Source organism: Streptomyces bicolor, from assembly GCF_000719285.1.
GTDB classification, from domain to species: domain Bacteria; phylum Actinomycetota; class Actinomycetes; order Streptomycetales; family Streptomycetaceae; genus Streptomyces; species Streptomyces bicolor.
Genome location: NZ_JOFS01000046.1, coordinates 1 through 56,405, shown reverse-complemented (window position 1 = coordinate 56,405; position 56,405 = coordinate 1). Strand labels below are relative to the sequence as shown.

General features: G+C 70.9%; 50 protein-coding genes and 4 pseudogenes (1 of these 54 running past the window's edge). 22 read left to right on the top strand and 32 right to left on the bottom strand.

Translation table 11 applies throughout. The annotated features are described in order from the left end of the window. Positions 1-771: the 3' portion of a WD40/YVTN/BNR-like repeat-containing protein gene (locus IF78_RS0138550; protein WP_037642281.1), read on the top strand. It extends 1,473 nt beyond the left edge of the window; only the last 771 of its 2,244 coding nucleotides appear in the window; the start codon falls outside the window, past its left edge; it ends in the stop codon at positions 769-771. Between the two features lie 54 nt (positions 772-825). Here the strand turns inward: IF78_RS0138550 and IF78_RS0138545 are convergent, their stop codons facing one another. From IF78_RS0138545 to IF78_RS46995, 4 genes are all read right to left on the bottom strand, one after another. Then, on the bottom strand, positions 826-1,236 hold the full coding sequence (locus tag IF78_RS0138545; RefSeq protein ID WP_031487199.1) for a VOC family protein: 411 nt from the start codon (positions 1,234-1,236) through the stop codon (positions 826-828). A gap of 98 nt (positions 1,237-1,334) precedes the next feature. Further along, complete coding sequence (gene htpG / locus IF78_RS0138540) at positions 1,335-3,233, bottom strand: molecular chaperone HtpG (protein WP_031487198.1); 1,899 nt, start codon at positions 3,231-3,233, stop codon at positions 1,335-1,337. 116 nt (positions 3,234-3,349) lie between these two features. Beyond that, positions 3,350-4,072: a class F sortase gene (locus IF78_RS0138535; RefSeq protein WP_078662753.1), complete on the bottom strand. Its 723-nt coding sequence runs from the start codon at positions 4,070-4,072 to the stop codon at positions 3,350-3,352. 115 nt (positions 4,073-4,187) lie between these two features. Beyond that, on the bottom strand, positions 4,188-5,261 hold the full coding sequence (locus IF78_RS46995; protein WP_037642279.1) for a hypothetical protein: 1,074 nt from the start codon (positions 5,259-5,261) through the stop codon (positions 4,188-4,190). A gap of 225 nt (positions 5,262-5,486) precedes the next feature. Between IF78_RS46995 and IF78_RS0138520 the strand changes: the two genes are divergently transcribed. Continuing rightward, on the top strand, positions 5,487-6,602 hold the full coding sequence (locus IF78_RS0138520; protein WP_031487194.1) for an acyltransferase family protein: 1,116 nt from the start codon (positions 5,487-5,489) through the stop codon (positions 6,600-6,602). Between the two features lie 9 nt (positions 6,603-6,611). Here IF78_RS0138520 and IF78_RS0138515 read toward each other — a convergent pair whose 3' ends face one another. From IF78_RS0138515 to IF78_RS0138500, 4 genes are all read right to left on the bottom strand, one after another. Beyond that, complete coding sequence (locus IF78_RS0138515; protein ID WP_031487193.1) at positions 6,612-7,208, bottom strand: TetR/AcrR family transcriptional regulator; 597 nt, start codon at positions 7,206-7,208, stop codon at positions 6,612-6,614. A 19-nt stretch (positions 7,209-7,227) separates the two neighbouring features. Further along, positions 7,228-9,291 (bottom strand): discoidin domain-containing protein, encoded by a 2,064-nt coding sequence (locus tag IF78_RS0138510; protein WP_031487192.1) that lies wholly within the window; start codon positions 9,289-9,291, stop codon positions 7,228-7,230. A 154-nt stretch (positions 9,292-9,445) separates the two neighbouring features. After that, a complete protein-coding gene (locus IF78_RS0138505; protein ID WP_031487191.1) occupies positions 9,446-10,222 on the bottom strand; it encodes a class I SAM-dependent methyltransferase in 777 nt (258 codons plus the stop codon). 44 nt (positions 10,223-10,266) lie between these two features. Next, entirely contained in the window at positions 10,267-10,596 is a 330-nt protein-coding gene (locus tag IF78_RS0138500) for a branched-chain amino acid transporter permease (RefSeq protein ID WP_031487190.1), read from the bottom strand. Here IF78_RS0138500 and IF78_RS51010 point away from each other — a divergent pair. The 3 genes from IF78_RS51010 to IF78_RS0138485 all read left to right on the top strand — a co-directional run bounded on the left by IF78_RS51010 (position 10,595) and on the right by IF78_RS0138485 (position 13,713). Next, positions 10,595-10,939 carry a hypothetical protein gene (locus IF78_RS51010; protein ID WP_031487189.1) on the top strand — a complete coding sequence of 115 codons (345 nt, stop codon included), beginning with the start codon at positions 10,595-10,597 and terminating at the stop codon, positions 10,937-10,939. The genes IF78_RS0138500 and IF78_RS51010 overlap by 2 nt on opposite strands. A 62-nt stretch (positions 10,940-11,001) precedes the next feature. Next, complete coding sequence (locus IF78_RS0138490) at positions 11,002-12,930, top strand: glycoside hydrolase family 5 protein (RefSeq protein ID WP_031487188.1); 1,929 nt, start codon at positions 11,002-11,004, stop codon at positions 12,928-12,930. Positions 12,931-13,011: 81 nt separating this feature from the next. Continuing rightward, on the top strand, positions 13,012-13,713 hold the full coding sequence (locus IF78_RS0138485; RefSeq protein ID WP_031487187.1) for a CPBP family intramembrane glutamic endopeptidase: 702 nt from the start codon (positions 13,012-13,014) through the stop codon (positions 13,711-13,713). A gap of 4 nt (positions 13,714-13,717) precedes the next feature. On the opposite strand, the gene lpdA is transcribed toward IF78_RS0138485, so the two are convergent. The 4 genes from lpdA to IF78_RS0138465 all read right to left on the bottom strand — a co-directional run bounded on the left by lpdA (position 13,718) and on the right by IF78_RS0138465 (position 20,254). Further along, positions 13,718-15,130 (bottom strand): dihydrolipoyl dehydrogenase, encoded by a 1,413-nt coding sequence (gene lpdA, locus IF78_RS0138480; protein WP_031487186.1) that lies wholly within the window; start codon positions 15,128-15,130, stop codon positions 13,718-13,720. Between the two features lie 175 nt (positions 15,131-15,305). Beyond that, positions 15,306-16,178: an SCO2400 family protein gene (locus IF78_RS45230; protein ID WP_051828532.1), complete on the bottom strand. Its 873-nt coding sequence runs from the start codon at positions 16,176-16,178 to the stop codon at positions 15,306-15,308. Between the two features lie 173 nt (positions 16,179-16,351). Continuing rightward, positions 16,352-19,543, bottom strand: coding sequence for an amidohydrolase family protein (locus IF78_RS0138470; RefSeq protein WP_031487184.1), 3,192 nt, complete (start codon positions 19,541-19,543; stop codon positions 16,352-16,354). A gap of 120 nt (positions 19,544-19,663) precedes the next feature. Further along, a complete protein-coding gene (locus IF78_RS0138465; RefSeq protein WP_031487183.1) occupies positions 19,664-20,254 on the bottom strand; it encodes a hypothetical protein in 591 nt (196 codons plus the stop codon). Between the two features lie 158 nt (positions 20,255-20,412). Between IF78_RS0138465 and IF78_RS0138460 the strand changes: the two genes are divergently transcribed. Continuing rightward, complete coding sequence (locus IF78_RS0138460; RefSeq protein ID WP_078662751.1) at positions 20,413-21,768, top strand: sensor histidine kinase; 1,356 nt, start codon at positions 20,413-20,415, stop codon at positions 21,766-21,768. Then, positions 21,765-22,367: a response regulator transcription factor gene (locus IF78_RS0138455; protein WP_031487181.1), complete on the top strand. Its 603-nt coding sequence runs from the start codon at positions 21,765-21,767 to the stop codon at positions 22,365-22,367. The genes IF78_RS0138460 and IF78_RS0138455 overlap by 4 nt, the downstream gene beginning before the upstream one ends. 132 nt (positions 22,368-22,499) lie before the next feature. Here the strand turns inward: IF78_RS0138455 and IF78_RS0138450 are convergent, their stop codons facing one another. Then, entirely contained in the window at positions 22,500-22,931 is a 432-nt protein-coding gene (locus IF78_RS0138450; protein ID WP_031487180.1) for a helix-turn-helix domain-containing protein, read from the bottom strand. Positions 22,932-23,005: 74 nt separating this feature from the next. Here IF78_RS0138450 and IF78_RS0138445 point away from each other — a divergent pair, with 74 nt between their 5' ends. From IF78_RS0138445 to IF78_RS0138435, 3 genes are all read left to right on the top strand, one after another. Then, entirely contained in the window at positions 23,006-23,878 is an 873-nt protein-coding gene (locus tag IF78_RS0138445) for a class I SAM-dependent methyltransferase (protein WP_031487179.1), read from the top strand. A gap of 90 nt (positions 23,879-23,968) precedes the next feature. Next, positions 23,969-24,679, top strand: a complete 711-nt coding sequence (locus IF78_RS0138440) for a ThuA domain-containing protein (RefSeq protein WP_031487178.1) — start codon at positions 23,969-23,971, stop codon at positions 24,677-24,679. Next, positions 24,649-25,773, top strand: coding sequence for a Gfo/Idh/MocA family protein (locus tag IF78_RS0138435; RefSeq protein ID WP_031487177.1), 1,125 nt, complete (start codon positions 24,649-24,651; stop codon positions 25,771-25,773). The genes IF78_RS0138440 and IF78_RS0138435 overlap by 31 nt, the downstream gene beginning before the upstream one ends. A 10-nt stretch (positions 25,774-25,783) precedes the next feature. Here the strand turns inward: IF78_RS0138435 and IF78_RS0138430 are convergent, their stop codons facing one another. Next, on the bottom strand, positions 25,784-27,259 hold the full coding sequence (locus tag IF78_RS0138430) for a glutamate-cysteine ligase family protein (RefSeq protein WP_031487176.1): 1,476 nt from the start codon (positions 27,257-27,259) through the stop codon (positions 25,784-25,786). Positions 27,260-27,454: 195 nt separating this feature from the next. On the opposite strand from IF78_RS0138430, the gene IF78_RS0138425 reads away from it, so the two are divergent. Then, positions 27,455-27,796 carry a hypothetical protein gene (locus IF78_RS0138425; RefSeq protein WP_158751630.1) on the top strand — a complete coding sequence of 114 codons (342 nt, stop codon included), beginning with the start codon at positions 27,455-27,457 and terminating at the stop codon, positions 27,794-27,796. 38 nt (positions 27,797-27,834) lie between these two features. On the opposite strand, the gene IF78_RS0138420 is transcribed toward IF78_RS0138425, so the two are convergent. Further along, on the bottom strand, positions 27,835-29,142 hold the full coding sequence (locus IF78_RS0138420; protein ID WP_031487174.1) for a glycosyltransferase: 1,308 nt from the start codon (positions 29,140-29,142) through the stop codon (positions 27,835-27,837). 269 nt (positions 29,143-29,411) lie between these two features. Here IF78_RS0138420 and IF78_RS0138415 point away from each other — a divergent pair, with 269 nt between their 5' ends. From IF78_RS0138415 to IF78_RS0138405, 3 genes are all read left to right on the top strand, one after another. After that, positions 29,412-29,783 carry a hypothetical protein gene (locus IF78_RS0138415; RefSeq protein ID WP_031487173.1) on the top strand — a complete coding sequence of 124 codons (372 nt, stop codon included), beginning with the start codon at positions 29,412-29,414 and terminating at the stop codon, positions 29,781-29,783. A 152-nt stretch (positions 29,784-29,935) separates the two neighbouring features. Continuing rightward, the gene (locus IF78_RS0138410) at positions 29,936-30,673 is read left to right on the top strand and encodes a class I SAM-dependent DNA methyltransferase (RefSeq protein ID WP_031487172.1); all 738 of its coding nucleotides are present in this window, start codon (positions 29,936-29,938) and stop codon (positions 30,671-30,673) included. Positions 30,674-30,802: 129 nt separating this feature from the next. After that, positions 30,803-32,830, top strand: coding sequence for a hypothetical protein (locus tag IF78_RS0138405; protein ID WP_051828530.1), 2,028 nt, complete (start codon positions 30,803-30,805; stop codon positions 32,828-32,830). Between the two features lie 9 nt (positions 32,831-32,839). Here the strand turns inward: IF78_RS0138405 and IF78_RS0138400 are convergent, their stop codons facing one another. The 9 genes from IF78_RS0138400 to IF78_RS51005 form a co-directional block, all read right to left on the bottom strand. Beyond that, positions 32,840-33,625, bottom strand: coding sequence for a glutathione S-transferase C-terminal domain-containing protein (locus tag IF78_RS0138400; protein ID WP_078662749.1), 786 nt, complete (start codon positions 33,623-33,625; stop codon positions 32,840-32,842). 117 nt (positions 33,626-33,742) lie between these two features. Further along, positions 33,743-33,898 carry a hypothetical protein gene (locus IF78_RS49025; protein WP_167348340.1) on the bottom strand — a complete coding sequence of 52 codons (156 nt, stop codon included), beginning with the start codon at positions 33,896-33,898 and terminating at the stop codon, positions 33,743-33,745. Positions 33,899-34,039: 141 nt separating this feature from the next. Continuing rightward, positions 34,040-34,498, bottom strand: coding sequence for an RrF2 family transcriptional regulator (locus IF78_RS0138390; protein WP_031487169.1), 459 nt, complete (start codon positions 34,496-34,498; stop codon positions 34,040-34,042). 50 nt (positions 34,499-34,548) lie between these two features. Then, the gene (locus IF78_RS0138385; protein ID WP_031487168.1) at positions 34,549-35,778 is read right to left on the bottom strand and encodes an acyl-CoA dehydrogenase family protein; all 1,230 of its coding nucleotides are present in this window, start codon (positions 35,776-35,778) and stop codon (positions 34,549-34,551) included. 122 nt (positions 35,779-35,900) lie between these two features. Then, positions 35,901-37,079, bottom strand: a complete 1,179-nt coding sequence (locus IF78_RS0138380) for an LLM class flavin-dependent oxidoreductase (protein ID WP_031487167.1) — start codon at positions 37,077-37,079, stop codon at positions 35,901-35,903. Positions 37,080-37,104: 25 nt separating this feature from the next. Further along, the gene (locus IF78_RS0138375; protein WP_031487166.1) at positions 37,105-38,301 is read right to left on the bottom strand and encodes an SfnB family sulfur acquisition oxidoreductase; all 1,197 of its coding nucleotides are present in this window, start codon (positions 38,299-38,301) and stop codon (positions 37,105-37,107) included. Further along, positions 38,298-38,855 carry an NADPH-dependent FMN reductase gene (ssuE, locus tag IF78_RS0138370; RefSeq protein WP_031487165.1) on the bottom strand — a complete coding sequence of 186 codons (558 nt, stop codon included), beginning with the start codon at positions 38,853-38,855 and terminating at the stop codon, positions 38,298-38,300. The genes IF78_RS0138375 and ssuE overlap by 4 nt, the downstream gene beginning before the upstream one ends. 52 nt (positions 38,856-38,907) lie before the next feature. Further along, on the bottom strand, positions 38,908-40,035 hold the full coding sequence (gene sfnG / locus IF78_RS0138365; protein WP_031487164.1) for a dimethylsulfone monooxygenase SfnG: 1,128 nt from the start codon (positions 40,033-40,035) through the stop codon (positions 38,908-38,910). Positions 40,036-40,223: 188 nt separating this feature from the next. Beyond that, complete coding sequence (locus tag IF78_RS51005; protein ID WP_369122764.1) at positions 40,224-40,304, bottom strand: putative leader peptide; 81 nt, start codon at positions 40,302-40,304, stop codon at positions 40,224-40,226. A gap of 137 nt (positions 40,305-40,441) precedes the next feature. Between IF78_RS51005 and IF78_RS44340 the strand changes: the two are divergent. The 4 genes and pseudogenes from IF78_RS44340 to IF78_RS50020 form a co-directional block, all read left to right on the top strand. After that, positions 40,442-41,348 (top strand): annotated as a pseudogene (locus tag IF78_RS44340) (LysR family transcriptional regulator). Positions 41,349-41,622: 274 nt separating this feature from the next. Next, a pseudogene (locus IF78_RS44335) lies at positions 41,623-42,463 on the top strand (DUF1684 domain-containing protein). A gap of 34 nt (positions 42,464-42,497) precedes the next feature. Beyond that, on the top strand, positions 42,498-42,995 hold the full coding sequence (locus IF78_RS0138350; RefSeq protein WP_031487163.1) for a P-loop nucleotide/nucleoside kinase family protein: 498 nt from the start codon (positions 42,498-42,500) through the stop codon (positions 42,993-42,995). A 166-nt stretch (positions 42,996-43,161) separates the two neighbouring features. After that, positions 43,162-43,376, top strand: a pseudogene (locus IF78_RS50020) (ABC transporter ATP-binding protein); the annotation flags it as partial. A 134-nt stretch (positions 43,377-43,510) separates the two neighbouring features. Here IF78_RS50020 and IF78_RS46980 read toward each other — a convergent pair. From IF78_RS46980 to IF78_RS0138310, 8 genes and pseudogenes are all read right to left on the bottom strand, one after another. Further along, positions 43,511-43,713 (bottom strand): annotated as a pseudogene (locus tag IF78_RS46980) (LLM class flavin-dependent oxidoreductase); the annotation flags it as partial. 95 nt (positions 43,714-43,808) lie between these two features. After that, on the bottom strand, positions 43,809-45,077 hold the full coding sequence (locus IF78_RS0138340) for a vanadium-dependent haloperoxidase (RefSeq protein WP_031487162.1): 1,269 nt from the start codon (positions 45,075-45,077) through the stop codon (positions 43,809-43,811). Positions 45,078-45,204: 127 nt separating this feature from the next. Next, the gene (locus IF78_RS0138335) at positions 45,205-46,188 is read right to left on the bottom strand and encodes an ABC transporter substrate-binding protein (RefSeq protein WP_031487161.1); all 984 of its coding nucleotides are present in this window, start codon (positions 46,186-46,188) and stop codon (positions 45,205-45,207) included. A 38-nt stretch (positions 46,189-46,226) separates the two neighbouring features. Next, positions 46,227-46,991 (bottom strand): amino acid ABC transporter ATP-binding protein, encoded by a 765-nt coding sequence (locus IF78_RS0138330; RefSeq protein WP_031487160.1) that lies wholly within the window; start codon positions 46,989-46,991, stop codon positions 46,227-46,229. Further along, positions 46,988-47,920, bottom strand: coding sequence for an amino acid ABC transporter permease (locus tag IF78_RS0138325; protein ID WP_031487159.1), 933 nt, complete (start codon positions 47,918-47,920; stop codon positions 46,988-46,990). Before IF78_RS0138325 ends, IF78_RS0138330 begins: the two co-directional genes overlap by 4 nt. Positions 47,921-47,923: 3 nt before the next feature. Continuing rightward, entirely contained in the window at positions 47,924-48,886 is a 963-nt protein-coding gene (locus IF78_RS0138320; protein WP_031487158.1) for an ABC transporter substrate-binding protein, read from the bottom strand. Next, positions 48,883-49,398, bottom strand: a complete 516-nt coding sequence (locus IF78_RS0138315; RefSeq protein WP_031487157.1) for a GNAT family N-acetyltransferase — start codon at positions 49,396-49,398, stop codon at positions 48,883-48,885. The genes IF78_RS0138320 and IF78_RS0138315 overlap by 4 nt, the downstream gene beginning before the upstream one ends. After that, positions 49,395-50,531: an LLM class flavin-dependent oxidoreductase gene (locus IF78_RS0138310; RefSeq protein WP_031487156.1), complete on the bottom strand. Its 1,137-nt coding sequence runs from the start codon at positions 50,529-50,531 to the stop codon at positions 49,395-49,397. Before IF78_RS0138310 ends, IF78_RS0138315 begins: the two co-directional genes overlap by 4 nt. Positions 50,532-51,080: 549 nt before the next feature. Here IF78_RS0138310 and IF78_RS0138305 point away from each other — a divergent pair. The 4 genes from IF78_RS0138305 (at position 51,081) to IF78_RS0138285 (ending at position 56,357) form a co-directional block, all read left to right on the top strand. Next, positions 51,081-52,088, top strand: coding sequence for an amino acid ABC transporter permease (locus IF78_RS0138305; protein WP_031487155.1), 1,008 nt, complete (start codon positions 51,081-51,083; stop codon positions 52,086-52,088). Then, positions 52,085-54,052: an FAD/NAD(P)-binding protein gene (locus tag IF78_RS0138300; protein ID WP_031487154.1), complete on the top strand. Its 1,968-nt coding sequence runs from the start codon at positions 52,085-52,087 to the stop codon at positions 54,050-54,052. The genes IF78_RS0138305 and IF78_RS0138300 overlap by 4 nt, the downstream gene beginning before the upstream one ends. A gap of 351 nt (positions 54,053-54,403) precedes the next feature. Further along, positions 54,404-55,510 (top strand): aliphatic sulfonate ABC transporter substrate-binding protein, encoded by a 1,107-nt coding sequence (locus IF78_RS0138290; protein ID WP_031487153.1) that lies wholly within the window; start codon positions 54,404-54,406, stop codon positions 55,508-55,510. A gap of 31 nt (positions 55,511-55,541) precedes the next feature. Continuing rightward, entirely contained in the window at positions 55,542-56,357 is an 816-nt protein-coding gene (locus tag IF78_RS0138285) for an ABC transporter ATP-binding protein (RefSeq protein WP_051828528.1), read from the top strand. Positions 56,358-56,405 lie beyond the last annotated feature (48 nt).

The window sequence follows — 56,405 nt, the reverse complement described above, 5'->3', positions numbered from 1 at the left end:
ATCAACCCGACCGATGTGAACAACGTCTTCGCCTGCTACCAGTACGGCAACTGCTTCAGCTCGACCGACGGCGGCGACACGCTCACGTACTTCGCGGACCGGACGACGTACAAGCGCCGCAACTGGTTCACCCCGGTGGTCTTCGATCCGCGCGACCCGAAGATCCTCTACTACGGCTCGGAGGTGCTGAACCGCTCCACCGACGGCGGCGCCACCTGGCAGCCGATCAGCCAGGACCTCAGCGGCGGCCCGGGCCCCGACCCGATCTACACCAACTACGGCACGATCACCTCCATCGCCCCGGCGGGCGACGGCAGGACCGTGTACGTCGGCACGGACGACGGCCGCGTCTGGGTCACCCGGGACCTCGGGACGACGTGGACCAAGCTGGCCGAGGGCCTGCCCTGGGTGACCCGGGTGGTCGTCGACCCGAGGAATCCCGACCGCGTCTGGACCACGCACTCCGGCTACCGCTCCGGCTCCCCGCTGCCCCATGTCTACGGCAGCACCGACGGCGGCCGGCACTGGCGGAACCTGTCGGGCAACCTCCCGGCGGCGCCCGTCAACGACCTGGTCGTCGCCCGCGGCGGGATCCTCTACATCGGCACCGACCAGGGCGTCTTCACCAGCGTCACGGGCGGCGGCCACTGGCTGCGGCTCGGCCGCGGCATGCCGCAGGTGCCGGTCGACGACATCGAGTACGACGCGGGTCACCGCCGCCTGGTGGCCGCGACCTTCGGCAGGGGCTTCTATGAACTGACCACTCCCTGATTGCCGGTGCGGGAGGGGCCGGTCGGCCTCCGGGATCGGCCCCTCGGACCGCGCTCAGCCACCCTGGCCGGCGATGTTGACCATCCAGGTGATGCCGAACCGGTCCGTACACATGCCGAAGACATCGCCCCACATCTGCTTGTCCAGCGGCACCGTCACCGAGGCGCCCTCGGAGAGCTTTTCCCAGTAGCCGCGCAGTTCGGCGTCGTCGTCGCCGCTCAGGCTCACGGCGATGTTGTTGCCCGGGTTGTGGTCACCGGTCGGGGTGTCGGCGGCCATCAGGGTGAAGTCGCCGGATGTCTCCAGCATGCCGTGCATGATCTTGTCGGCCATGGGGGTGTCCTTCTGACCGAACTCCGCGTAGGTGTTGAGGGCGAGGGTGCCGCCGAAGACTTCCTTGTAGAACTCCAACGCCTGCCGGGCGTCGCCGGCGAAGGTGATGTAGGGGTTGAGGCGCGAGGCCATGGATCCTCCCGGAACGGTGCCAGTTACCGACTCCAAGGAAGCTAGCGCGGGCCACTGACAATGGCCCGCGCACACGCCCACATGGCCGACCGCACCGGCTACAGGGTGCGCTCCAGACGGTCCGCGACCAGCTTCACGAACCGCGCCGGGTCCTTGGGCTGGCCGCCCTCGGCGAGCACCGCCAGCGTGTGCAGCAGCTCGGCGGACTCGACGAGCCCGGAGCGGTCCTCGCGCTCCTTGTACGCCTGGTTCAGACCCTTCACCAGCAGGTGGTCGGGGTTGAGCTCCAGGATCCGCTTGGTGCGCGGCACCTCCTGGCCCATCGCCCGGTACATGTTCTCCAGGGCCGGAGTCAGATCCTGCGCGTCCGAGACGACGCAGGCCGGGGAGACGGTGAGCCGCGTCGACAGGCGCACCTCCTTGATGTCCTCGTCGAGCTGCTCGCCCATCCAGCCGAGCAGCCCGGCGTACTCCTCGGCCTGCTTGGCCCGCTCGCCATCGGCCTTCTCGTCCCCCTCGGCGTCGAGGTCGATCTCGCCCTTGGTGACGGACCGCAGCTTCTTGCCCTGGTACTCGCCCACGGTGTCGACCCACACCTCGTCGACGGGGTCGGTGAGCAGCAGGACCTCGATGCCCTTGTCCCGGAACCTCTCCATGTGCGGGGAGTTCTCGATGCTCTGCCGGGACTCGCCGGTGATGTAGTAGATGTCGTCCTGGCCGTCCTGCATCCGCTCGACGTACCGCGCGAGCGTGGTCGGCTCGTCGTCGGCGTGGGTGGTCGCGAACGAGGCGACGGCGAGGATGGCCTCGCTGTTCTCGGAGTCGGTGACCAGGCCCTCCTTGACGACGGTGCCGAACTCCCGCCAGAACGTCGCGTAGCGGTCGGCGTCCTTGGTCATGATCTCCTTGACCGTGGACAGCACCTTCTTCGTCAGCCGGCGCTGCATCATGCGGATGTGCCGGTCCTGCTGGAGGATCTCGCGCGAGACGTTGAGCGAGAGGTCGGCCGCGTCGACGACGCCCTTGACGAAGCGCAGGTAGGGCGGCAGAAGCGCCTCGCAGTCGTCCATGATGAAGACGCGCTTCACATAGAGCTGGACGCCGCGCTTGAACTCCCGCGTGAACAAGTCGTGCGGGGCGTGCGAGGGGATGAAGAGCAGGGACTGGTACTCGAAGGTGCCCTCCGCCTGGAGGCGGATCGTCTCCAGCGGCTCGCGCCAGTCGTGGCTGATGTGCTTGTACAGCTCGTGGTACTCGTCGTCGGACACCTCGTCACGCGAACGCGCCCACAGGGCCTTCATCGAGTTCAGCGTCTCGGGCTCGGGCGCGTCGTCACCGTCGCCGGTCTCCGGGACCATCCGGATCGGCCAGGTGATGAAGTCCGAGTACCTCTTGACGATCTCCCTGATCTTCCACGGGGAGGTGTAGTCGTGGAGCTGGTTCTCGGGGTCGGCGGGCTTGAGGTGGAGCGTGACGGACGTGCCCTGCGGCGCGTCGTCGACCGTCTCCAGCGTGTACGTGGCCTCACCGCGCGACGTCCACCGGGTCCCCTGGCCCTCGCCGGCGCGCCGGGTCACCAGCGTCATCTCGTCCGCCGCCATGAAGCCGGAGTAGAAGCCGACGCCGAACTGGCCGATGAGCCCCTCGGCCCCGGCCTCGTCCTGGGCCTCCCGCAGCTCCTTCAGGAAGGTCGCCGTCCCCGAGTTGGCGATGGTGCCGATGAGCTTCCCGACCTCGTCGTACGACATCCCGATGCCGTTGTCCCGCACCGTGAGGGTACGGGCCTCCTTGTCGACGTCGATCTCGATGTGCAGGTCTGACACGTCGGCGTCCAGGGTGTCGTCCCGCAGCTTCTCCAGGCGCAGCTTGTCGAGCGCGTCGGACGCGTTGGAGACGAGCTCCCGCAGGAAGACATCCTTGTTCGAGTAGACCGAGTGAATCATCAGCTGGAGCAGCTGACGGGCCTCTACCTGGAACTCAAACGTCTCGGTCGGCATGGTTCGCGACTACCTCACAGGTTCAGTCACCGGAACTGGTCGCAGTCACTGTAAGACACGAGGTCAGCGCGGAGTGCAGGGGTTCGGGAAGGAGCCCGGCCCGAGCCGGCGGCGGGTCATGCGAGATGGGCGAAGACGACCAGGTTCGCGGTGTAGTCCTTGGCGCTGCGGTCGTAGTCGCCGGCGCAGGTGATGAGCCGGACCTGGGCCCGGGGGGTGTCGCCGTACACCCGCTTGCTGGGGAAGCTGTCCTTGTCGAACGTCTCCACACTGTCGATCACGAAGGAGGGCTTGCGCCCGTCCTCTCTCAGCACCTGGAAGCGGTCGCCCTTCTTCAGCTCGCTCAGGCTCACGAACACCGCGGGGGACGTCGTGGTGTCCACGTGCCCGGCGATGATCGACGTGCCCGCCTCACCGGGGGACGCTCCCTTGGCGTGCCAGCCGACGAGGTTGGTGTCGTTGGCCGGCGGGGGCTCGAGCTGGCCCGAGCTGCCGATGGCGAGGTCGGTGAAGGGCGCGTCGACCGAGATCTTGGGGATGAGCAGGCGTACCGGCCGGGACCTGGGCAGATGCTTGCCCTCGGCGCGCTGGGTGTGCGCGGACGGCTTGCCCGCGCCCTCCGGCTCGGCGGACGACTCGACGACGGATGGAGCGTGCGGTGCGCGACGGGCTTCGGACGCCTCGTGCCGGCCGTCGGGCAGGGTCACCACCAGGACCATGGCGACGACCGCGCTCCAGAACAACGCCACTGCCGTGCGCCTTATGCGCTGTGAGGGCAGGGAAACGGTGTCGGGAGCAGCCGGCTCGGCTTCGGGGGACGGAGGACGGCCGTCGGCCATCGGGTACCACCTCATTCGGGCAGGGCAGGGGACACGACAGGGGTAGAGGTAAGCGGGGCCGCCGCGGCGCGCGACGCACGCGCGGCGGCCACGGCGGTTATGTCATCGGGCATGGTCAGGCCGCGGTTCCGGATGCCTTCTTACGGCGCAGCGCGTACACGCCGGTGCCGGCTACCGCCAGCATGGCGAGCCCACCGGCGGTGACACCCGGCTCGGCGAGGCCGCCGCCACCGGTGTGCATCCCGCCGTGCGGCTTGTCGTGGTCGCCGCCCCAGGACTCCTTGCCGTGCTCGTCGCCCTTCCACGAGTCCTTGTCGTGGTCGCCGCCCCAGGAGTCCTTCTCGTGACCGTCCTCCTTGTAGCTGTCCGGGTCGAACTTCGAGTCCTTGTCGCCGCCCCTCAGGGCCGCCGCCAGCGCTCCGCCACCGGTGTGCACGCCGCCCTTGGGCTTCTCGTGCTTGCTTCCCTTGTCGTACTCCTTGCCGGAGTCCTTGTCGTAGTCGTCCTTGCCGTGCTCGTCGTCCTTGCCGTGCTCCTCCTTGCTGTAGTCGTCCTTGCTGTAGTCGTCCTTGCCGTGCTCGTCCTTGCTGTAGTCGTCCTTGTCGTGCTCGTCCGTCAGAGCCGCCGCCAGCGCTCCGCCACCGGTGTGCACGCCGCCCTTGGGCTTCTCGTGCTTGCTTTCCTTGTCGTACTCCTTGCCGGAGTCCTTGTCGTAGTCGTCCTTGCCGTGCTCGTCCTTGCCGTGCTCGTCCTTGCTGTAGTCGTCCTTGCCGTGCTCGTCCTTGCCGTGCTCGTCCTTGCTGTAGTCGTCCTTGCCGTGCTCGTCCTTGCTGTAGTCGTCCTTGTCGTGCTCGTCCGTCAGGGCCGCCGCCAGCGCTCCGCCACCCGTGTGGACGCCGCCCTTGGGCTCGTCGTGCTTGCTTTCCTTGTCGTGGTCCTTGCTGTAGTCCTTGTCGTACTCGTCCTTGCTGTAGTCGTCCTTGCTGTAGTCGTCCTTGCCGTAGTCCTTCCCCTTCTCCTCCTCCTTGCCGGAGCCGTGCTCCTTGCCGGAGTCCTTGTCGTGGTCCTCGCTGTAGGAGGACGAGTCCTCCTTGTCCCAGTCACTCGCGGTGATGGCGTATGCGGCGGGCGCGATCGCCAGGGCGGCCGTAGCCGTCGCGGTGGCGAGCAGCATGCGGGCAGAGCGCATAGGTGAATCCTTTCGTCACGGCCTGGGCGGCTGACGCTTCATCACCGCTTGGGCCAGACCTTGACGTGATCCACCGTCAGCCATTCCCCCGAGTCGCACCATTCGGAGCGATCACATGGGTTACGGCGGCACCCCTACGGCCCTATGGCCCGGGCACCTCGGCGGGTGACCGGCGGGTATCCCCACAGGAGGTTTGCCCGCCCCGGAAGTGGTGAGGCGCGTGGGATGCCGAAGCCCGTCCCCACAGCCGTCACCGCCCCGGCCACCGCTCCCGGTCGCGCCACGGCAGCGCCTCCCGGGCCCGCCGACCAGCGGGACCCGTTCTTCGACAACGCCAAGTACGCGGCGATCGTGCTGGTGGCGGTGGGGCATGCGTGGGAGCCGCTGCGGGACGGCAGCCGGAGCGTAAGCGCGCTGTACATGCTCGTGTACGCCTTCCACATGCCGGCCTTCATCATCATGTCCGGGTACTTCTCCCGCGGCTTCGACGGCCGCCCCAAACACCTCGAGCGCCTGGTCACCGGCCTTGTCGTCCCTTACGTCGTCTTCGAGACGGCGTACACCCTCTTCACCAGGTGGACCGACCAGGAGCCGGACCGCCCGATCACCCTGCTGGACCCGCTCTACCTGACGTGGTTCCTGGCGGCGCTGTTCCTGTGGCGGCTGACCACCCCGCTGTGGCAGCGGGTGCGGCTGCCGGTGCCGCTCGCGCTCGGCGTGGCGATGCTGGCCACCCTGTCGCCGTCCATCGGCAACGACCTGGACCTGCAGCGCGCCCTGCAATTCCTGCCGTACTTCGTGCTGGGGCTGTCGCTGAGGCCGGAGCACTTCCGGCTGGTGCGACGCCGGGCGGTGCGGATCGCGGCCGTGCCCGTGTTCGCGTGCGCGTCGGTGGTGGCGTACTGGGCGGTCCCGCGGATGACGGGCGGCTGGTTCTACCACCGCGACAGTGCCGAGGAGCTGGGGGCGCCCGGGTGGTACGGAGTGGTGATGACGCCGGTGCTGTTCGTCTGCTCGCTGCTGCTGGTGGCGTGCTTCCTGGCCTGGGTGCCCGGCCGGCGGATGTGGTGCACGGTGCTGGGGGCGGGCACGCTGTACGGCTATCTGCTGCACGGTTTTGTCGCGCAGGGGGCCAAGTTCTGGGGCTGGTACGACCCCGCCTGGATCCACCGGCCGCTCGGCGCGGTCGTCGTCACCCTCGTGGCCGCCGTGGTCGTGACGCTGCTGTGCGCACCGCCCGTCCGGCGCGCCTTGCGCTGGGTGGTGGAACCGGACCTGCGGTGGTGGTTCCGGAGGGAGACCGCGCAACCGGCCCGGGACCGGGCCGCCGCGCACGGGTGACGTACCCCGTCAGGTCTCGCTCACCAGGCCGGCCATGTGCGCGGTGACGGTGTCGAGGATGTCGTTCCAGGCAGCCTCGTCGCCGAGCACGAGGTAGTTGAGGGTCAGTCCGTCGGTCATCGCGGCCAGGTAGCGGGCCAGGACGGGGGCGGGGACGCGCAGGCGCAGGCCCATGCTCTGCCGCAGCTGGTCGATGAGGTCGGCGTACGTCTCGGCGTACAGCTCGTACTGGCGTCGCGCCAGGTGCTCGAAGCCGGGCCGGCGCAAGGCGTACTGGGTCAGCTCGTAGGTGAGCATGTGCTCGTCCGGGTGGGCGCGGACGTGGTCCCAGTAGGCCTGGAAACCGGCCCGGACGGTCTCCTCCAGGGTGGCCCGGGGCCGTAGGGCCTCCTTGACCAGCGTCACGTAGTGCCCGGTGATGGTCGTGATGACGGACTCGATCAGCTCCTGCTTGGAGTCGAAGCAGTAGTGGAAGACGCTCAGCGAGACGCCCGCCTCGGCGGCGATGGACCGGGTCGTCGTGTTGGGTACGCCGTCCCGGGCCATCGCCCTGATCGCCGCCTCGGTGAGCTGTCGCCGCCGCTCGGCGGACGGCAACCGTGCCATGGAGCCCCTTTCGTGGGTGTCAGCTGCTGTGGACGCCGACCTCGTAGAGGGAGTAGCCCCACTCGGTGCCGCGCTCCAGCCCGTGGATGCGGACGTATCTGGCCGGCGTGCCGGTGAATCTGGCCGTGTCCAGGCCGCCGTCACCGGCGGTGGTGGACCAGGCGGTCCGCCAGTTCGCGCCGTCGGTGGAGAGCTCGACGCGGTACGACTTGCCGTACGCGCGCTCCCAGTCGAGGGTGACCCGGCCGACCCGGTGGGTGGCGCCGAGGTCGACCTGGTACCACTGGTCGGCGCTCCAGTCGCTCGCCCAGCGGGTGCGGCCGTCGCCGTCGACGGCCCGGTTCGGCTGGTAGCTGGTGAACAGGCTCCACTCGGAGGAACTGGCCGAGGTGCTCGCACCACGCGCCAGATTGACCCCGGCCTCGTGGTTCTCGGAGGCCCCCCAGGTGTCGAGGTAGGACTCGGCGCCCCGGAAGAGGTCGTCCACCACGTCCTGGCCGCCGACGCGGCGGATGTCCTCGATCCAGTCCGGGACGAGGCCGTAGTGGGCGGCTCCGTCGGTGTTGAGGTCCCAGGTGCGCTCGCCGGTGGTCTGCCGGTCGATGAGGGAGCCGCCGTCGACGCTCTGGAAGGGGTACGTCACCTTGTTCGGGGCGTCCGCGCCGCGCGGTCCCGGCCAGCCGCCGACGCCGTTCATGTCGGTGCCGTAGCCGTAGCCCACGCCGTACTTGTCGCGCAGGGCCTCGGTGCGCTTCGCCTCCGCGATGAAGCCCTCGGAGCCGTGCATGTACTGGGCGATGAAGCCGCCGAGGTCGTAGACCCGTTCGGTCCAGTCCAGGTCCATCCAGCTGTGCGAGGAGAGCACGCCGGGGTACGACTCGGCCTTGAAGATGTCGAGCACCCGGCCGGTGGCCTTGACGCTCATGTGGTCGATCTCGAGCATCATCTTGCGTTTCATCATGCCCCGTACGGCGTATTCGCCGAGTTCGGTGAGGCCTCGGACGTTGCACTGGGCGTCCGCGTCGTACGAGGGGACCTCCACGCCCGCCGGGAGCTCCTTCTCGGCTGCGGGTGCCGCGGCACCGCCGATGGGGTTGTCGTGCTGCGGTCCGGTGCACTTCTCCGTCTTCCAGAAGGTGCCGGTCGACAGGAACTGGCCGACGTTGATGGCCGTTCCTAGGGTGCCCTCGTCGAAGCGGACCCCGCACAGGGCGTTGTCGAACTTGTGGCACAGGAACATGCTGCGCACGCCCAGCGCGTACAGCTCGTCCAGGCCCTTGTCGATGTCCTCCTTGCTGCACTGCGCGATGTCGAGGATCTGCTTGCAGCCGAACGGCTCGGAGGTCTCGACGCCGAGGATGACCGCCAGCTTGCCCTGCTCGATGACCTCGCGGGCCTGCGCGCTGTCGGTGACGATCCGGAACCAGCCTTTTCCGGTGCCGCCGTACATCTTGTCGATGTAGGCCTGCATGTCGTACGTGAGCTTGGCCTGCAGCCGGATGGACGTCATCTCGTCACAGCTGCGGTCCTTGAAGAAGTACACGGAGCAGATCACGCCGTTGGTGACGAGGTCGTTGACGAGCACGCGCTGGCCGCCGCGCCAGGCCCGCTCGATCCAGGCGTAGTAGTTCTGCTGGTGGGTCAGCGAGTCGTGGGCGGGCCAGTCCTTGAAGGTGGGCCAGCCGACCGGGTCGTGCTTGCCGTCGCCGCCGTTGGTGATGAAGTCGAAGATGGCGAGCGAGCCGTCGGGGTAGTGCTCGGGGCAGTCCTTGAGGGCGTCGGCGATGCCCTGCTCGGAGAAGGGCTTTCCGCAGATCAGACGGCCGCCGAAGGCCTCGTTGGAGAAGATGTGGTCGTGCGCGTCGACGAAACCGCGTACCTCGCCCTCGGCGTTGGTGCCGGTGAAGGGCTCGCCCGTGACGTTGAGCCGGGAGTCCGGCGCGGGCCGTGCGGTCGGGTTCCACCAGTCGGTTCCGGCCGCCGAACTCGGCGTGGGGCCGAGCGCGACGGACAGCACGAGCAGGAGGAGCGACACAACAGTGACGTTTTTGCGTCTGCGGTACGGGCGTCCGGCACTGGTCACAGCCCACGTCCCTCGGTCGGCGGGATGGCGGGGTCGACTTGTCATGACCTCGCAAGATGTCCGACGAGGATGGCCACTGCCGCATGCCGAGTCAAGAGTCCGGGACAGATGACCTACTGGCCGGTACTGGATGACCTACTGACGAGGAGTCGGTTCACTCCGCGTGGGTGACCCGGATTTTCGACTGGCCGTGCGGCAGCGCCTCCCAGTCCGTCATGAAGCGGGCCCGCAGGCCGTGCTTCTCGGCCAGGGCGACGAGGGTCTCGGTGCGGTAGTAGAAGTCCTCCCGCAGGACGTGGTGTTCCTCGCCCTCGGTGCGGTCGAAGGTGAAGTCGAACCAGCCGCCGGGGGCGAGCACCCGGCCGACGTTGGCCAGGCACTCCTCGATGACCGGGAGCGGCGAGTGGGAGAAGACGCTGTGCGCGTGCACGACGTCGAAGTGGGCGTCGGGCAGGAACCGCAGCGTCAGGTCGCGCACCGGGGTGAGCGTGGGGAGCCGTTGCTGCAGGCCCATCTCGGCGATGGTGTCCTGGGCGGCGAAGAGGATGTCGGGCGAGATGTCGATGCCGTAGTAGTGACCGGGGTCTAGGTGCTGGATGAACCGCCAGCCGCCGCGCAGGTTGCCGCAGCCGATCTCCAACATCCGGTGCTCGGGACGCAGGCCGTGACCGACCAGGTAGTCGAACTGCAGAGCCCCGAGCGCCAGCCACCGTTCACGGCTGTGGCTGCCGACGGCCGCGTCGGGGTCGGCCCGGGTGTCGGAGCGCATCACGGCGCGGTAGTAGGAGACATGGTCCGGGTGGCGGCTGCGCAGCCATATGTCCCGGGCGGTGCGGGCCAGATGGCGGGGCACGCGGTCGGGGTGGCGCAGGGCGTAGGCGAGGCGATGGCCGAGGGCCGCGCGGTTGGCGGTGAGGTTCTTGGCCGGCATGGGGGTCCTGCCTTCCTCGGGGACTTCCTGGGGACGCGGTGCCCTCAGTGGGCGAACACCGTACTGGTCAACGTCACGTGCAGGGCCGTACCCCCGAGGATGCTCAACAGGGCGTTGCGGCGCCACAGGTGCACGCCGACGGTGAGGGTGAACGCCGACAGCGGGGCGAGGACACGGGGTTGGGTGAGCGGCAGGTCGCGCAGGCAGTAGACGACGAGGATCACCATGACGCCGGCGGGCATACGGGTGCTGAGGTACCGCACGGTGGTGCTCGCGCGCAGCGGGGCGAGGGCGGCGAACGGCAGGGCGCGCAGGGCCCAGGTGACGGCGGCGGCGACGATCACCGCGGCGATGGCGTAGCGGGCGTCAGGCATGGCTCGGCTTCCGGGCGGTGGCGAGGTGCCGGGCCAGGAGCCCGGCGAGGAACAGGGCGAAGGCCGCGAGGAGCAGCCGGCCGGGGAGGAGAAGGCGGGCGGCCAGGGCGCTGAGCAGGGCGAGCAGCGGGTTCGACAGGTCGCCGCGCCACTCGCGGACGGCGTCGACGGCCAGGACGGTGAACAGGGCGGTCAGAGCGAAGTCCAGGCCGGTGACGCCGTCCGGAACGAGGCCTCCGAGCAGCGCCCCGATGGTGGCGCCCGCTGTCCAGTACAGGTGCAGGAAGAACTGCAGCCAGAGGATGCGCCGGCCGGACGATCAAGGCCGTCGTGTGAGGTTTGACTGGACCAATGCCCCACCGTGGACCATGATGACGGCGCCATGACAAAGCGTCGTCAGGATGGATGGTGCCCGTGCGCGGATCCTGGGTGAGGACCACACTCGCCGCCGTACTCCTCCTGCTCCCCCTGACCTCCCTTCCCGAGGCCTCGGCCGGGCAGCGGCCCGCTTCCGCGGACGCCGGCCCGACCGCCGCGGCCGACTGGACAGCACCCCTCAGCACCCGCGGCCGCTGGATCGTCGACGCCGACGGCGACCGCTTCAAGCTGCGCTCCGGCAACTGGCACGGAGCCAGCGGCACCTGGAACGGCTCCGGCGATCCGGAGGACGACGCCAACCACCACGCCGGCGAGAACTCCGGGCGGATACCGCTCGGCCTGGACCGCGCCCCCGTGGCCGAGATCATCGCCGGGTTCCGTGAGATCGGGATCAACAGCGTCCGGCTGCCCTTCTCCAACGAGATGATCCACGACAGCCGTCCGGTCACGGACGACGCCGTCGCCGCCAATCCCGCCCTGCGCGGCAGGACCCCGCTGCAGGTGTACGACGCCGTGGTGGGCGAGCTCACCGCCGCCGGTCTCGCGGTGATCCTCAACAACCACACGAACACGACCCGTTGGTGCTGCGGGGTCGACGGCAACGAGCGCTGGAACGCGAGCCGGTCCGCCGAGGCCTGGGAGAACGACTGGTTGTTCATGGCCCGCCGCTACCAGGACAACAAGCGGGTCGTGGGCGCCGACCTCTACAACGAGGTCCGCCGCAACGTCTGGGACGACCCCAACTGGGGCCTCGGTGACGACCACGACTGGTTCGCGGCCTCGCAGCGCGTCGGCGACCGCATCCTGACCGAGGCCAACCAAGATCTGCTGATCATCGTCGAGGGCATCAACTGGACCGGCATCCCCGTCGACGGCTTCGCCCACGAACGCCCCACCCTGGAGCCCGCCCGCCGCCTTTCCCATACGCTCGTCGACTCGGCCAAGCTCGTGTACTCCGCCCACTTCTACGACTACACCGGCCCGAACCACAGCGGCGCCACCGGAACCGGCGAGACCAGCGATCCCCGCTACCGGGACCTGAGCCCCACCGAGCTGATCGCCGTGCTGAACCGCCAGGCCTTCTTCGTCACCGGCGAGGCGGACCGGCACTTCACCGCCCCCGTCTGGATCAGCGAGTTCGGCGTCGGCGGCCGGGACGAGACGGGCGTCAGGCAGCGCGCCTGGTTCGAGAACTTCGTGGACCATCTGATTCGCACGGACGCCGACTTCGCGTACTGGCCGCTCGTCGGCTGGCACGAGGACCGCAAGGGCAACGGCTGGGCCCTGCTGCACTGGGACGCCGGGGGCCACCGTATGGGCCTCTACGACGGCGACGACTGGCGGGCCGCCGCCTGGACCCGGCTCATCGAGGCCGGTGGCCGCAGCGGGCCGGTGGCAGCGGTCGCCGACTGGTCCATGCTCAGCCCCGACCACGGCGACTTCGTCCAGTCACGGCGGATGCGGGCCCTGCCCGACTGGGACTCCGGCGCCCGCAAGGCCGTCTGCCCCGACGGACAGCGGCTGCTGGGCCTGAGCCACACCGGCAACCGGGGCCTGTGCTCGGACGTGACCGCGGGCCCTCTGTGGGACCCGGCCGGCGGGCACGAGGTCGTCGCGGACGAGCGGTATGTCGCGCCGGGGCGCGACTGGGCGTCGGGCTACACCAAACTCCAGTGCCCCGACGGCCGGTTCCTCATCGGATACAGCGTCCGCGGCTCCGCCGTCTCCGCCGCGCTGTGCGCGACCGCACCGCCCGGAAGACTCGGCACGAGCGGCCGTACGGTCTGGTTCGACCGGGGCGACAACCGGGGGTCGGCTCCCAAAGGCGGCGACTTCGCACACGGCCACTACAAGGGGCAGTGCGCCGACGACGAATACGCGGCCGGCGTCGCGTACACCGGCCGGGTGGGCTCCTCCCGGACCCCCGACGCGCTGTACTGCCGCAAGCTGGCCTGACGCCGCGGCCGGGCAGACACGCACGCGGACGGACCGGAGAGGGCCGCCGACGGGACCGGGTCGGGGGATCCTGGAACCCGGATGCCGATCGTATGCGCTGTCGCCGTACTCGCCGCCGCGAACCTGCTGAACAACTGGCTCGCGCGGAGCCCCGGCCTGTACGTGGTCATCTGCGTGGCCGCGACGGTAGTCCTGCTGCTCATCGCCCGCTGGGACGGCCTCACCCGGGCCGACCTGGGGCTCGACGCGGCGGGGCTGCGCCGGGGACTGCGGTGGGCTCCCGTGCTGGCGGGATCCGTCCTCCTGGTCATGCTGCTGCTCCTCGCGGTTCCCGCCGGCCGCGAGGCCTTCCGGGACGCCAGGGCGGCGGGCCTGTCCGTGGGCCAGGTGCTGTGGGTCGCGCTGGTGCGGGTGCCGTTCGGGACCGTGCTGCTGGAGGAGACCGCGTTCCGTGGCGTGCTGTGGGCCATGATCCGGCGTCGGCGCGGAACGGCGTGGGCCACCGCCGTGTCGTCGCTGCTGTTCGGGCTGTGGCATGTGATGCCGTCACGCGGCCTCAACCGGTCCAACGCCGCCGTCGGCTCGGTCTTCGGGGAGGGCCCGGCAGGCGTGGCACCGACCGTCGCCCTGGCGATCGCCGCCACGGCCGCCGCCGGGGTCGTCCTGTGCGAGCTGCGCCGCCGCTCCGGCAGCCTGCCGGCACCGATGGCCCTGCACTGGGCGGTCAACAGCTTCGGTTACGTCATGGCCTGGGCGGCGGCCCGGTGGTGGCTCGACGGCTGAAGCGTCAGAAGTTGATCATGTGCCCGGCCAGGCCGTGCACCGCTTCCTTGACCGCCTCGCCGAGGGTCGGGTGGGCGTGGACGTTGCGGGCGACCTCATGGACGGTCAGGTCCCACTGCTGGGCCAGGGTCAGTTCGGGCAGCAGCTCGGTGACGTCCGGGCCGATGAGGTGGCCGCCGAGGAGCTCGCCGTACTTGGCGTCGCTGATCAGCTTCACGAAGCCGGTGGCGTCGCCGAGGCCGTGGGACTTGCCGTTGGCGGTGAAGGGGAACTTCGCCACCTGCACGTCGAAACCCTGCTCGCGGGCCTGTGCCTCGGTCCAGCCGAAGCTGGCGATCTGCGGCTGGCAGTAGGTCGCCCGCGGGATCATCACGTAGTCGAGCTCCATCGTCTCGGCGTCCGCGATGGTCTCGGCGGCGACGATGCCCATCGCCTCGGCGGCGTGCGCGAGCATCAGCTTCGCCGTCACGTCACCGATGGCGTAGATGTGCGGGACCGACGTACGGCAGCGGCCGTCGACGTCGATCGCGCCGCGCCCGTTGACGGTCACGCCGGTGTTCTCCAGGCCGTACCCGGCGACGTTCGGCGCGAAGCCGATCGCCTGCAGCACCTTGTCGGCCTCCAGGATCCGCTGGGCGCCGTCCTTGCCGGTGACCGTGACACGCACCTGCTCGCCGGACTCGTCGACGGCGTCGACCCGGGTGGAGGTCAGCACGTCGATGCCCAACCGGCGGTACTGCTTGGCGAGTTCGGCGGACACCTCGGCGTCCTCCAGCGGGGCCATGCGGTCCAGGAACTCGACGATGGTGACCTTCACGCCGTAGTTGTGGAGCACGTAGGCGAATTCGACGCCGATCGCGCCGGCGCCCGCGATGACGATCGAGCGGGGCAGTTCCTCGGCGAGGATCTGTTCCTCGAACGTCACGACGCGCGCGCTGCGCCGGGTGCCGGGCAGCAGCTTCGGCGTGGCGCCGGTGGCGATGATGCAGTGGTCGAAGCCGATGGTGCGCGTGTTGCCGTCGTAGTCCGCCACCTGGAGGGTGTGCGGGTCGACGAAGGTGCCACGGCCGTCGAACTCGGTGATCTTGTTCTTCTTCATCAGGTAGTGGACGCCCTTGACCCGGCCGTCCGCGACCTTGCGACTACGGCGGAACGCCTCGCCGTAGTCGAAGGAGACCTGCCCGTCCACCTTGATGCCGAAGGTCTTCGCCTCGCGCGTGAAGATGTGCGCCAGTTCGGCGTTGCGCAGCAGCGCCTTGCTGGGGATGCAGCCCACGTTCAGGCAGACGCCACCCCAGTACTTCTCCTCCACGACGGCGACACGCTTGCCCAGCTGCGCGGCGCGGATGGCGGCAACATAGCCGCCGGGGCCCGCGCCGAGGACCACGACATCGAAGCGCTCGTCCTGCTCGACCATGGAGAGTCTTCCTTCCTGAGGGCGACGTCCTGCTCTGCTGGTGCCGGCCGCGCCCAGGGGGCGCTTCCGGCTTCTTCCAGCATGACCGCATCCACGAGGCCGTGTGGTGATGCGGGAGGGTGACGACGATCTCAGGTGGCGTGCGCAGCGGCGATCAGGCCGGTGCCCGGCGGGGTCAGCCGAGGCACACCAGGTTGAGCACGCAGAGCTGCTCCGGCGAGGTCTCCTCCGGTGCGGGGCTCGTCGGCGACGTGGAGGTTCCGGAGTCGGAGCTCTCGGTCGCCGTCGGGGCCGGCGTCTGCTGCTCCTCGGCCGCCGTGCCACCGCTGTCGCCGGAGTTCGCTCCTCCGGTGTCCGGGGAGACGGTCTGCGTCTGCGGGACCGCGGGCGCCGTGGGAGTCGGGGTGGCGGCGACGTCCGGTCGGGTGAACTGACGGGTGGTACGCGGTGTGGTGATGGGCTCGCGCGCGGCGTTGGTCGGGGTCGCCTTCGAACCGGGCGTGACCGTGCGCCGGGCCTCGCGGGTGTCCGGCGGAGTGAACACCGGACGGGTGAATTCCGATCCCTGCTCCTCCACGGTCGCCGTGTTCGGGTTCTCCGGCGCCGTGGCCGCCTGGGCCTTGTCGACGGTTCCCCGGTTCATCGCCGAGACCGTCAGGCCGCCGCCGACCAGCGCGACCGCGGTCGCGACGACGGCCCGGCGCTGGTTCTTCTTCCAGCGGGCTCGCTGGCGCCGCCGCGCCGCCCGGCCCTCCGGGGCGGCGGGCACGATGCCTTCCACGCCCGCCGCGTCGGCGGGTATGCCGTCCGCGCCCGTCACGTCGGCAGGCGGGACGACGGGCGCCGCCTCGTCCCGGAAGTAGCCGTCGTGCCAGGTGTCGTCGGCAGGTGTGTCCCACACCGCCGTTCCGGTGGCGGCCGCGCCGGGCACCGCCGGCACGGCGGGATCCGCGACCGCGGAGGGAGCGATGTCCGGGGCGTAGGCGCCGCACCCGGGGCACACGAGGGCCCCGTTGAGATGCCGACGGCACGAGGAGCAGTAGTCCATCTGCGGTCTTTCTGGGTTGACTGCGCCATCGGCCCGTGGGGCCGCGGCCTGGTCACAATCGTATAAAGGGTCGAACGGCCAGTAACGCTAACGAGGCTTTGGCAAGGCTGTGTGCATTCGATGTGATGCTCTTGCGCAGATGTCCCAGGAAGTGTGTGTGGACCATGACCGGCTCACTGGTCACAGCAGCCCTCACGGCGCATACGGCGACTCACCTCCAGCCACTCCTGGTCCGCCCGCCGCTCGGTGCCGGTGTCGAAGGCGACGGCGGTGTCGAAGGAGTCGACCAGGTCGGCCTGTTCGAACAGGACGCCGCCGCGCAGGACCGCCGCCGTACGGATCAGCGTGCCGAAATCGGTGAAGGGATCGCCGTCCACGACCGTGAGATCGGCGAGCTTGCCCTCCTGCGCCGTGCCCAGGTCGGCGTCGGCGCCGAAGACGCGCGCGGGCAGCAGCGTGGCGGTGCGCAGCGCCTCGGCGGGTGACAGGCCGGCGCGGTGCAGGGCACGCAGGGCCAGGTGCAGGTGCAGGCCGACCGGGACGATCGGCTGGTCCGTGCCGAGGGCGACCAGGCCGCCGCCCGCGAGGATCCGCCGGTAGACCTCCATCTCCCGTGCCAGCGTGCCCAGTTGGGCGTCGGTGGGCGGCTGTCCGGCCTGCTCGCGGACGAGCGCGGTGTCCCACGGTGGCATGAGCGCGGTGACTCGCCGGTCGTCCGCGAGCGCGGGGTCGGCGCCGAGCAGGGCGAGCGCGGTGAACGGGGTGGCGACGAGGTGGAAGCCGGCGCGCGTGTAGATCTCCTCGACGTCCTGGTAGGAGCGTCCCGTGGCGGAGGTCGCGTGCCCGAACTCCAGCCGCTGGGTGGCCTGCAGGTGTGTCGTCAGGTCCTGGCCCAGCTGCACACCCGGGGTGCACAGATGGCCGCCGCTGCGCACCCCGAGCCGGCCGTGCCCGAACTCGGCTGCCTCCTTCATCACCCAGCCCGGGGCGCGTACGTACGTCTTCACGAAGTCCCAGTCGAGTGCCTCCGCGCGCGCCAGCGAACGGCGCAGTCCCTCGGGGGTGCGGTGGGCGCGGCCCATGCTGTAGGCGACCCGTGCCCCGTCGAGCAGTTCGCCGGTGGTCAGCAGCCGGGGTCCGGCGAGGGCGCCGGCGGCGACCGCCTCCCGGATGCGGGCCTGTTCGTAGGCGAAGCCGCCCAGCGAGACGGCGGTCGTGATGCCGTACGCGAGTTGGAGCGCGGTCTGGCGGCCGCCGTACGTGGTCTGCCAGGGGTGGGTGTGCGCGTCCCACAGGCCCGGGATCACCGTGCGATCGCTCGCGTCGACGTGACGCGCGGCGCTGCGGCCGGTGCGGTGCGGGGAGACCTCCGCGATACGGCCGTCGCGGATCACGACGTCGATGTCCTCACGGACGTCCGAGCCGGTGCCGTCCCAGAAGCGGCCCGCGTGCACGACGGTGTCGGCCGGGCGCGGTCTGCGGTGGTCGAGCGGGACGCGGACGGTGCGGGTCCGGCCGCTGCCGATGTCGATCAGGCGCAGGGTGCCCGCGGAGAGGTAGAGCAGGGTGCGGGCGTCGGCGGACCAGGACGGGTGGTCGGCGGGTTCGGTGGTGAGGCGACGCGGGTCGCCGTCCGGGGTGCCGTCGGGCCGTACCGGCAGCAGCCACAGCGCCGACTCCGCGACCACGGCCATCCAGCGGCCGTCCGGGGACCAGACGGGTCCGGAGTCGTAGCGGTCGGAGAGCGAGGTGTGCGGGGCGAGGGCGTGCAGCGTGGCGGCTCCGGTGGTCGTGTCGACGACGCGGATGAGGTTGTAGCCCTCGCGGAAACGCTGGTTGAGGCGGTTGCGGTCGCACAGCGCCACATAGCGGCCGTCGGGCGACCAGCTGGGCCGGCCCGGCTGCCCGCCCGCGCCGAGCGGCGCCGCCAGGACCTGTTCGCCGCCGTCGGGCAGGTCGCGCACCACGAGGTTGCCGGACATGTCGAGGCAGGCCAGCCGCGTCCCGTCGGGCGAGAGCGCGGGAAAGACGCGGCCGCCCTCGGCGAGCACGGTCTCCTCGCCGGAACCGAGGTCACGGCGCCGTACGGCGAACAGTCCGGCACGGTCGTCGGCGTACACCAGCGCCGTGCCGTCGGGCGTCCACGCCGGCGCCAGTACATAGCGGGTGGCGGGGACTTGGAGGACCTTGCGCGGTGCGCGGCCGCCCGAAGTGCCGCCGATCCACAGCGCGTTGAGCGCGGCGAAGGCCACGCTGCGGCCGTCCGGTGACAGGGCGGGCAGGTGCACGGCGCGGACGGGGCGGGTGCCGGCGCCCTCGAAGTCGTAGGCCTTGCCGCGGTAGCGGGGGCGGTGCACGGGCAGTGCGGCCGTGAACGGGATCTCCTCGCCGCTGCCCGGCGCGTCGGGGTCGACCAGCCGGAAGTGTCCGTCGACCGTGAGCAGCAGGCGCTCGCCGTCCGTCCAGCGGGGCGGTGCGGGCAGGAGGTCGCCGCCGACGGTGACCGGGCTGCCGTCCACGACGAGGGTGCAGGAGGCGGCGGGCGAGGGCGTGGTGCGCAGGTAGGCGAGGCGGCCGGCGGGCGAGACGGCGGGGGTCATGAGCTGGGCGCCGGAGGCGTCGGTGTGCTCGGTGGTGACCGGGCCCGAGCCGTCGGCGGGCACCGACGCGACGGTGGTCGCGCGCAGGGATCCGGTCGCGGTGACGGCGGCGCGCACGAACAGCACGCGCTCCCCGTCGGGCGACCATGCCGGGTCGAAGTCCTCCCAGCGGGCGTCCTGCCCGGGGCCCTGCTGCCCGGGGCGCCCGGTGAGCCGGGTCAGCGCGCCGGTGCGCACGTCCACGACCCAGATGCGGTACGGGGCGCCGGTCACGGTGTCGCCACCGCGCTCGGAGGCGAACGCGACCCGCGTGCCGTCCGGTGACCAGGCCGGGCCCCGGTCGTCCCACGGTCCGTCGGTGAGTTGGCGCAATCCGGTGCCGTCGGGTCGCAGGGTCCACAGGTGGAAGCCTCCGCCGCGGTAGGCACAGACGACGAGCCGGCTGCCGTCGGGCGCGAACTGGGGGCGGGTGGGTTCGAGGCCGGGCGGGGTGAGCGGGACGGCGGTGCCGCCTTCGCGCGGGATGGACCAGAGCACGTTCTGGACCTCGGCGACCAGCCGGTCACCGGACGGGGCGAGAGTCGCGGAGCCACCCGTGGCGGCGGTGAAGGAGAGCGTGGTCGTACCGGAGGCGGCGGCCTCGAGCGGCGTACCGGCCGAGGTGAGCGCCGTCGCGGTGACGGTGGCGGTCGCGGTGGCCTGGAGGAATCTGCGGCGGGAGAGCGGGCCGAGGTGGGGGGCGTCTGAGGTGGCTGCGGGGTCCAAGGATGCTCCCGGTGCGCGGAGTTGACGGGCCGGACAGGAGAGACCACTGGTGGCAAACGTACGGGGCGAAGCCCTGTTACGAGCCCCGCCCCGGCGTTTCTCGGCCGTTCTTCGCGTCGGCTAGACCAGAAACAGCAGTTGGACGGCGACGAGTACGTCGATGACACCGCACCACTCGGCGAACGTACGGGAGACGACCTTGTCGAGCCGCAGGTGCGCGAAGTCCCAGACCCCGTGGAAGAACCAGCCGGCCGCCACCAGATAGCGGCCCAGGTCCGGATCCACCGCCAGCCCGGCCAGGGCGAGCCCGCAGAAGACGAGCGCGCCGACGGCCTGGGCGCCGAACGTGGCCCGCCCGTGCGGGGTACCGAAAGCGGCGCCCCAGGCAAGGACGGCCGCGGCGAGGGCGACGAGGACCGTCGACGGGGCGACCAGGTCCTGGAGGGGAAGGGCGAACACGACGACCACCCCTGCTCCGAGCACCGGCCAGGTGGCCCGCGGCTTTCCGATCTGGTGGACGACCACGTAGATCAGGGGCAGCAGCGGCAGGGTCTCGGCGAAGCCGCCGACGGCGTCTGCCAGGTCCTGCGAGCCGGACGCGAGCGTGGTGAGGGCGACGAACGCGACGGCCAGTGCGGTGGGCCAGCGCCGCTTGAGCATCGTGGCCGGGTGCGGTCGGTCCGCCGTCGCGTGCGGGGCAGGGGTGGACATGGGAACCCTCCATCGGGTACCTGGCTGGGGTATCTGTCGGACGCCTTCAGCCTGCTCCTTCGGCGAGTCCGCCAGAAGTGCCGAATCCCCATGCGCACGCGTGGAGTTGTCACGTCCGCGCATGACATTTGTCATGCGGTCTGGGCCACAATGACCGGGTGGGGGACGGTGCGATCGATCAACAGGCGGCGGGGCTGACGGGCTTCCGTCGCTACACGTGGTGGACCGTGCCGGGCATGACGGTGTGTGCGCTGGCCGTCTTCGTCGGCGCCTGGGTTCTCGACGGTGACGTCCCGCTGTGGGCACGTGGCCCGACCACCGTAGCGCTGGCGGTCGAGCTGTGGGCGAGCGCCGTGCTCCTGAGCCGCCGGCTGGCGCTCCTCCCGGTGCCGGACGACGCACCTTCCGAACCGCCCGTGCGCCTGCTGATCACCGCCGGCGTGGCCGGAGCCGTGCTCGCGGCCCTCCCCCTGGCCCTGGGTGACTACGGGCTGTGGCCGGTCGCGCCCGCCGTCGTCGTGGCGATCGTCGCCACATACCTCCCGCCGCGGCGCAGGCGAGGGCTGATCGCGGGCGCCGTGGTCCTCGCGCCGCTGCCCGGGGGCGTGGTCAGCCTGGTCGAGGGGGACGGGGAGTTGGCGTACGCCGCACTGTTCCCGGCCGGGCTGGTCGCCTTCACGGCCTGGGTGACGCTCGGCCCGCTGTGGGCCTGGGACACGGCACGGCGACTGGACGAGGCAAGGCGCCTGGAGGCCGGGCTGGCGGTCCGGGAGGAGCGGCTGCGGTTCGCCGCCGATCTGCACGACATCCAGGGCCATCACCTGCAGGTCATCGCTTTGAAGAGCGAGTTGGCGGCCCGGCTCGTCGAGGTCGACCCGGCCCGCGCCGCCGCGGAGTTGAAGGAGATACGGCGGCTGTCGGCGGATGCCCTGAGCGACACGCGGGCCGTGGTGCAGGGCTACCGTCGTACGTCGCTGGACGACGAGATCGGCAACGCGACGCGGGTGCTGGCCGCGGCCGGTATCGACGCGAGGATGAACCTCGACCCCGCCGCCGTGGCCACCGACCTCACCGACTCCGCCCGGCACCTCCTCGGTCTGGTGATGCGGGAGGCCACCACCAACGTGCTCCGGCACAGCCGGGCCGGGCACGCCGAGGTCGACTACCGGATCGCGGACGGTTCCGCCCGCCTGCGGGTGAGCAATGACGGTGCCCAGGAGCATCCCGCCGGCCTCGACGGCACGGGACTGCGCACCCTCGCCGAGCGGCTGGGGGCGGCCGGTGGTGAGCTGACGTGGTGGCAGGACGGTGACCGCTTCGTGGTCGCGGCCGCGCTGCCGGTGAAGCCGCCGGAAGCGACGCGATCGCCGGGTTCTCCGGAGCCGGCCCGATCGCCGGGATCTCCGGAGCCGACCCGATCGCCCAAGTCACCGGTGTCGAGGAGATCGACTCGGTCGCCGAGTGCGCCGAGTTCGCAGGTGTCACCGAACCCCACGGACGGAGCCGCCCGATGATCCGCCTGCTGATCGCCGACGACGAGGACCTCCTCAGAAGCGCCCTGGCCGCCCTGCTGGCGCTGGAGCAGGACCTCACCGTCGTCGCCGAGGCGGCCACCTCGACCGAGGCGGTACGGCTGGCCCGCGAGCACCGCCCCGACATCGCCGTCCTGGACCTGGAGATGCCGCCGGCCGACGGGCTGCGCGCGGCCGAGGAGATCCGGGCCGAACTGCCCACGCAGATCGTGCTCGTGACCCGGCACGCCCGGCCCGCCGTGCTGCGCCGGGCCCTGGCCGCCGGTGTACGCGGCTTCGTCCCGAAGACGACCCCGGCGGCCCGGCTGGCCGAGATCATCCGTGACATCGCCGCCGGCCGCCGCTACGTGGACCCGGACATAGCCGCCTCCGCGCTGACCGAGGACGACTGCCCCCTCACCGGCCGCGAACTGGAGATCCTGCGCGCCGCACGCAAAGGCGCCTCGATCGCGGACATCGCCGCCGAGGTCCACCTGGCGTCCGGCACCGTTCGCAACCACCTCTCCTCCGCCATGTCCAAACTGGGCGTCCCGACCCGGCATGCGGCCGCTTATCGCGCCTGGGAGCAGGGCTGGATCTGACGGCACTCGTCCGAGGGGCGACTCCGCCGACATCCCTCGTGGCCCGGCGGCTCCCCCGCGACCTGACGACCTGACTCACCGACCCGTCGGCGGCACACGGACAGGGAGCCGATCACGAGGGAGCGTGATGGCTCACCGTGGTCCGGGAGCCCGCTTCCCCGCCACCGCGACGGTGCCGGCCACGGCGGACCTCAGGAGACGGCGGAAGGTGGGGCACTCCATGTGGGTCGGTGCGGGGCAGGCGGCGGCGTGCCGCAGGGAGTCACGCATGACGGTCAGCTCGCGGATCCGCCGGTCCAGTTCGTCCGCCTTGGTCGCGAGCGTCCGCCGGTCGATGTCCGGCCGACCGTCCGGCGCGAACATACGGGCGATCTCGTCGAGCGAGAACCCCGCGGACCGCCCCATCGCGATCAGGGCCAGGCGCTCCAGCACGCCGGGATCGTACTGACGGCGCAGGCCCCGTCTGCCGATCGACGCGATCAGCCCTCGTTCCTCGTAGTAGCGCAGGGTCGAGGCGGGCACCCCGGCGCGCCGCGCCACCTCGGCGATGTCCAGGTCCGGCATCCTCTTGACCTCAAGTCGGCTTGAAGTAGCACGCTGTCATTGCGGCCCGGAGAAGGCAACCCCAGGAGGCGATCATGGACGTGACACGCAGGACGGACGACGAGCAGGCGGTCCGCTGGAACGGACCCGCCGCCCGGGGATGGGTCGGGGCGCAGGCGCTGTTGGACAGGGTCCTCGAACCGTTCGAGGAGCTACTGCTCGAAGCGGTTCCCGCCGGGCGCGGAGGGCGCGTGCTCGACGTCGGCTGCGGCACCGGCGGCACCACGGTGGCCGTCGCACGACGGCTCGGCCCGGGCGGTCACTGCGTCGGCGTGGACATCTCCGAACCGATGATCACCGCCGCCCGGTCGCGGGCCGAGCGGGAGTCCGCACCGGCCTCCTTCATCCGCGCCGACGCGGAGGATCACCCGTTCGAGCCCGCCGCCTTCGACGCCGTGATCTCGCGGTTCGGCGTCATGTTCTTCAGCGACTCCGTCCGGGCCTTCGCGAACCTCCGACGTGCCGCCAGGGACGAGGCCGGACTGCGGTTCATCGTCTGGCGCGGGCCTGCGGAGAATCCGTTCATGACCACGGCCGAACGGGCCGCGGCACCGCTCCTGCCGAACCTCCCGGCCCGCCGGCCGGACGGGCCCGGGCAGTTCGCCTTCGCCGACCCGGACCTGATCCACCGCATCCTGGCGGCGAGCGGATGGACCGGGATCGACATCCGGCCGGTCGACGTGCCCTGCACACTGCCCGAGCGGGAACTGGTCGGCTACTTCACGCGGCTCGGCCCCGTCGGTCAGGTCCTTCCGGAGGTGGACGAGCGGACCCGCGCGCGGGTCGTCGAAACGGTCCGCGCGGCGTTCGAGCCGTTTGTGCACGGCCCCGACGTCCGCTTCACCGGGGCCTGTTGGCTGGTCGACGCCCGAGCCGGTGCCGGCAGCCCCGAGGCGAAACTTTCATGATCTCGGCACCCCTTCCGGGGCCCGGGCGAACCGGCGCATAGTGAGGGAGCGGTTCAACGGGGTCGGCCACTGGAGCGGTGAGTCAACGAGATGACGCTGAAGAGAGCCCTGGTGGTCCGAGGCGGTTGGGAGGGGCATCAGCCGGTCAGGGCCACGGAGTTGTTCCTGCCCTTCCTCCGGAGCAACGGATACGCCGTCCGTATCGAGGAGTCGACCGAGGTCTACGGCGACGCCGCCGAGATGGCCGCCACCGATCTCGTCGTGCAGTGCGTCACGATGTCGCAGATCACCGCCGAGCAGCTGGCGGGGCTGACCACGGCGGTCGAGGCCGGCACCGGCTTCACCGGCTGGCACGGCGGCATCGCCGACTCCTTCCGCGCCTCCTCCGACTATCTCCACCTGGTGGGAGGGCAGTTCGCGACCCACCCGGGCAAGGAGCCGTGTGAGCGGCAGGGCGGTCAGGAGGACAACTACCTGCCGTACGTCGTCACCATCACGGAACTCGGCCGCGAGCATCCCGTCACGGCGGGCCTCGAGGACTTCGAGCTGAACACCGAGCAGTACTGGGTGCTCCACGACGACCTGATCGACGTCCTGGCCACCACCACGCATCCCACCCGGCCGTGGCAGCCCTGGCACCGGCCGGTCACCTCGCCGGCGATCTGGACCCGCCGCTGGGGTGCCGGACGGATCGTGGTGACGACGCCGGGGCACAGCCTCGACGTGCTGGAGGACCCGAACGTGCGCACCGTCATCGAGAGGGGCATGCTGTGGGCGACCCGCACCGCGTCGGCGTCGTAGGGCTCGGGGTCATCTCCCGCGCCTATCTGGACACGCTGGCCGGCCATCCCGCCGTGCGGATCACCGCGGTCGCCGATCTCGACGCCTCCCGGTCGGCCGCGGTCGCCGCCGAGTTCCCCGGCGCCGAGGCGCTGAGCGTCGAGGAGTTGCTGAGCAGCCCGGAGGTGGACACGGTGCTGAACCTCACGGTCCCCGCGGCCCACGCGGAGATCGCCCTCGGCGCGATCGGGCACGGCAAGAACGTCTACGGAGAGAAGCCCCTGGCGGCCGGCCTCCCCGGCGCCCAGGCCGTGGTGGAGGCCGCCGCGAAGGCCGGTGTCGGGGTCGGGTGCGCGCCGGACACCGTCCTGGGCACCGGGGTCCAGACGGCGCGGGCGGCGGTGGAGGCGGGCCGCATCGGACGCCCGCAGTTCGCCTCGGCCGTGATGGTCACCCCGGGCCACGAGCGCTGGCATCCCCACCCCGACTTCTACTACACGGACGGGGGCGGCCCGTTGCTGGACATGGGGCCGTACTACCTCACGTCCCTGGTGCATCTGCTGGGTCCGGTGCGTGCCGTGATCGGGTCGGCGGGCCGGCTGCGCGCCGAGCGCGTGATCGGTTCCGGCCCGCGTGCGGGCGAGCGGATACCGGTCGAGGTGGACAGTCATGTGTCCGGCGTGCTGGAGCATGTCAAAGGGGCGCTGACGACGCTCACGACGAGCTTCGACGGCGTGGCCACCACGGCCGCGCCGATCGAGGTCCACGGCGACGCGGGCACCCTGGCGGTGCCGGATCCGAACCACTTCGACGGTGAGGTACGGCTCTTCGAACTCGGCGGCACCGAGTGGCGGGCGCTGCCACCGTCCGCGGGCTACGCCGGCGCCGCACGGGGCGTCGGCCTGCTCGACTTCATCGCCGCGGACGGACAACGGGCACCCCGCGCGAACGGTGAGCTCGCCCTGCACGTGCTGGAGACGATGAGCGCGCTATTGCGCTCGTCGGCCGAGGGGCGCCGCATCGAGCTGACGACGTCGGTCGAGCCGCCCGTCCCCGTGCCGCTGACGCCTGCCGATGAGTGGCAAGGAGGCGTCGGCCGCCCGTCCGCCGCGTGAGGAGCGGGTGTCAGTCCACGGGCCAGGTGTGCGCGGGCGCGTTGAGATGCATGTAGTCCATGTACGTCCTGGTCATCTGGCGCAGTGCCTCCTGGCGGTCGGCGCCGCCCTTCTCCAGGTGGTGGACCGTCTCCGCCTGCCACAGGGCGCCGTTGCGGGCGGTGACGCAGCGCTGTTCGACGATGCCCAGCAGGGGTTCGCGCCACGCCGCGTCCAGGCCGGCCAGCTCCAGGCCCCGGTGGGCCAGGGGCAGCAGGCGGCGCAACACCAGTTCCGTGACCGGTACTTCGCCGACGCCGGGCCAGTACAGGCGGGCGTCGATGCCGTCGCGGGCGGCGGTGTGGAGGTTGTCCTCGGCGGCCGAGAAGGACATCCGCGTCCAGATCGGCCGGTCCTCGTCGACCAGGGCGCGGGTGAGGCCGTAGTAGAGGGCGCCGTTGGCGATGATGTCGGCCACGGTGGGACCGGCGGGCAGGACCCGGTTCTCGATGCGCAGGTGCGGGCCGCTGTCGGTGACGGCGTAGACAGGGCGGTTCCAGCGGTAGATCGTGCCGTTGTGCAGCGTCAGCTCGCCCAGCTGTGGAGCGCCGCCGCCGTCGAGTGCCTGTTGCGGGTCCTCGTCGTCGCACAGCGGCAGTAGTGCCGGGAAGTAGCGCACGTTCTCCTCGAACAGGTCGAAGACGCTGGTGATCCACCGCTCGCCGAACCACACCCGGGGCCGTACGCCCTGGGCCTTGATCTCCTGCGGGCGGGTGTCGGTTGCCTGCTCGAACAAGGGGATACGGGTCTCGCGCCACAGTTCCCGGCCGAAGAGGTAGGGCGAGTTCGCCGCCAGGGCGATCTGTACGCCCGCGATGGCCTGGGCGGCGTTCCAGTAGTCCGCGAAATCCTTCGGCGAGACCTGCAGGTGGAACTGGGTGCTGGTGCAGGCGGCCTCGGGGGTGATGGTGTCGGCGTAGGTCGACAGGCGCTCCACGCCGTCCACCGTGATCCGCAGGTCCTCGCCGCGCGCCGCGAAGATCTGCTCGTTGAGCAGCTTGTAGCGCGGATCGCCGGACAGGGCGGTCTCGTCGACGTGTGTCTCCCCCAGGGTCGGCAGGATGCCGACCATGATCAGGTGCGCGCCCACGGCCGAGGCACGCTCCTCGGCGTGGTTGAGCGCGTCACGGATCTCCTGTTCCCAGGCGCCGGGGCCGCCGGTGGTCAGTTCCCGGGGCGGAATGTTGATCTCCAGGTTGAAGCGGCCCAGCTCGCTGGACCAGGCGGGGTCGGCGATCGCCTGGAGGACGTCGGTGTTGCGCATCGCGGGGAGTCCGTCGGCGTCCACCAGGTTGAGCTCGATCTCCAGCCCGACCCGGGGGCGCTCGCTCTCGAAGGTCGACTCGCGCAGCATCTGCGCCAGCACGTCGAGGCAGGTGTGCATCTTCTCCCGGTACCTGCGGCGGTCCTCCCGCGTGAACACCAGGGCCGGCACATCACGTCCCATCGGGCCCTCCCGAGTTCCCTCGGCGGATGCCTCTCGTTCCAGAGTGGCACCTCGCGGGGAACCAGGACAGTCGGTGCACGGTGCCGGTCCACCTCCGGGTCCTCACCCGCGCCCGACCACGCTCGGCCGACTTTGTGCCGCTAGTAAACAAAACTCCCGGGACCGGTCCCGGGCCAGCTCCTTACTTTCGGTGGTGTGGGGCGACATCTCCTTGTTCTCATCGGCGGTCTGGCGGTGGGGAGCGTGGCCGTCATCGGTTACCTCAAGCTGCTGCACTGGTCGGTCGAGTCGTACGCGGTCCGCGCCGCCGACTTCCTACTGGCGGTGGGCGGAGCGGGCATCCTGTTCGCCGCCGGGTTCGCCACGGCCCGCTTCGGCTTCGGGACGGCGGAGCGGCAGAGCCTGTTCGTGGGCCTGGCCGTTCCCTCGGCATACGGGGTCCTACGGCTCGCCTGGGTCGGTCTGGGGCTGCCCACGCCGTTCACCGACTACGACCGGTGGCGCGAGGAGGATCACCGCGACTACTGGAACCTCTAAGATTGATCGAGCCTCTGTCGATCCGGCGGTGAGGAGGGTCAGCCCCTCCCGCCTGTGCGCTGGTTGCGGCCACTTCGCTCGATGAGGTCCGCCGCGGTTCGCAGCCCGTCGCGGGCCCGGATCGTCGCGGAGACATCGTGCAGGGCGCGCCGCACAGCCGTGGCACCGAGCAACTCGGCGAGGGCGCCGTGGAGTTGGGCGTCGGTGAAGCGGTACGGGTCGAGCCGGACGCCGTAGCCCAGCTCGGCGACCCGCTGTGCGTTGTCGTACTGGTCCCAGAACAGCGGGAGCACGATCATGGGCTTGCCGAAGTGCAGGCACTCGGTGGTCGTGTTGTTGCCGCCGTGCGTGATGACGAGGTCGACCAGTGGGAGGATCCGGGTCTGCGGAAGGAACTCCGCGCCGCACATGGTGGGCGGGAGCTCGATCTCGTCGTGCAGCGGTCCCTTGGAGACGATGTAGCGGTGCGGGGTGCGGGCCAGCGAGGCGATGACCCGGCGCATGAGGTCGACGTCGGCGGAGCCGAGCGAGCCGAGGCTGAAATAGATCAGCGCGCTGCCGTCCGGGCGGTCGGCGATCTCCGCCGGCAGGGTGAACTCCTCGTCGGTCTCCCGGACCGAGGAGTCCAGCCGGTGCCAGGTCGGGCCCAAGGGGCGGGCGTCGGTGTAGTCGGCGATCTCCGGGTAGACGTACAGGTTCAGGTCGCCCTCGTGGATGAACTCCAGGTCGGGCAGCGGGCGTGCGCCCTGTTCCACGACCCAGGCGTTGAACGCGGCCCATACGTCGCGGTGCGTACGGTCGTACTCGGCGCGGAACCCGGCCCAGCCCGTGCGGTCGTCGGCCGGGTAGCCGGAGAAGGGTGGGGGGATGTGCTCGCCCTTCACCTCCAGCGGGTTGCAGGAGACGATCCGCACGAAGGGAACGCCCGCCGTGGTCAGCGCGGGGAAGCAGACGACGTTGTCCTCGACGATCACGTCCGGCCGGACCCGGTCGATGATCTCCCTGAGCTGGGGTTCGCAGTAGCGGGCGCCGGAGACCAGCTCCTCCCAGACCGGTCTGACCCAGGTCCCCAGCTGTTCGATGGTCGGCTTTCGGAACTCGGGGGCGGTGTCCCGTACGAAGTCCTTCCAGAACTGGCCCGCCTCCTGGGGGTGTTCGGGTGGAGGCGCGAGGTCGACCAGGTCCTCCTCGAAGCCGAGCTTGGTGAGCCGGCCCTTCCAGGACGCCTCGGCCGCGAACACGACACGGTGGCCGCGGCGGCGTAACACGTCCCCGATGCCAACGCAGTTGTTGGTCGGGCCGTAGGCGCTCTCCGGCGCGAAGAGGATGGTCAGAGGGCTGGGCAAGGCGTGCCTCCCGTCTTCTCGGTCGGTGGCGCACTCAGAGGCACACGGGAGCGGTGCCCAGGTTCTCAAGGTCGGGGGCCGGATCCGCTGCCCATGCGGCCATCGGTACGTGCCTGAACCTCGGTGCGCGTAACCGGGCATCAGTTCCGAAGTTTCACACTATTGACGTGTACCGGGCAAGGTGCACGGACTCACCGGGGGTGAGTGTCAGTGGCACGTCGTAGCGTCGTCAGCTCGGACGTGTTCATCAATCCCGAGGGAGCCCGCACATGATCACCGGATACCTCATCGGCGAGAGCCTGCGCCCCGGCGCCGCCTTCGAGCCGCGAGGCCTGCGACTGCGCAAGGTGAGCCGGGTCGACGCCTCGGCGACCGCGACCGCCGGGCAGCCGGCGCTGTGGACGTTCGTCGAGTGGGAGGCGGACGGCGACGACATCGCCGGGCTCGCGGAGGCGTTCGCGGCGGCGCTGGAGCCGGCGCTCGGCTGGTACGTCGACTTCGACGCCGGGGACGAACGCGTGGTCGTGTTCGCCGGGAAAGTGTTCCGTTACCTGCGCGGTGACGCGGCGGGGCGGGCGGAGGCGATCGCGTACGGGAGGTCGGCGGGCACGCCCGAACATCAGCTCGACTGGAAGGAGTGAGCCGACCGATTCCTTCGGTCACCGACGCCAGGTGCGGCGGACGCGGAGGGCACTCGCCCCGGACACCCGTTCACGATGGCGCCGGGCACCCCCGTCCGCCGCCCGCGGAAATTCGCGTGCCCCGGGACGGCGACCGGCAGTACGGTCCCCAAGTGATCGAAGACGACGGCTACTTCGGAGAGAAGATCGCTGCCGACTACGACAGGTCGGCAGCCGACATGTTCCGCCCCGGCGTGGTGGACCCGGCGGTCGACGTACTGGCCGAACTCGCGGGCAGCGGACCGGCCCTCGAACTCGGCATCGGCACCGGCCGCATCGCGCTGCCGCTGGCGGCCCGCGGTGTCCCGGTGCACGGCATCGACGTGTCCCGCGCCATGGTGGACCGGCTACGCACCAAGCCCGGCGGCGACGCCATCGACGTGACGATCGGGGACTTCGCGACGGCGCGTGTGGAGAAGACCTTCTCCCTCGCCTACCTGGTCTTCAACACGATCATGAACCTGACGACCCAGGACGCCCAAGTGGACTGCTTCCGCAACGTCGCCGCGCACCTGGCGCCGGGAGGCTGCTTCGTCGTCGAGGTCATGGTCCCCGAGCTGCGGAAACTCCCGGCCGGGCAGAACGCCGTGCCGTTCCACATCAGCGAGTCGCGGTGGGCGTTCGACGCATACGACGTCGCCACGCAGGCGATGAGCTCCAACTACGTCACCATCACCGACGGCCGCGCGGAACACTGGTCCATCCCGTTCCGGTACGTCTGGCCGGCCGAGCTGGACCTGATGGCGCGGCTCGCCGGGCTCCGGCTGCGCGACCGGTGGGAGGACTGGACGCGCGAGCCGTTCACGAGCGAGAGCGGCAAGCATGTGTCGGTGTGGGAGAAGCCCCGGTGAGCCGGGGTCCCACAACACGGCACCTCACGCATGGGGATTGACGGGCTCGGCGACGGGAGCCACGCTGTTCAGCGCGCCGTGTAGCAACCGGTTGCTACGGCGCTGACATGGCTGAAGGAGACCACTGCCTTGCCGTCTGTTGATGCTCAGCTTCCCGGCGTCCTGGCCTTCGGCTCCGGGCACGCGACGCTCGACCCCCTGACGGGCGCGCCTGTGCGGTTCGTCGACGAGCGAGACCCGGCCCGGCGTTTTCTGCTCGACACCGACATCACCGAGTGGCACTCGCTGGAACACCAGTGGGGCTCGGGGCACCTGATCACCGACCGGGGCGGCGCCCGCTGGCACACGCCCACCGAACTGCGTGTCGTGGACGGCGCCGTGGAGGCGGTGCACACACCTCTCCCGGGGGTCAGGGTCGAGGTGCGGCGCTGCGTGGCCGGAGACGTGCTGCGCGAGCGGTACACAGTCGTGAACACGGCACGGGAGCAGCTCACGATCACGGGGCTCGGCGTCCAGACCCCCTTCGCCGACCTGTACACCACGGCCGAGGAGTCCCTGGCGCAGGCGGTGCACGCGCACCTGTTCACCGGGGGGACATGGGCCTGGGCGCTGGCGCAGCCGATGTCGGGGGACGGGCGGTGCCTTGGCCTGGTCGTGCGGGAGGGGGCCGTGCGCGGCTACGCGGTCGAGTCGCGCAACCAGGTGTCGAACTCGCATGTGCGCGGCCACCTGGTCCTGCTGGTCACCGATCAGGCGCACAACCCGGAGGCGTTCGGTGGCCAGCCGGTGCTTCAGGTGGCGGCCGGGGAGTCGACGGCCGTGGAGTGGGTGCTGGGGTGGTACGCGTCGGCCGAGGAGTTCACCGCCGCGACCAGGCCGCCGGCCGTGTTCTCCGCCTACGCCGCCGAGGTCGGGGAGTCCATCGTCGTCGAGGCGTCCTCGGTGTCCGGTCCGGACTCCGGTGTGAAGGTGGAGCGGGAGACGGACGGCCGCTTCCGGGTACGCGCCTCCCGGCACGGCAGTTACCTGCTGGACGTGGGGGACGGAGCGCGCACCGAGGTGCTGTTCCATCTGCCGCTGGAGGAGATGGTCCGGCGCCGCGTGGCGTACATCGTCCGGCATCAGCGGGCCCTGGAGCGGCCCGGTCCGCTCGCCCACGCCTTCGTGCCGGTGGACACGCGCACCGGCCTGACCCGGTCCACGAACGGCTGGTCGGACTGGACGGACGGCTCGGAGCGAATCGCCATGCCGCTGCTGCTCCAGGCCGCCGCGGCCCGCGGCTGGGCGGACCCCGACGAGATCGACCCGCTGCTGGAGGGCTGGTCGCGGTTCGCCCGCCGCCACCTGCTCGACGACACCGCCGCCCCGCGCCGCGGCTCCCAGACCTGGCACACCGGGCCCCGGTTGTACGACTCGCCGTGGCTGGCCCGGTTCTTCCACGACCGCCACCTCGTCCACGGCAGGGACGACGACCTCGACCTCGCCGCCCGCGTCCTCGAACGCAACCTCGAACTCGGCGGCACCGCCCATCTGTCCATCCTGCTCTCTCCGGCGGCGCTCCCGGTCTGCGACAGCCTCGACGCCTGGGGACAGCCCGGACGGGCGGCCGCCCTGCGCGACCAACTGGTCGACAGCGCACGGCGGTTCGTGCGGCTGGGCAGGCGACTGCCCGCCCACGAGGTCAACTACGAGCAGTCCATCGTGGCGCCGCTCCTCGACCTCCTCTGCGACGCCCACACCCTCACCGGGGACCCCGTCTTCCTCGACGCCGTCACCCAACGCCTGCCCTGGCTGCTGGCCTTCGGCGGGCCGCAGCCCCACGCCCGGCTGCACGGCATCGCCATCCGCCACTGGGACGGCTACTGGTTCGGCACCGACCGGATGTGGGGCGACGTCTTCCCGCACTACTGGAGCGTCCTGACCGCCACCACCCTCCTGCGTCTGCCGGCCGCTCTGCGCACCGCCGACACCGAGCGGCTCGCCGAGGCGATCCTGCGCGCCAACATGGCCAACTACCGCGAGGACGGCTCCGCGACCTGCGCCTTCGTCATGCCCTCGACGGTCGACGGCAGGGCGGCACACCGCGCCGACCCCCTCGCCAACGACCAGGACTGGCACCTGTGTCTGTGGATGCGGACGCAGGAGCGGGCCGCGTAGGCGGGGCGGTCAGAGCATCCAGTACCGGCAGGCGATGCTGTCCGGGGCGAGGTGGGAACCGAAAGCCGGGTGGGCCGCGAGCCGGCGGGCGTACGCCCACAGGTACGGGTGGTCGGTGACGCGGTGCACCACGGCGGGGTCCAGGTGCAGGCGATGGACGGTGTCCAGTTGCACCAGCGTCACCCACAACTCGACGTCCGCGAGGGTGAGTTCGGCACCCAGCACATACGGCTGGGAGAAGAGCCGCCGCTCCAGCGTGTCCAGTGCGCGCAGCAGGGTGGCGAGCGCGGTGTCGCGCACCGTCCCCCCGCCGTCCGGCTGCGCGGATGCGAGGATGTCCTGCTCGCAGAGGCGGCCGATGCTCTCGACGGCCTCCTCGGCGCCGCGCGGGAAGAGGTCGAGGCCACCGCCGCCGAACCGCCGGGCCAGGTCCCGCAGGATGTCGGGAGCATGCGTGCTCACGATGGTGCCGGTCCAGGCGTCGCTGAGCACCGGCGCCACGGCCGGTCCCGGATGCTGGTGCGAACTGGCCTCGTACAGCGGACGCAGCTCCTCGTGCCCACCGTCGGGGGCGTCGGGCACGGCGGGGAGCAGGGTCACCGGGAGGGTGTCGTCGAGGCCGAGCAGGCTGTGGGTGACGGCGATGCTCAGACAGCGCGGACTCGACGAGGCCAGGTGGAGCCGGTAGCGGCGGGGGGCGGCGTAGTAACCGCTGCGCGCGTCACCGCCGATCCTGCTCCGGAAGGACGGCACGGCGGTCGGGGACGGGGCGGACGTCGGGGATGGGGCGGACATACGTCTCCCTGGGTGCTCGGTCACGGGCATACGACGGCGATGGCGCGCGGCGGCTTCGGCGCGGCCGGGATGCGGTGCGCGAGGTGAGGTTCGCGGCCGGGACGCGATACGTGAGGTTCAGGGGCGGGCGGTCGCGACACCCGCGCCGTGCGGGGAACTTGCCGCACTGCACACACGCTCGAGGTCGATGTGGCGGCGGGAGGTCAGCAGGGGCAGCGGCCGGACGGCGACACGGACCGTGTCACTGCCGGGGTCCGGCGCGGTGCGACCCATGCTTCCCTACCAATTCACTAGGATTCCCGTACTGGAGTGTCGGCCCGGATCCGAGCCGCGTCAAGAGGGCCGCCGAACGGTGAGACGCCGGTCGGTGAATCCGTCGGGTGAATCCGTCCGGCGAAGCGGTCGAGGAGCCGGTCAGGGGTTGGTCCAGGCCTCGGGGTCGTCCGCGAGGCTCAGTACGTCGTCGGGCAGCTTGGCCGCGGCCACATGGGCCAGGGTGACCTCGCCGAGGATCTTGCGGACGTTGGCGCGTACGGCGATCCACAGCGGCAGCAGGGACTCCGCGGGGCCGGTGTAAGAGAGGTCGGGCGGGCGTACGCCGCGCACCGAGACCAGGGGGCCGTCCGCCACGCGGATCACGTCCGCGATGGGAATCGAGTCCGCCGGGCGGGCGAGCCGGTAGCCGCCTTTGCCGCCGCGCTGGCTGACGACGAGGCCGCCCCGGCGCAGGTCGCCGAGGATGCCCTCGAGGAACTTGTGCGGGATGCCCTGCGCCTCGGCGATCGCCTCGGCCTTGAGCGACGTGTCGTCCCCTGCCGCGGCCAGCTCCAGTGCCGCCCGCACCGCATAGTCCGCCCTCGCCGAGATCCGCATAGCGAGATTATCCATCACTGTCGCGCCGGCACTCCCCGCCGGGCCCGTGGTCACGCGGGCAGGCTGAACGGGGGATGCGCGCCGTTGAGGAAGTAGTCCCCGACCTCGCGCAGCCGGTGGGCGACCGGCTCGCGCAGGGTGTGGCTACGGATGTCGCGCCAGAAGCGGTCCAGGCCGTGCCGGGCGAAGGCGCCGGGCGCGCCTACGGCGTCCAGGGCACGGGTGGCGATCTCCTGCGCGGCCCGGGCGGCGGCGGCCTCGGCCGCGCCGGCCAGCACGGCCGTCTCCGCGCACTCCTCGTCGTCGAGGTCGTCGCCCCGCGCGAGCCCGTGCGTCAGGGCGTCGACCGCCTGGTCGGCGAGGGCGGCTGCGGCCCGTGCGGCGACGGCCAGTTCGCCGTACGCGGTCAGCACGTACGGGTCCTGGGGCGGGCCGCCCGGCCAGGGCTGGGGCGAGAAGGGCTGCCACGGGCTGCGCACCGCCCGTCCGTGTTCGCGGACTTCACCCAGCAGGCCCTCGGCGACGCCGAGACAGAACTGGGCGGAGACCAGCCGTGCGGTCGGCGCGGCGAGCCCCGCGAAGGGCGACAGGGCTCCCTCGTCCGGGGAGAGGGAGCCGAGTACGTCGTCGGCGGCGACCGGCACGGAGTCGAACCCCACGCTGCCGGCCGCCGCCAGCCGCTGGCCGAACGTTTCGCCGCCGCTGCCGCTCACCAGGCCCGGGTGGGCAGGGTCGACGAGGACGGCGAGGGGCTCACCGGTGCCGGGAACGGTGGCACGGACCACCAGCCGGTCGGCGACCCCGACTCCGGTGCCGTACCGCTGGTGGCCGTCCAGCAGATAGCCACCCGCCGTCGGGGTCAGCATGAGCGGCGGTTCGTGCGAGGCGATACCGCCGCCCCAGCACCACTGCCCCGCCGCGAACGCCCGCTCGACCCGCGCGGCACCGTCGGGGCCGGCGAAGAACCGGGCGCAGTAGGACAGGAAGTAGTGACTGCCCAGCAGATGGCCCACCGCGCCGTCGGCCGCGGCGACGATCCGGACGACCGTGTAGGCGGTGCGCCAGTCCGCTCCCCCGCCGCCGAGTGCGGTCGGCACGAGCAGTGTCAGGAGCCCCGACTCACGCAGCCGGGCGACCTCGTCGAGCGGAGGCTTGCCGGCCTGCTCGCGTTCCACCGCGTCCGTGGCCAGGTCGTCGGCGAGTTCGCGGGCTGTGTGCAGCCAGTCGGGTCGCCCGGTCACCGCTACGACCGTCTTGGCGGCCGGTGGTGCAGTCGTCATGGCGGACTTCCTTCAAGGCAGAGGACGACACGGCCCCGGTCTGTCCGGCCGACCCGGTCAGCGTCATCCTCACTCGCTCCACCGACGAGGGTCAACACTTCCCTAGTAATTCGATAGGAAATCTAGGGAATACGCGTCACGGTGGCCGATTCCCGCTCCACGAAGGGCACCTGAGCACCGGTCCGTTCCGCCGTCGCGTCGCGGAACGGATGCTTCCACAGCCCCTGCGCCGCCAGCCGCGGCAGCACGCCCTCGCCGAACCAGTACGCCTCCTCCAGGTGCGGGTAGCCGGAGAGCACGAACTCGTCGATGCCCAGCCGGTGGTACTCGGCGATGCGCTCGGCGACCTCGTCGTGGCTGCCGACCAGCGCCGTGCCCGCGCCACCCCGCACCAGCCCGATGCCGGCCCACAGGTTCGGGTAGATCTCCAGGCCGTCGGAGCCGCCGCCGTGCAGCGCGAGCATCCGCTGCTGCCCCTCGGACTCGCTGCGGGCGAGTCCGGCCTGCACGGCCCGTACCGTCTCCGCGTCGAAGCCCTCCAGCAGCCGCCGTGCCTCCGCCCACGCCTGCTCGCCGGTGTCCCGGGTGATGACGTGCAGCCGGATGCCGAAGCGGACGCTGCGGCCCTCCTTCTCGGCCAGCGCCCGGATCCAGGCGATCTTCTCGGCCACGGCGGCCGGCGGCTCACCCCAGGTGAGGTAGACGTCGACGTGCCGCGCGGCGATCTCCCCCGCGATGGGCGACGAACCGCCGAAGTACACCTCCGGGACCGGGTCGGGCACCCGGGCCAGCTTCGCGTCCTCGACCTGGAGGTGCTCGCCGACGAGGTCGACGGCCTTGCCCTCCCACAACCCCCGGACGATCTGCAGGAATTCACCGGTACGGCGGTAACGGTCGTCCTTGTCGAGGAAGTCGCCGTAGGCACGCTGCTCGCGGCTCTCCCCGCCCGTCACCACGTTCAGCAGCAGCCGTCCGCCGGTCTGCCGCTGGAAGGTGGACGCCATCTGCGCGGCGAGCGTCGGCGAGACGGAGCCGGGCCGGAAAGCGACCAGGAACTTCAGCCGCTCGGTGTGCTGGCTGACCATGGCTGTGGTCAGCCAGGCGTCCTCGCACCAGGCGCCGGTGGGCGTCAGCGCGCCCACGAAGCCCAGGTCCTCGGCGGCGCGGGCGATCTGGCCGAGGTAGGCGACCGTCGGCGGCCGGTCACGGCCGGACGCCGTGGCGGGAGTGCCGTGGCCGCCGCCGACGACATTGCGGCTGTCGCCGTTGGTGGGCAGGAACCAGTGGAAGGTGAGGGACACGTTGAGGCTCCGTTCAGGTCGTTCGTCAGAGAAGGCCGCGCCGGGGCGGCTTGATTCCGTTGAGGAGGTAGCGGCCGATGTGCTGGACCTTCCAGCGGGCCGGGTCGTGCAGGGTGTGGGTACGGGCGTCACGCCAATGGCGGTGCAGGCCCAGGGAGTCGAGCGCCGAGCGCGTGCCGGAGACCTCGAAGAGGGCGCTGCCGACCTCCAGAGCCGCCTCCGCTGCCGTCACCTTGGCGGCAGCCACCGCGATCGACGCCTCGGCGGCCGAGGCTTCGGTGAGGTCGGCACGGGCGGCGTCCACGGACCTCGCGGCCGAGGCGAGCAACGCGTCAGCGGCCCGTACCCGGATCGTCAGTTCACCGAACCGCTGGATCAGCAGGGGGTCCTCGGCGGCCGTGGCGTGGCCTTCGTCGACGCTCTCGAACCAGGGACGGCTCTTCGTGCGGACGAACTCCACGGCCTCGGCCAGTGCCCCGGCGGCGATCCCCGCGTCGATGGCGGCGTGCAGCAACTGGGCGATAGCACCGTGGACTTGGGGCCCCCGGAAGGTGAGGTGGTGCGGCACCACCCGGTCGGCGGGCACGGGCACCGAGTCCAGGCGGACCGTTCCGCTGGCGGTGGTGCGCTGCCCCATGCCGTCCCAGTCGTCCACGACCGTGAGGCCGGGCGCGTCGCGCGGTACGTACGCCACGTGCAGGTTGTCGTCGTCGGCGCGGGCGAGGACGGGAATCCAGTCGGCGAACAGGGCGCCGGTGGAGTAGTGCTTGACGCCGTCGAGGACGTATGCCCCGTCGGGGCGCCGTGCGAGCCGTGTACGGATGTCCTGCACATGGCTGGTGCCCGCCTCGGACTGGGCGTTGCCGAACCGCTTCCCGGCCAGTACCTCGCCGAGGAAGAACTCCTGCTGCGCCTGTGTCCCCTGCCGGCGGAGCACATTGACGTACACGAAGTGGCTCTGCGGTATCTGGGCGAGGCTGGCGTCGGCGGAGGCCAGCAGCCGGAAGATCTCCGCGAGTGTCTCCGTACGGACGTCCGCGCCACCGAACTGGGCGGGCACCGTCACCCCGAGCAGCCCGGACGCGGACAGCCGCTCCAGTTCCGCATGCGGCAGCCGCCGCCGGGCGTCCCGCTCGGCGGCGCCCTTGCGGAAGTCCGCGGCCAGTTCGGCGGCGACGGCGAGGGCCTCGGCGTCGTCGGCGAGCACGGTCACGGCGCTCATCCGGTAGCCGCCAGCAGGGCCGGGCGGCCACCGAGTGCGAGCGAGAACTGGTCAGTGACCTGGGCCAGGGCCTCGGCGGTACCCGGTGCGACGGTCAGCGCGCCGTCGTCGCCCACCGTGATGTCCTTGTCGAGAGTGAACCAGCCGGGCGTGATGTGGGCGGGGCCCATGGAGTTGAGCACGGGGCGCAGGGCGTAGTCGATGGCCAGCACGTGGGCGTTGGTGCCGCCGGTGGCCAGCGGGAGGACGGTCTTGCCCGCCAGGGCGTACTGCGGCAGGAGGTCCAGCAGCGACTTCAGCAGCCCCGAATAGGCGGCCTTGTAGACGGGGGTGCCGATCACGATCCCGTCCGCGCGCCGGAACAGGGCGGTGGCCTCGACGATCGCCGGGTGACCGAAGTCGGCGTGCAGCAGTGCCTCGGCCGGGAGTGTGCGGACTTCGAAGGGGATGACGTCGTGCCCCTGGGCCCTGAGCCGGTCGTCCAGGTGGCGCAGCAGCCGGGCGGTGCGGGAGGTCGCGGAGGGGCTTCCGGAGACGGACAGGATGGTGGCCATGCGAGGACCTTTCAGGAGTGCCGGGTGAACTGCGGCGGTTCGCCGGTGGCGGTCAGGGGTGGGCGACGGCAGGCTCGGACTCGCTTTCGCGGGCCTCCAGTTCGCGGACGAGGGGCAGCACCCGCTTGCCGAAGTACTCGACCTCCTCCAGGTAGTGCAGGAAGCCGAGGAGGAAGAGGTCGACGCCGAGGCGCTTGTAGGCGACGATCCGCTCGGCGATCTGCTCGGGCGTGCCGATCAGGCCCGTACGGAAGCCGTCGTTGTACTGGACGAGGTCCTCGAAGGTGGAGTCCTGCCACATGCCCTTGCCGTCCGCGGTGGACCGCCCGGCCTGCTGGACGGCGTCCCGGAACCCGTGCACGGCCTGTGTGTCGGCCTTGGCGACGATCTCGCGGAGCGTGTCGCGGGCCTCGGCCTCGGTGTCGCGGGCGATGAGGAAGCCGTTGAGGCCGAACTTCGGTGGCTTACGGCCTGCTTGCACGGCGGAGGCGCGTACGTCGGCGATCTGCTCGGTGACCCCGTCGAAGTCCTTGCCGTTGGAGAAGTACCAGTCGGAGACCCGGCCCGCCATGGCGCGAGCTGCGGTGGAGTTGCCGCCCTGGAAGATCTCCGGGTGGGGGCGCTCCGGGGTGTTCAGCGGCCTGGGCTTGAGGGAGAAGTCACGCAACCGGTAGAAGTCACCGGCGAGTTCGGCGTGGTCCTCGGTCCAGATCTGGCGCAGGGCGCGGATGAACTCCTCGGAGCGGCGGTAGCGTTCGTCGTGCTCCAGCCAGGGCTCGCCGAGGGCGGTGAACTCGCCCTTGAACCAGCCGCTGACGACGTTGACGGCGAAGCGACCGTTCGACAGGTGGTCCGCGGTGGCGCCGAGCTTGGCGAGGACACCCGGATGCCACAGGCCGGGGTGGACGGCGGCGATGACCTTCAGACGCTGGGTGGCGAGCAGCAGGGCGAGGCTGAAGCTGGTCGACTCGTGCTGGTACTCGGCGCCGCAACTGGCCATGTAGCGGACCTGGCTCAGGGCATAGTCGAAGCCGTTGTTCTCGGCCAGCACGGCGAGTTCGCGGTTGTAGTCGTAGCCCCAGTCGGTGCGCTGCTCGATGGTGCTGGTGACCAGGCCGCCGCTGACGTTCGGCACCCAGTAGGCGAAGCGGACGGGGTCGGGGCCGGGCGGTACGGGCATGGGGAACTCCTGGCGGAATGCGCATGCGAAAAGGAGCGTGCGGTGACAGGGAAACGTGTTCAGTGATCGGGATTCAGGCGTGCTGGGACGCCGTTCCCGGGACGGCCGAAGTCACCACGGAAAACGGCCGGCAGCGGAATTCAGGAAGGGAGTATCGGCGCGGGTTCGAGGGTTTCCCTCGGGTGCGCTCAGACCCGATGGCGACAGCAGGAGCTGGAGACACGCGCGAGGTCGACGTGGCGTCGCCGCGTGAGGTCCTGTCGCTTCATGTCATCGATCAAAGCAGTGGGGGTCCGGACGGTCAAGAATGCCCGGATGTCATTCCACATGCTGAGAGTCGGTATTCACGAGGTTGTGACAGGGATTCCCTTGAACGCGGCGCGCGGCGAACGGCAGTCTCCTGGTCGTGCGTATCGAGCAGCTTGAATACATCGCCGCCGTCACGCGGTCGGGGTCGTTGCGGCGTGCCGCGGAGGAACTGCACCTGTCCCAGCCCGCGCTCAGCGAGACCGTGCGCAATCTGGAGCGCGAACTGGGCGTGGACCTGCTGGAGCGAAAGCGTTCCGGGGCGAAGATCAGCGACGAGGGCCGGGAGCTGCTGCCGCACATCATGAGCGTGCTGGACGCGGTCGACCGGCTGCGTGGTGCGGCCGGCGACCAGCACCGCATCAGCCGAATGGTCCGTCTCGGCACCGTCAACACGGCCACCGTCCCGCTGGTCATACCGACGGTGTGGCAGTTCCGGTCCTCGCACCCCGTCACCCAGGTCGAGTTGGTCGGCGCACAGCAGGCCGAGATCCATCGCAAGCTGCTGGAGGGCGCGTTCGATCTGGGGCTGGTGAACTATCTCGAGGGCGACGATCTGCCGCCCGGTTTCGAGACCACCGAGCTGCTGCGCGGCCGGCCGGTGGTGTGTGCGCCCGGACAGCCCGCTGGCGGCCCTGGACACGGTGGACGTGGACAGCCTCCTGGCCGAGCCGCTGGTCGTGATGCGGTCCGGCTACGTCATGCACCGCTTCGTCCACCGTCTGCTGGGCGGCCGTACGCCGTCCTTCTCGTACTCCACCGACGGCGCCGAGATGGGCAAGCTGATGGTCGCCGAGGGACTGGGAGCCACGGTGCTGCCGGACTTCAGTGTCATCGGCGATCCCCTGGAACGGCGGGGCACGATCACCGTACGGCCACTCGCGGGCGACGCGACCGACGTACTGCTGGTCATGCAGCGCCGCAACTCCGGCTCCGTGCCCCGGGCGGTACGCGATCTGCACGAGCTGTTCGTGCGCAACGCCCGTGCGTACCGCGCCCCTTCGTGAATCGAACGGCTGAGCTGGTGCGCGTATGCCCCTGTGTGGTTACCTGGCTACATGACCGTGCTCGTGACTCGCCGCCACGTCGACTACGTGCGTGTCACCACCACGGGTTGTTCCGCCGTGAGTTGACTCCGTCCTCCGGCGTCCGACCAGCCTTTTCCCACCGTGTCCCGCTGACCGCTGCCGGAGGCGGCCCGCTGGGCTCCCTCCGCCCCGGAGCGGCTGCCTTCCCCTCTCTCCCCTCCGACCATCAGCGCCGTATTCCGCGGGAGTACACATGACCGTCCAGGACTCCGCCACCGACATCCGCACCTTCGCCACGGAATGGCAGGCGTGGCACCGGCGGAAGGATTCCGCCCTCGCCCATGAACACGGATTCCTCGCCGTCACCGGCCTGCACTGGCTGGCCACCGACCCCCAGCGCTTCCCCGACGCGCCCGGCACCTGGTCGACGGGCGACGACGGCGTCACCGTCGTGCTCGGCGAGGGGGAGGAACTCGTCGTCGACGGCACCGTGGTACGCGGACGCCACGCTTTCGGCGTCATCCCGGAACGCGGCGGCGTCAACGCCGTCTGGGGGGGACGCGGTGATCGAGATCGCCAAGCGCGGCGGCCAGGACCTGATCCGGCCGCGGCACCCGGAGCATCCGCTGCGCACCGCGTTCACCGGGACACCCGCGTACGCGCCGGACCCACGCTGGGCGGTCACCGGCACGTACACCGCGTTCCCGGAGCCGCGGCCGACCACCGTGGGCGCCACCGTCGAGGGGCTGCAGCACGTCTACGACGCCCCCGGCCGGATCCGCTTCCAACTCGAAGGCCGCACAATGGGCTTGACCGCGTTCAACGGGCACACACCGGGCAACCTCATGGTGCTGTTCACCGATGCGACCTCAGGCGTGACCACGTATCCGGCCAACCGCGCCCTGCACATAGACGCACCCGGACCCGACGGCACCGTGGTGCTGGACTTCAACCGCGCCACCAACCCGCCGTGCGCCTACACCGACTTCGCGACCTGCCCACTGCCGCCCGCCGAGAACCGGCTCCCGGTCGCGATCGAGGCCGGTGAGAAGATCCCCCACGAGCGGATTCTGACGCGCTCGTATGAACACTGAGCCATCGCCCGGTCGCAGGCGGCAGGACGACACCCTGCTCGTCGTGATCGGCGGCCTGCCCGCCACCGGAAAGACCACGCTCGCCCGCCTGCTGGCTGCGGAGATCGGCGCGGTTCACGTGCGCGTGGACACCATCGAGCAGGCTCTGGTCCGCTCCGGCCTGGCCCGGCACCCGGTCGGTCCGGCGGGCTACGTCGTCGGGTACGCCCTGGCCGAGGAGCATCTGCGGCAGGGCCTGAGCGTGATCGCGGAGTCGGTGAACCCGCTGGCGGTGACGCGGGACGCCTGGCGTGGTGCTGCCGCCCGGGCGGGTGTCCCCTCCGTCGAGGTGGAGGTCGTCTGCTCCGATCCGGTCGAGCACCGGCGGCGCGTGACGTCGCGGTCGGTCGACGTCCCGGACCTGCCGCTGCCCGACTGGCAGCACATCCTCGACCGGGAGTACGAGCCGTGGGACCGGAACCATGTCGTCGTCGACACCGCGGGACAGGATCCGGAGGCGTCGTCGGCCCTGCTGCTGGGGGCTGTGCTGTAGGTGAACTGCTGCGGCTGCTGTAGAAATAGGCCATGATTCCCGAGCCCTTGGTGCGACGCCTGGTCATCGACCTGTGCCGGCGCCCGGGCTCGTGTAGTTGCTGACCCGGCCTTTCTGACGCGCCCCGCCATCCGTCCTCGCAGGGTGCCTGTCCATTCCGTTCAGCATCATTCTCGACGAGCCGTTCGCGGTGCTGGACGCGCTGGCCCGGGAGCGGCTGCAAGAGGACGTCCGTCGGGTGACCGAGCGGACCGGCCGGACGGCGGTGTTCGTGACGCACTCGGCGGCGACGTCGACGCCGAGGAGCTGCGCAGCTTCCGTGAGTTCGCCGAGCTGCGCGCGCAGGTCTCCCACGCCGTCAAGGCCGCCGCGGCACCCTGACCCCCGTACTGGGAAAGGGGCGCACCCCGGCGAGCAGGCCCGCCGTGGCCCACTGCCGGGCCTCCCTCTCACCTCCGGCTCCACTCCTGCGCGAGCAGTAGCGTCGGTGGCCTGTTGGAGCTTCACCAGGCGAAGTCGGAGGGCTGAAAGAAGGCCCGGTAGCCGTTCACGGCCTCCAGCACGTGGCGGGGCTGACGCGGTGGTTCGCGGCGAACCGCAGCCGCCGCGCGCCCGCGACCTCGCCGCCGCTCCGGCCGCCGCTGCTGCCCAGGATCCACACCTCGACGTCGGCGCCCTCGCCCGGCACGGCGTGCGCTTCGACGCCCTCCGGGGACCGGCCGGCAGCGCGAGGATACAGCCGACCGCTACTGAGCCGAGCCCGGTGACGGCGAGGGAGACTCCGTTGGCGGCCGCACCTGGTGCCGGTGCCGCTCACAGCGTGCCGAACAGGCGCGCGGCGTTGCGCAGGGCGTGCGTCGCGACCCGCTCGCCGAGGACGAGACCGGCCTCGTCGGCCGAGCGGGTGTGGATGCCGGAGTACACGCGGGCGTCCACGTTCTCCTGGGACAGTCGGCTCCAGGCCGTGTACGTGCGGGTCACTCCGGGAGCGGTGGGGCTGGTCAGCTGGAAGGGCGCCGTCCGCGGCCCGACGAGCGCCGAGAGGACCGCTTCCGCGGCGCCCGAGTACGTGTTGTGGCCGCTCGGGTAGTCCGGATGGGCCGGCGTGGTGTGCAGCGGCGTCCATGCGGGGTCGGGGTCGATCGAACCGGTACGGATGGCCGTGACCGGGCGCCACCGCAGATAGGCGTACTTGGTGTCGGAGGTGGCGATCTGCGTGTCCACCAAGGCGACGTGGAAGAGGGCCACCAGCCTGGCCCGTCCGGCGCTGGAATGCGGTGACCGGGCGAGGGCCACCCGCAGTGGCTCGGTGTACAGCGTCAGTGAGGAACCCAGCCAGAAGTTGGCGGTCTCTGTCTGCCTCTCCGTGCGTACGGCGCTGTCCACCGCCCCGTATGCACGGACTTCGGCCAGATCGGCGCGGTATCGCGCGGAGTCCAGGGCGGGCGGTGCGGGCAGCCGGTACTGGTCGGGGCTGTCCAGCAGGAAGGGCCGGGCGAGCCGGTTGCCGTACTGCGCGGCCGGGGCGTGGGCGGGCGGGGTCGGCTGCCACACTCCAGGAGCCGCCGGTGGGACGGTGAACGGCGCGTTGACGGAGGCCGGGTCGAGGCCGTCACCCTCGCGGGCGGCGAGCACCAGCCGCGCCTGGCGGGCACCGGCCGCCACGCCCTTCGACTCGGCCGCTCCGTCGGGAACGCCGTCCAGCGTCGCGCGCAGGGCTGCGTCCAGTTCCTGAGTTCGGGTGGGGACCAGCGCCACCAGAGCGTCGTGCACGGCGGACGCCAGAGCCGCGTCCTGGAAGTCGCCCCGGTCGACGCCGGACGGCACCACGCGGGTGGCTCGGGCCGCCGCGAGCCAACTGACGGCCCAGGTCCGGCTGTTCGTGATCTGCGTCGGGGCGCCGTCCGCCGCGATGGTGGCCGCTGTCGTGTCGTACCAGTCGAGCGCCACGGACGAACGCGGGTGCCCCTCCACCACGGCAGCCGCGGCGGACGGAACGGTGACGGAGGCGGCCAGCAGGACGGCCGAGCCCAGCGCCACCAGGACGGGACGGACGGGATGACGGTTTCTGAACGGGTTCACGCGTACTCCTTCTCGGATGTGCGATTGACGGCAACGCCGGTACGAGGCCGTGGATCGCGACGGGCATCGGCGGAGGCCGGGTCGGGAGGAGGTGGAATCCGCCGACGCCGGTGGCCGGGTGCCAGAGCTACTTGTTGGTCTTGGGCAGGCCGGGCGGGTTGGTCTCCGACCTGGTCACTGCTTCGTCGGACAGGCCCCAGCGCTTGAGCACCTTCGCGTACGTACCGTTCTCGATCACGTGGTTCAGGGCGTCGGCGAGCGGCTTGACCAGGCCGCTGTCCTTCTTGGTGGTCGCCGCGATGAGGCCCTGGAGGGTGGCGCCGGCGCCGGAGTAGGTGCCGACGACCTCGGTCTTCCCGGTGGTGGCAGCGTGGTAGGCGGCGGTGGGGTTGGGGCCGAGGTAGAGGTCGATGCGGCCGGACTGGAGAGCGAGGTAGGTGTCGCTGTCGTTCTGGTAGTACTTGATGTCCACCGGTTCGCGGCCGGCCTTCTCGTTCTCCTTGCTCCAGTCGATCAGCAGCTTCTCCTGGTTGGTGCCGCTGCTGACGGCGACGGTCCTGCCCGCCACGTCCTGGGGCCCGCCGACCTTCAGGCCGCTGCCCTTCTTCGCCTCGAAGGCCAGGTTGTCCTCACGGTAGGTGGCGAAGTCGTACTTCTCCTTGCGCTCCTCGGTGACGGTGATGTTGCTGAAGCCGACGTCGTACTTGGCGCTGTCGAGGCCGACGAAGATGTTCTCCCAGGACACCGTGTTGACGTGCGGCTTGAGGCCGAGCACATCGGCGACCAGAGAGGCGATGTCGGGCTCGACGCCGATGACCGTCTTGTTGTCGGTGGCGTAGAAGGTGAGCGGTGCCGCGGAGCCCGACGAGTCCACGATCTCCAGGGTGCCTCTCTTACGGATCTCCTCGGGCACCTCGGCCGCTATGGAGTCGACCTTGTCGGTGGTGATGCGGTCCTGGTCGGCGGTCAGGTTGATCTTCGTCTTGCTGCCCGACGCGGCCGCGACCTCGGTCGTGCCGCCGTCGTCGGGGTTGCCGCACGCGGCGAGGAGGAGGGCGGTGGTCAGGCCCAGCGCGGCGGCGGCGGTGCGGCGGGTGATCGAGGTGGACATGGTCGTGCTCCTTGCTTGTGGAAAGGGGTGAGGGTCGGTCAGAGGACCTTGGAGAGGAAGGCGCGGGTGCGTTCCTGTTGCGGGTTGTCCAGGACGGCCGACGGCGGCCCCTGTTCCACGACGACTCCGCCGTCCATGAACACCACCGTGTCGGCGACCTCGCGGGCGAAGCCGATCTCGTGGGTCACGACGATCATGGTGGTGCCGGTGCCGGCCAAGTCCTTGATGACGTCGAGGACTTCACCGACCAGCTCCGGGTCGAGAGCCGAGGTGGGCTCGTCGAAGAGCAGCACCTTCGGTTCGAGGGCGAGCGCGCGGGCGATGGCCACGCGCTGCTGCTGGCCGCCGGAGAGCTGCCGCGGGTAGGCGCCGGACTTGTCGGCGAGGCCGACGCGGTCGAGGAGTCGGCGGGCCGTCTCCTCCGCCTCCTTGCGTGGGCGGCGCAGCGCGGAGACCGGGGCCTCGATCAGGTTCTCCAGCACGGTCAGATGCGGGAAGAGGTTGAAGTTCTGGAAGACGAACCCGATGCCGGTCCGCTGCTTCAGAACCTCCTTCTCCTTCAGCTCGTGCAGCTTGTCGCCCGAGCGGCGGTAGCCGATGAGTTCGCCGTCGATGCTAATCCAGCCGCGGTTCACCTTCTCCAGATGGTTGATGGTCCGCAGCAGCGTGGACTTGCCGGAGCCGGACGGGCCGAGGATCACGGTGACCTCGCCGGAGCGGACCTTCAGGTCGACACCGCGCAGCACCTCCAGCGGGCCGAAGCTCTTGTGGACGCTGTGGACGTCGACCATGACGGCACTCATGGGGTCTCCTTCGTCATGAAGCGCCGGACGCGCTGGAGCGGGGTGGGCGGCGGGGTGCGGTCGGTGCCGCGGGCGTAGTGGCGCTCCACGTAGTACTGGGCGAGGGACAGCAGGGAGGTGAGGACGACGTACCAGACGGTGGCGACCAGCAGCAGCGGGATCACCCGGCCGTTGCGGCCGTAGATGACCTGTACCTGGTAGAAGAGCTCGCCGATCGACATCACGTAGACCACCGAGGTGCCCTTGAGCAGGCCGATGATCTCGTTTCCGGCCGTGGGCAGGATGGCGCGCATGGCCTGGGGCAGCACGATCCGGCGGATCTGCCGCAGCCGGGGGATGCCCAGCGCGGCGGCCGCCTCCAGCTGTCCGTGGTCGACGGAGAGGACTCCGCCGCGGACGATCTCGGCGGCGTATGCCGCCTGGTGCAGGGTCAGTCCGATGATGGCGGCGCCGATGGTGCCGATGAGCGTGTTGCTGTCCACGGCCCAGAACACCGGGCCGAAGGGGATGCCGACGCCCAACTCCTCGTACAGCGCGCTCAGGTTGAACCAGAACACCAGCTGGACGATCATCGGGATCGACCGGAAGATCCAGATGTAGGTCCAGGCGACGGTCGAGAGCACCGGGCTGCGCGACAGCCGCATGAAGGCGAGCACGGTGCCGAGGAGGAAGCCGAGGACGGTGGCGTAGGCGGTGAGCTGGAGGGTGACCCACACCGCCTGGACGATCGTCTCCGAGAAGACGTAGTCCCGGAAGACGTTCCACTCCCAGACGGGGTTCGTGGCCAGGCCGTGCGTGAACTGGGCGACCAGCACGATCACGGCGATTCCGGCGGCCCAGCGGGCATAGTGGCGGGCGGGTACGACCCTGAGTTCGGCCGGGTCTTCGACCGGTTTCGCGGTCGGTCGGGCGATGGTGTCGCTGCTCATGGGTCACCTGTGCTCGGGCGGGTTGATCCGCGACGTCTCGATCGCGGAGGCGGAGGTGCCCCACTTGGCGAGGATCCGGGCGTAAGTGCCGTCCTTGATCAGCTCGTTGACGGCGGCCTGGAAGGCCTTGGTGAGCGGGGAGCCCTTCCTGAAGGCGAAGCCGACGTCGAGGCGGTGGTACTCGCCGAGGAAGGTGGTCCCCGAAGTGGGCTGTGCCGCCTGGTAGCGCAGGCCGTTGATGGTCGACATGATCACGTCGATGCGGCCCTGCTGGAGCGCGGTGAGGGTCGCCGCGTTCTCGGAGTAGACCTTCACCTCGTACGGCTTCTTGCCGGCCTCGGCGCACACGCCCTTCTGCGCGGTGAGCGTCGCCTCGAACGTGGTGCCGGCGCCGGTGCCGATGGTCAGCCCGCACAGCCGGGTGAGGTCGGTGACCTTCGACGCGAGCTCGGTGTTGCCCTTCCTCACCGCGAAGCCCTGGCCGTCGTTGATGTAGGTGACGAAGTCGATGGTCTTCAGGCGCTCGCTGGTGACCCCGAAGTTGCCGGTACCGAAGTCGTACTTGCCGCTGCCGAGGGCGGGCAGGATCGTCTCGAAGGAGGCGTCCTGACGCTCCAGCTTCACGCCGAGCACCTTGGCCACGGCGTCGGCGAGGTCGATGTCCTGGCCGGCGGGCGCCTTGTCGGTGCCGTTCGGGTAGTACGCCCCGGGCGGGAACCCGATCGAGCTGCCGACGCGCAGGGTGCCCGCCTTGCGTACGTCGGCGGGGAGCAGCGCGGCGGCGGAGTCCACCTTGCGTACGGCGGCGACCGGGTCGTCGGTCGGCGCGGGGGATGCCTGGGCGCCCACTGCCGCGGTGCCGTCGGGGTCCCCGGAGCCGGAGCCGCAGGCGGTCAGGGCCAGCAGGGGCAGCAGGGCCAGGGCGACGGTGGCGCGCGGGCGGCGCCTGAGCGTACGGAAGTTCACTGGTCGGGAGCCTTTCCCGTGCGTTCCCGCGCCGCGAGGTGCTTCTCGAAGGGCAGGGGGCCGATGGTCTCCGGGTCGGCCTCGGTGTCGAACAGCGGTGTGTAGCCGGCGGCCAGGTACAGGCCGCGGGCCTCGGGCTGGCGCGGTCCGGTGGTCAGGTGGATCCGCCGGTAGCCGCGTGCGTCCGCCGCCCGCTCCAGCTCGGCGATGACACGCCGGGCGAGGCCGCGTCGGCGGTGGGCGGAGTGGGTCCAGATCCGCTTCAGCTCGGCGGTGTCGGCGTCGTACCGGCGGAAGGCGCCGCCGGCCACGGGCTCGCCGCGTTCCAGCAGCAGGAGGAGCAGGCCTCCGTACGGTTCGGTGAACTCCTCGTCGGGGTAGCGCGAGATCTCGGCGTGCGCGTCCTTGCCGTACCGGCGCGAGTACTCGTGGCCGAGTTCGCGCAGCAGGGGTCTCACGCGCGGGTCGGACACCGGAACCTGAATGATCGTCAACTCCGGTGCGGAGGTCACGCGTTCACCGCCGTAAGGGTCTGCGTTCCGCGCGCCGCCCGCTCGGCGTCGCGCTTGGCGACTTCCTCGCGGACGATCGGGATCACGTAGCGGCCGAAGTCGATGGCGTCGTCCAGCAGGTCGTAGCCGCGCGCGGAGAGGATGTCGACTCCGAGGTCGTAGTAGTCGAGCAGTGCCCGGGCGACCGTCTCCGGCGTACCGACCAGGGCGTTGGAGTTGCCCGCGCCCCCGGTCGCGGCGGCGGTCGGGGTCCACAGGGCGCGGTCGTAGCGCTCGCCCGCCTCGGCGATGGCGATCAGCCGCTGGGAGCCGGTGTTCTGGGGCTGCGTGTGACCGTTGTGGCGCTTGGTGATCGCCTCGCCCTTCTCCTTGCGTGCCTTGATCGCGCCGACCGTGCGGTGGGCCTTCTCCCAGGCCAGTTCCTCGGTCGGGGCGATGATCGGGCGGAAGGCGACCTGGATGCGGGGGACGTCGGTGCGGCCGGCGGCCTGCGCGGCGGCCTTCACGTTCTCGATCTGCTCGGCGGTCCTCGCGAGGGGCTCGCCCCACAGGCAGTAGATGTCGGCCTCGGCGCCTCCGGCCGCGTACGCGGCGGGCGACGAGCCCCCGAACGAGACGCCGGGGCGGGGCTGTTGGACGGGGAAGACGTCGCTGACGAAGTCGTGGAAGCGGTAGTGCTCGCCCTCGTGGTCGAAGGGCTCGTGGGTGGTCCAGATCTTCTTGACGATCCGGATGTACTCGCGGGTGCGAGCGTAGCGCTCGTCCTTGGTGAGGGTGTCGCCCTCGCGGCCCTGCTCGTGGTCGTTGCCGCCGGTGATGAAGTGCACGGTCAGGCGGCCCTCGCTGATCTGGTCGAGGGTGGCGAAGGTCTTGGCGGCGAAGGTGGGGTACGAGACGTTGGGCCGGTGGGCGAGCAGGATCTGGAGGCGGTCCAGCCTGCTCGCGATGTACGCGGCGGCCGGTGCGGGATCCGGCGATCCGGAACCGTAGGCGAACAGCACACGGTCCCAGCCGTGCTCCTCGTGCGCCCGGGCGAGCCGGAGTGTGTACTCCTTGTCGAACGCGGCGCCGGAGCGCGGTGTGGTTTCGGAGCCGTCGTTGGTGGCGGCGATGCCGAGGAACTCCACGGGCATGGATGTTGGCCTTTCGGGATCGCGGCATGCGGGCGTCACTGAACAGCCCTGCGTGCAGGCGCGGGTGATGGTCCGTCAGGACGAGGGTCGAGATTCGAGACCTTCAGAACGACGGTTGAGTACGGGCGTGACGACGCCTGGCGTCGGTGGAGACAGTGCTGCGGCAGCGCGCGCGAAGAGGGGACTCGGCCCGCGACGGGGTCACCGAGGGAGGGAAGGGCCGGTCAGTCGGCCCGCTGCCGAGTCAGGCGCAACACGCGGCGGACCACACCCGACCGAAGTCGATGTGATCGCGCGAGACCAAGCGCTGCTGGGCAGTCATGCGATTACTTGAGCAGTACATCGTGCTCTCCGTCAAGCAGGGCCCGCATGCCGGACCGCCGTGACCACCGCCCGAAGGCCGCCTTGTTGACACATCGATGCCGTGAGCACATACGATCGAGAGTGGATCGGCTCCGCGATGCGCGGCAGCCTCTCCGGCCGTGTTGAGGGACGCGGCAAGCGTGACGACACCCCGCGCCTGCCCATCCTCCCCCGGAGAGCCTCCTCATGGTCACGCCGTCCGATGTCACGCCCCTTCCTGTCACGAAGTCCTCCCAGCCACCCGTCGCTCCGGACGAGGACCCGCCGCGGATCGTGCCGCGCCGGCACGCCGGCCGGTGGCTGACGGCCGCCGTCGCGCTGCTGCTCTTCGCGATGGTGCTCAACTCCGTTGTCCGCAACGACGCTTTCCAGTGGGACGTGGTGGGCCGGTACTTCACCACCACCGCCGTGCTCGACGGGCTGCTGCTCTCCCTGTGGCTGACCGCCGTGGTGATGGTGCTCGGCTTCCTGCTCGGCACCGTGCTCGCAGTGATGCGGCTCTCCGCCAACCCCGTACTGCGCACGCTGAGTTGGGGCTATGTGTGGATCTTCCGGTCGACGCCGCTGCTGGTGCAGCTGCTGTTCTGGTTCAACATCGGCGCCCTGTACCCGACGCTGGGCCTCGGTGTCCCGTTCGGCCCGCAGTTCGTCACCGTCAAGACGGTCAACCTGCTCGGCCCCACCCTCACCGCCGTCATCGGGCTGACCCTGCACGAGACCGCCTATGCCGCCGAGGTGGTGCGTGGCGGCATCCTGTCCGTGGATTCCGGGCAGACCGAGGCGGCCCAGGCACTCGGGCTGAGCAGACGCCGCACCCTGCGCCGGATCGTCGTGCCCCAGGCGATGCGCTCCATCGTGCCGACCGCCGGGAACATGCTGATCGGCACCCTCAAGGGCACCAGCATCGTCAGCGTGCTGGCCGTGCACGACCTGCTGTACTCGGTGCAGCTGATCTACAACCAGACCTACCAGGTCATCCCGCTGCTGATGGTCGCCACCCTGTGGTACATAGCGGTCACCACCGTGCTGAGCGTGGGCCAGTTCTACGTCGAGCGGCACTATGCGCGCGGCGACTCCCGCACCCTGCCGCCGACTCCGCTGCGGCGGCTGCGCGGCCACCTGACCGCCGTACGCCACCGGCTGAGCGCGGCGACGGCCGCCGACGCCCGCCCGGCGATCGGCGGTGACCGGTGAGCGGCGCACCCTCCACGGCCGTACTGGTCGTCGTCGGCGCGGGGCCGCGCGCCACGGGTCTGCTGGAGCGCATCGCCGCCAACGCACCCGAACTGTGGGACGAGACACGGGAGTTGCGAATCCACCTGGTGGATCCGCATCCTCCCGGCCCGGGACGCGTCTGGCGGCACGAGCAGTCCGCACTGCTGCGGATGAACTCGATGGCCGAGGACGTCACCATGTTCACCGACGAGTCGTCCACCATCGAGGGCCCGGTACGGCCCGGTCCCTCGCTCGCCGAGTGGGCCGAGCAGTTCTCCGGACGGGGGCCGCGCCACGCCCCGCATACCGAGCCCGCCGACCCGGAGGTGCTCGCCGAACTGCGCACGCTCCAAGGGAGCGACTTCCCCACGCGCCGCGCCCAGAGCGCCTATCTCGACTGGGTGTTCCGCAGGGCACTGGCCGAGCTGCCGCCCTCGGTGACCGTCGAGTGGCACCGCACCACCGCGACCGCCGTCACCGGCCCCCCGCACGGACCGCAGCAGGTACACCTGGCCGGCCGGGCCACCCCGCTCACCGCCGACCTGGTGGTCCTGGCGCAGGGACACCTGGGCTCCACACCCACCGCCGAGCACCGCGACCACGCCTCCTTCGCCCGCCGCCACGGCCGCTTCCACCTCCCGCCGGAGTTCTCCGCCGACGCCGACCTGTCCGCACTGCGGCCCGGCGAACACGTCGTCCTGCGCGGGTTCGGGCTCGCCTTCATCGACCTGATGACGCTGCTCACCGAGGGCCGGGGCGGCGGCTACCGCACCGAGGCCGACGGCACCCTCACCTACCTCCCGTCCGGCCGCGAGCCCGTTCTCCACGTCGGATCGCGGCGCGGGGTGCCGTACCACTCCAAGACCCGCTACCGGCTCCAGGGCCCTCGGCCCGGGCTGCCGCGCCACTTCGGCCCCGAGGCGCTCGACGCGCTGCTCGCCGAGGGGCGCCCGCTGGACCTGCGGCGCGATGTGTGGCCGCTGATGGCCAAGGAGATCGGCTTCGGCCACTACCACGAGCTCTTCCACGCACACCCCGGGCGCACCGCCCTCCCCTGGCCGGACTTCGTCGCCGCGTACGACCGTCTGGGCTGGTACGACGACGACATGGCGACCCTCGTCGCCACGGCCGTACCCGACCCGGCGGACCGTCTGGACTTCGAGGCGCTGGACCGTCCGCTGGACGGCCTCGCCTTCCCCACACCGGACGCCTTCCAGGATCACCTGCGCGCGCACATCGCCCAGGACGTCGCCCGTCGCGAGGACCCGGAGTTCAGCGCCGACCTCGGAGCGTTCCTCGCGCTGCTCTCCGTCTACGGCCAGTTGCCACGGCTGGTGGCCGCGGGGCGGCTGACCGCACGGTCCGTTGCCGGGCAACTCGACGGGTGGTGGCACGGCTTCTTCAGCTTCCTGGCCTCCGGCCCGCCCGGCTTCCGCTTGCGCCAACTGGTGGCCCTCTCGCGGGCCGGGATCGTCCACTTCGTGGGCGCCGGCGTCCGGATCGGCACCGACGAGAACACCGGTACCTTCACCGCGACCAGCGCCACCGTCCCCGGGCACACCGTCCACGCGACCGCCCTCATCGAGGCGTATCTGCCGGGCCCCTCTCTCGACCGCACCGAGGATCCGCTCCTGCGGGACCTGCACCTGGCCGGCGCCCTCACCGAGGAGGTCGTCGCCGACCCCACCCACACCCACCGCTCCGGCCTGCTCACGGTCTCCACCACGAACGCCCACGTCATCGACCCATCCCTCGGCGGTCCCCACCCCCGGCGCATCGCCCTCGGCGCCCCCACCAACAGCCGCGCCGTCGCCGCCTTCGCCCGCCCCGGGACCAACGCGCCCGCCTTCCGCCAGAACGACGCGGTGGCCCGCGCGGTGCTGCGCACTCTCGCCTCCGAGGCGTCTATCTCAGAAAGAGAGATGACCGAGTCCACCATGTGAACAGCCCCTTGGGGTGGACGCAACCTTCTGCCACGATCCCCATCAACCAGGTAGGAAAACTAGGAATCTGTGGGGTGGGGTCGCCATGAGCATGCGCAACCGCACGGACCTGTTCCCGGCCCTCCTGACCTCGCGCCGCCACATCGACTTCGGCCGTACGTCCAGCGCCATCTGTCGGCCCGTCTGAGACTCTCCGCGCCGCGCACCCGCACGCACCCCAACCCCCCACACCACCGCGTCTCCTGCCGCCCCGCCGGGACGGCGGGCGAGTGGTGTGCCGGTGCGCGTCGACAGGCCCTGTCGCACTCCGCCGTACCTCCCTGAACTCCCTTCCGCTGAAAGGACACCACTGTGTCTGCCGCAAGACCGCTCACCACCCTGCGCACCTTCGCCGTCATCGCGGCGCTCCCCCTGCTGCTGACCGCCTGCGGCTACGGCGCCGAGTCCACCGACGACGGCAAGCAGGCCGAGGTCGCGGCGGACGCCAAGCAGCTCTCCGCCGACGAGGTGAACATCGGCTACTTCCCGAACCTGACGCACGCCACCGCTCTGGTCGGCGTCCAGGAGGGCCTCCTCCAGAAGGAACTCGGCGGCACCAGGATCAAGGCCTCGACGTTCAACGCCGGCCCTTCGGAGATCGAGGCGCTGAACTCCGGCTCCCTCGACATCGGCTGGATCGGCCCCTCCCCCGCCATCAACGGCTACACGAAGGCGGCCGGCAAGAACCTGCGGATCATCTCCGGCTCGGCCTCGGGTGGCGTCAAGCTCGTCGTCAACCCGGAGAAGGTCAAGTCCCTGAAGGACGTCAAGGGCAAGAAGATCGCCACGCCGCAGCTCGGCAACACCCAGGACGTGGCCCTGCTCAACTGGATCTCCGAGCAGGGCTGGAAGGTCGACGCGGAGAGCGGCAAGGGCGACGTCTCCGTGGTCCGCACCGACAACTCGATCACCCCGGACGCCTACAAGTCCGGCTCCATCGACGGCGCCTGGGTACCCGAGCCGACCGCCTCCAAGCTGGTCGCCCAGGGCGCCAAGGTGCTGCTCGACGAGGCCGACCTGTGGCCCGACAAGAAGTTCGTGATCACCAACATCATCGTCCGGCAGGACTTCCTGAAGAAGCACCCGGACGTCGTCGAGGCCGTGCTGCGCGGTTCGGTGAAGACCAACGAGTGGATCAACGCCAACCCGGACAAGGCCAAGGCCGCGGCCAACGAGGCGCTGAAGGGGCTGTCGGGCAAGGCCCTGCCCGCCGACGTCATCGACCCGGCCTGGAAGTCGATCACCTTCCTGGACGACCCGCTGGCGGCGACCCTCGACACCGAGGCGGAGCACGCGGTCAAGGCCGGTCTGCTGGAGAAGCCCGACCTGAAGGGCATCTACGACCTCGCGCCGCTCAACGAGGTCCTCAAGGCCGAGGGCAAGGACGAGGTCGACGACGCCGGTCTCGGCGTCAAGTAGCGATCACCGCATCCCACGAGTCCCCCAGGAGATGACGACCATGGCCACGACGACGGCCACGACCGCCAAGGTCGCCGAGGACGCCGACGCGGTGCCGTACGCCGCCCGGATCGAGCACGTCTCGAAGTCCTTCCCGGCGCCGGGTGCACCCGGCGGACAGCAGCTCGTGCTGGACGACATCACGCTCGATGTCGCGCCCGGCGAGTTCGTCACCCTCCTGGGGGCCTCCGGCTGCGGCAAGTCCACCTTGCTCAACCTGGTCGCGGGGCTGGACCAGCCGTCCACCGGCTCGCTCGGCACGGACGGCCGGCCGGCCCTGATGTTCCAGGAGCACGCGCTGTTCCCGTGGCTGACCGCGGGCAAGAACATCGAACTCGCCCTGAAACTCAAGGGGGTTCCCAAGTCCGAGCGGCGCCATGAGGCGGAACGGCTGCTGGACCTCGTCCGGCTGCAGGGGGCGTACGGCAAGCGGGTGCACGAGCTGTCGGGCGGTATGCGCCAGCGCGTCGCCCTGGCACGGGCGCTCGCCCAGGACAGCCGACTGCTGCTGATGGACGAGCCGTTCGCCGCGCTGGACGCGATCACCCGTGACGTGCTGCACGACGAGCTGACCCGCATCTGGCAGGAGACGGGCGTGTCGGTGCTGTTCGTCACGCACAACGTGCGCGAGGCGGTGCGGCTCGCCCAGCGGGTCGTCCTGCTGTCCTCGCGCCCGGGCCGTATCGCCCGGCAGTGGACGGTCGACCTGCCGCATCCGCGTCGTATCGAGGACACCGCGGTCGCCGAACTGTCCGTCGAGATCACCGAAGAACTGCGTGGGGAGATCCGCCGCCATGGCCAGCACTGACACGACACCCGCCAAGGACGGCAACGACCTCGCCGGACTCGAAGCCGG

What these genes read in the sequence shown, in the direction of transcription:
- IF78_RS0138545 (WP_031487199.1), bottom strand. Translation starts at nt 1,236, where the DNA reads ATGGCCTCGCGCCTCAACCCCTACATCACCTTCGCCGGCGACGCCCGG.
- htpG (WP_031487198.1), bottom strand. Translation starts at nt 3,233, where the DNA reads ATGCCGACCGAGACGTTTGAGTTCCAGGTAGAGGCCCGTCAGCTGCTC.
- IF78_RS0138535 (WP_078662753.1), bottom strand. Translation starts at nt 4,072, where the DNA reads ATGGCCGACGGCCGTCCTCCGTCCCCCGAAGCCGAGCCGGCTGCTCCC.
- IF78_RS46995 (WP_037642279.1), bottom strand. Translation starts at nt 5,261, where the DNA reads ATGCGCTCTGCCCGCATGCTGCTCGCCACCGCGACGGCTACGGCCGCC.
- IF78_RS0138520 (WP_031487194.1), top strand. Translation starts at nt 5,487, where the DNA reads ATGCCGAAGCCCGTCCCCACAGCCGTCACCGCCCCGGCCACCGCTCCC.
- IF78_RS0138515 (WP_031487193.1), bottom strand. Translation starts at nt 7,208, where the DNA reads ATGGCACGGTTGCCGTCCGCCGAGCGGCGGCGACAGCTCACCGAGGCG.
- IF78_RS0138505 (WP_031487191.1), bottom strand. Translation starts at nt 10,222, where the DNA reads ATGCCGGCCAAGAACCTCACCGCCAACCGCGCGGCCCTCGGCCATCGC.
- IF78_RS51010 (WP_031487189.1), top strand. Translation starts at nt 10,595, where the DNA reads ATGGCTCGGCTTCCGGGCGGTGGCGAGGTGCCGGGCCAGGAGCCCGGC.
- IF78_RS0138500 (WP_031487190.1), bottom strand. Translation starts at nt 10,596, where the DNA reads ATGCCTGACGCCCGCTACGCCATCGCCGCGGTGATCGTCGCCGCCGCC.
- IF78_RS0138490 (WP_031487188.1), top strand. Translation starts at nt 11,002, where the DNA reads ATGGTGCCCGTGCGCGGATCCTGGGTGAGGACCACACTCGCCGCCGTA.
- IF78_RS0138485 (WP_031487187.1), top strand. Translation starts at nt 13,012, where the DNA reads ATGCCGATCGTATGCGCTGTCGCCGTACTCGCCGCCGCGAACCTGCTG.
- lpdA (WP_031487186.1), bottom strand. Translation starts at nt 15,130, where the DNA reads ATGGTCGAGCAGGACGAGCGCTTCGATGTCGTGGTCCTCGGCGCGGGC.
- IF78_RS45230 (WP_051828532.1), bottom strand. Translation starts at nt 16,178, where the DNA reads ATGGACTACTGCTCCTCGTGCCGTCGGCATCTCAACGGGGCCCTCGTG.
- IF78_RS0138465 (WP_031487183.1), bottom strand. Translation starts at nt 20,254, where the DNA reads ATGTCCACCCCTGCCCCGCACGCGACGGCGGACCGACCGCACCCGGCC.
- IF78_RS0138455 (WP_031487181.1), top strand. Translation starts at nt 21,765, where the DNA reads ATGATCCGCCTGCTGATCGCCGACGACGAGGACCTCCTCAGAAGCGCC.
- IF78_RS0138450 (WP_031487180.1), bottom strand. Translation starts at nt 22,931, where the DNA reads ATGCCGGACCTGGACATCGCCGAGGTGGCGCGGCGCGCCGGGGTGCCC.
- IF78_RS0138445 (WP_031487179.1), top strand. Translation starts at nt 23,006, where the DNA reads ATGGACGTGACACGCAGGACGGACGACGAGCAGGCGGTCCGCTGGAAC.
- IF78_RS0138440 (WP_031487178.1), top strand. Translation starts at nt 23,969, where the DNA reads ATGACGCTGAAGAGAGCCCTGGTGGTCCGAGGCGGTTGGGAGGGGCAT.
- IF78_RS0138430 (WP_031487176.1), bottom strand. Translation starts at nt 27,259, where the DNA reads ATGGGACGTGATGTGCCGGCCCTGGTGTTCACGCGGGAGGACCGCCGC.
- IF78_RS0138415 (WP_031487173.1), top strand. Translation starts at nt 29,412, where the DNA reads ATGATCACCGGATACCTCATCGGCGAGAGCCTGCGCCCCGGCGCCGCC.
- IF78_RS0138400 (WP_078662749.1), bottom strand. Translation starts at nt 33,625, where the DNA reads ATGTCCGCCCCATCCCCGACGTCCGCCCCGTCCCCGACCGCCGTGCCG.
- IF78_RS49025 (WP_167348340.1), bottom strand. Translation starts at nt 33,898, where the DNA reads ATGGGTCGCACCGCGCCGGACCCCGGCAGTGACACGGTCCGTGTCGCC.
- IF78_RS0138390 (WP_031487169.1), bottom strand. Translation starts at nt 34,498, where the DNA reads ATGCGGATCTCGGCGAGGGCGGACTATGCGGTGCGGGCGGCACTGGAG.
- IF78_RS0138385 (WP_031487168.1), bottom strand. Translation starts at nt 35,778, where the DNA reads ATGACGACTGCACCACCGGCCGCCAAGACGGTCGTAGCGGTGACCGGG.
- IF78_RS0138375 (WP_031487166.1), bottom strand. Translation starts at nt 38,301, where the DNA reads ATGAGCGCCGTGACCGTGCTCGCCGACGACGCCGAGGCCCTCGCCGTC.
- ssuE (WP_031487165.1), bottom strand. Translation starts at nt 38,855, where the DNA reads ATGGCCACCATCCTGTCCGTCTCCGGAAGCCCCTCCGCGACCTCCCGC.
- sfnG (WP_031487164.1), bottom strand. Translation starts at nt 40,035, where the DNA reads ATGCCCGTACCGCCCGGCCCCGACCCCGTCCGCTTCGCCTACTGGGTG.
- IF78_RS51005 (WP_369122764.1), bottom strand. Translation starts at nt 40,304, where the DNA reads ATGAAGCGACAGGACCTCACGCGGCGACGCCACGTCGACCTCGCGCGT.
- IF78_RS0138335 (WP_031487161.1), bottom strand. Translation starts at nt 46,188, where the DNA reads ATGTCCACCTCGATCACCCGCCGCACCGCCGCCGCCGCGCTGGGCCTG.
- IF78_RS0138330 (WP_031487160.1), bottom strand. Translation starts at nt 46,991, where the DNA reads ATGAGTGCCGTCATGGTCGACGTCCACAGCGTCCACAAGAGCTTCGGC.
- IF78_RS0138325 (WP_031487159.1), bottom strand. Translation starts at nt 47,920, where the DNA reads ATGAGCAGCGACACCATCGCCCGACCGACCGCGAAACCGGTCGAAGAC.
- IF78_RS0138310 (WP_031487156.1), bottom strand. Translation starts at nt 50,531, where the DNA reads ATGCCCGTGGAGTTCCTCGGCATCGCCGCCACCAACGACGGCTCCGAA.
- IF78_RS0138305 (WP_031487155.1), top strand. Translation starts at nt 51,081, where the DNA reads ATGGTCACGCCGTCCGATGTCACGCCCCTTCCTGTCACGAAGTCCTCC.
- IF78_RS0138285 (WP_051828528.1), top strand. Translation starts at nt 55,542, where the DNA reads ATGACGACCATGGCCACGACGACGGCCACGACCGCCAAGGTCGCCGAG.